At 45.5% G+C, this 57671-nt stretch carries 52 protein-coding genes and 1 riboswitch (2 of these 53 cut by a window edge); of the genes, 15 read left to right on the top strand and 37 right to left on the bottom strand.

From position 1 onward, the window contains the following. The 4 genes from pdxA to apaH form a co-directional block, all read left to right on the top strand. A protein-coding gene (pdxA, locus tag FKQ60_RS12375) for a 4-hydroxythreonine-4-phosphate dehydrogenase PdxA (RefSeq protein WP_161425473.1) crosses the window boundary here: on the top strand, positions 1-51 show its 3' portion. 939 nt of this gene lie to the left of the window's left edge; the window shows 51 of its 990 coding nt (coding positions 940-990); the start codon falls outside the window, past its left edge; its stop codon occupies positions 49-51. A gap of 13 nt (positions 52-64) precedes the next feature. Next, positions 65-880: a 16S rRNA (adenine(1518)-N(6)/adenine(1519)-N(6))-dimethyltransferase RsmA gene (gene rsmA, locus FKQ60_RS12380; RefSeq protein WP_154169254.1), complete on the top strand. Its 816-nt coding sequence runs from the start codon at positions 65-67 to the stop codon at positions 878-880. A gap of 67 nt (positions 881-947) precedes the next feature. Beyond that, positions 948-1328, top strand: coding sequence for a Co2+/Mg2+ efflux protein ApaG (gene apaG / locus FKQ60_RS12385; RefSeq protein ID WP_004396073.1), 381 nt, complete (start codon positions 948-950; stop codon positions 1326-1328). 10 nt (positions 1329-1338) lie between these two features. Further along, positions 1339-2154, top strand: a complete 816-nt coding sequence (gene apaH / locus FKQ60_RS12390; RefSeq protein ID WP_004396074.1) for a bis(5'-nucleosyl)-tetraphosphatase (symmetrical) ApaH — start codon at positions 1339-1341, stop codon at positions 2152-2154. Between the two features lie 17 nt (positions 2155-2171). Here apaH and folA read toward each other — a convergent pair whose 3' ends face one another. The 6 genes from folA to rplU form a co-directional block, all read right to left on the bottom strand. Further along, positions 2172-2672 (bottom strand): type 3 dihydrofolate reductase, encoded by a 501-nt coding sequence (folA, locus tag FKQ60_RS12395; RefSeq protein ID WP_004396075.1) that lies wholly within the window; start codon positions 2670-2672, stop codon positions 2172-2174. Between the two features lie 28 nt (positions 2673-2700). Next, positions 2701-3174, bottom strand: a complete 474-nt coding sequence (locus FKQ60_RS12400; RefSeq protein ID WP_161425480.1) for a threonine/serine exporter family protein — start codon at positions 3172-3174, stop codon at positions 2701-2703. Positions 3175-3176: 2 nt separating this feature from the next. After that, entirely contained in the window at positions 3177-3938 is a 762-nt protein-coding gene (locus FKQ60_RS12405; protein WP_004396077.1) for a threonine/serine exporter ThrE family protein, read from the bottom strand. A gap of 131 nt (positions 3939-4069) precedes the next feature. Continuing rightward, positions 4070-5239 carry an Obg family GTPase CgtA gene (gene cgtA / locus FKQ60_RS12410; RefSeq protein ID WP_004396078.1) on the bottom strand — a complete coding sequence of 390 codons (1170 nt, stop codon included), beginning with the start codon at positions 5237-5239 and terminating at the stop codon, positions 4070-4072. Between the two features lie 207 nt (positions 5240-5446). After that, positions 5447-5704: a 50S ribosomal protein L27 gene (rpmA, locus tag FKQ60_RS12415; protein WP_004396079.1), complete on the bottom strand. Its 258-nt coding sequence runs from the start codon at positions 5702-5704 to the stop codon at positions 5447-5449. Between the two features lie 20 nt (positions 5705-5724). After that, a complete protein-coding gene (gene rplU, locus FKQ60_RS12420; RefSeq protein ID WP_004396080.1) occupies positions 5725-6036 on the bottom strand; it encodes a 50S ribosomal protein L21 in 312 nt (103 codons plus the stop codon). A gap of 272 nt (positions 6037-6308) precedes the next feature. On the opposite strand from rplU, the gene ispB reads away from it, so the two are divergent. Continuing rightward, on the top strand, positions 6309-7280 hold the full coding sequence (gene ispB / locus FKQ60_RS12425; RefSeq protein ID WP_154170703.1) for an octaprenyl diphosphate synthase: 972 nt from the start codon (positions 6309-6311) through the stop codon (positions 7278-7280). Positions 7281-7368: 88 nt separating this feature from the next. Here the strand turns inward: ispB and FKQ60_RS12430 are convergent, their stop codons facing one another. Further along, on the bottom strand, positions 7369-8775 hold the full coding sequence (locus tag FKQ60_RS12430) for a basic amino acid/polyamine antiporter (RefSeq protein ID WP_158137773.1): 1407 nt from the start codon (positions 8773-8775) through the stop codon (positions 7369-7371). A 719-nt stretch (positions 8776-9494) separates the two neighbouring features. Then, the gene (mdh, locus tag FKQ60_RS12435; protein WP_004396084.1) at positions 9495-10427 is read right to left on the bottom strand and encodes a malate dehydrogenase; all 933 of its coding nucleotides are present in this window, start codon (positions 10425-10427) and stop codon (positions 9495-9497) included. Positions 10428-10874: 447 nt separating this feature from the next. Here mdh and argR point away from each other — a divergent pair, with 447 nt between their 5' ends. The 5 genes from argR (at position 10875) to FKQ60_RS12460 (ending at position 16661) form a co-directional block, all read left to right on the top strand. Then, positions 10875-11345 carry a transcriptional regulator ArgR gene (gene argR / locus FKQ60_RS12440; RefSeq protein WP_004396085.1) on the top strand — a complete coding sequence of 157 codons (471 nt, stop codon included), beginning with the start codon at positions 10875-10877 and terminating at the stop codon, positions 11343-11345. Positions 11346-11724: 379 nt separating this feature from the next. Beyond that, on the top strand, positions 11725-12693 hold the full coding sequence (locus FKQ60_RS12445; RefSeq protein ID WP_154169260.1) for a TAXI family TRAP transporter solute-binding subunit: 969 nt from the start codon (positions 11725-11727) through the stop codon (positions 12691-12693). A 359-nt stretch (positions 12694-13052) separates the two neighbouring features. Next, a complete protein-coding gene (locus FKQ60_RS12450) occupies positions 13053-15635 on the top strand; it encodes a TRAP transporter permease (RefSeq protein ID WP_170906575.1) in 2583 nt (860 codons plus the stop codon). A gap of 68 nt (positions 15636-15703) precedes the next feature. After that, positions 15704-16141 carry a universal stress protein gene (locus FKQ60_RS12455; RefSeq protein ID WP_040904710.1) on the top strand — a complete coding sequence of 146 codons (438 nt, stop codon included), beginning with the start codon at positions 15704-15706 and terminating at the stop codon, positions 16139-16141. Between the two features lie 118 nt (positions 16142-16259). Next, complete coding sequence (locus tag FKQ60_RS12460) at positions 16260-16661, top strand: DUF2061 domain-containing protein (protein ID WP_154169264.1); 402 nt, start codon at positions 16260-16262, stop codon at positions 16659-16661. 37 nt (positions 16662-16698) lie between these two features. On the opposite strand, the gene FKQ60_RS12465 is transcribed toward FKQ60_RS12460, so the two are convergent. The 27 genes from FKQ60_RS12465 to FKQ60_RS12595 form a co-directional block, all read right to left on the bottom strand. After that, positions 16699-17490, bottom strand: a complete 792-nt coding sequence (locus FKQ60_RS12465; protein WP_170906593.1) for a hypothetical protein — start codon at positions 17488-17490, stop codon at positions 16699-16701. Positions 17491-17629: 139 nt separating this feature from the next. Beyond that, entirely contained in the window at positions 17630-18052 is a 423-nt protein-coding gene (gene rraB / locus FKQ60_RS12470) for a ribonuclease E inhibitor RraB (protein WP_170906576.1), read from the bottom strand. A gap of 132 nt (positions 18053-18184) precedes the next feature. Beyond that, positions 18185-19630, bottom strand: a complete 1446-nt coding sequence (gene tldD, locus FKQ60_RS12475) for a metalloprotease TldD (protein WP_154169266.1) — start codon at positions 19628-19630, stop codon at positions 18185-18187. Then, on the bottom strand, positions 19627-20460 hold the full coding sequence (locus FKQ60_RS12480; RefSeq protein WP_170906577.1) for a carbon-nitrogen hydrolase family protein: 834 nt from the start codon (positions 20458-20460) through the stop codon (positions 19627-19629). The genes tldD and FKQ60_RS12480 overlap by 4 nt, the downstream gene beginning before the upstream one ends. Positions 20461-20475: 15 nt before the next feature. After that, positions 20476-24342 (bottom strand): YhdP family protein, encoded by a 3867-nt coding sequence (locus FKQ60_RS12485; protein ID WP_170906578.1) that lies wholly within the window; start codon positions 24340-24342, stop codon positions 20476-20478. 12 nt (positions 24343-24354) lie between these two features. Beyond that, the gene (rng, locus tag FKQ60_RS12490) at positions 24355-25824 is read right to left on the bottom strand and encodes a ribonuclease G (protein WP_154169272.1); all 1470 of its coding nucleotides are present in this window, start codon (positions 25822-25824) and stop codon (positions 24355-24357) included. Between the two features lie 22 nt (positions 25825-25846). After that, positions 25847-26413, bottom strand: coding sequence for a Maf family protein (locus tag FKQ60_RS12495; protein WP_170906579.1), 567 nt, complete (start codon positions 26411-26413; stop codon positions 25847-25849). Then, positions 26410-26898: a rod shape-determining protein MreD gene (gene mreD, locus FKQ60_RS12500; protein WP_040904712.1), complete on the bottom strand. Its 489-nt coding sequence runs from the start codon at positions 26896-26898 to the stop codon at positions 26410-26412. The genes FKQ60_RS12495 and mreD overlap by 4 nt, the downstream gene beginning before the upstream one ends. Continuing rightward, positions 26885-27775, bottom strand: coding sequence for a rod shape-determining protein MreC (mreC, locus tag FKQ60_RS12505; RefSeq protein ID WP_004396096.1), 891 nt, complete (start codon positions 27773-27775; stop codon positions 26885-26887). The genes mreD and mreC overlap by 14 nt, the downstream gene beginning before the upstream one ends. 177 nt (positions 27776-27952) lie before the next feature. After that, positions 27953-28996, bottom strand: coding sequence for a rod shape-determining protein (locus tag FKQ60_RS12510; protein WP_004396098.1), 1044 nt, complete (start codon positions 28994-28996; stop codon positions 27953-27955). A 159-nt stretch (positions 28997-29155) separates the two neighbouring features. Further along, on the bottom strand, positions 29156-32320 hold the full coding sequence (locus tag FKQ60_RS12515) for a DUF6701 domain-containing protein (protein ID WP_170906580.1): 3165 nt from the start codon (positions 32318-32320) through the stop codon (positions 29156-29158). After that, on the bottom strand, positions 32313-32774 hold the full coding sequence (locus tag FKQ60_RS12520; protein WP_170906594.1) for an MSHA biogenesis protein MshP: 462 nt from the start codon (positions 32772-32774) through the stop codon (positions 32313-32315). The genes FKQ60_RS12515 and FKQ60_RS12520 overlap by 8 nt, the downstream gene beginning before the upstream one ends. Continuing rightward, entirely contained in the window at positions 32749-33531 is a 783-nt protein-coding gene (locus FKQ60_RS12525; protein ID WP_170906581.1) for a type II secretion system protein, read from the bottom strand. Before FKQ60_RS12525 ends, FKQ60_RS12520 begins: the two co-directional genes overlap by 26 nt. After that, a complete protein-coding gene (locus FKQ60_RS12530; RefSeq protein ID WP_170906582.1) occupies positions 33531-34109 on the bottom strand; it encodes a prepilin-type N-terminal cleavage/methylation domain-containing protein in 579 nt (192 codons plus the stop codon). The genes FKQ60_RS12525 and FKQ60_RS12530 overlap by 1 nt, the downstream gene beginning before the upstream one ends. Next, positions 34099-34581 carry a type II secretion system protein gene (locus FKQ60_RS12535; protein ID WP_170906583.1) on the bottom strand — a complete coding sequence of 161 codons (483 nt, stop codon included), beginning with the start codon at positions 34579-34581 and terminating at the stop codon, positions 34099-34101. The genes FKQ60_RS12530 and FKQ60_RS12535 overlap by 11 nt, the downstream gene beginning before the upstream one ends. A gap of 93 nt (positions 34582-34674) precedes the next feature. Continuing rightward, the gene (locus tag FKQ60_RS12540; protein WP_170906584.1) at positions 34675-35148 is read right to left on the bottom strand and encodes a type II secretion system protein; all 474 of its coding nucleotides are present in this window, start codon (positions 35146-35148) and stop codon (positions 34675-34677) included. Between the two features lie 47 nt (positions 35149-35195). Next, on the bottom strand, positions 35196-35798 hold the full coding sequence (locus FKQ60_RS12545) for a prepilin-type N-terminal cleavage/methylation domain-containing protein (RefSeq protein ID WP_170906595.1): 603 nt from the start codon (positions 35796-35798) through the stop codon (positions 35196-35198). Positions 35799-35966: 168 nt separating this feature from the next. Further along, the gene (locus FKQ60_RS12550; protein WP_158137762.1) at positions 35967-37187 is read right to left on the bottom strand and encodes a type II secretion system F family protein; all 1221 of its coding nucleotides are present in this window, start codon (positions 37185-37187) and stop codon (positions 35967-35969) included. A gap of 15 nt (positions 37188-37202) precedes the next feature. Next, positions 37203-38927, bottom strand: a complete 1725-nt coding sequence (locus tag FKQ60_RS12555; RefSeq protein ID WP_158137761.1) for a GspE/PulE family protein — start codon at positions 38925-38927, stop codon at positions 37203-37205. Continuing rightward, positions 38917-40035 carry an MSHA biogenesis protein MshN gene (locus FKQ60_RS12560; RefSeq protein ID WP_170906585.1) on the bottom strand — a complete coding sequence of 373 codons (1119 nt, stop codon included), beginning with the start codon at positions 40033-40035 and terminating at the stop codon, positions 38917-38919. The genes FKQ60_RS12555 and FKQ60_RS12560 overlap by 11 nt, the downstream gene beginning before the upstream one ends. Then, entirely contained in the window at positions 40032-40877 is an 846-nt protein-coding gene (locus tag FKQ60_RS12565; RefSeq protein WP_170906586.1) for an AAA family ATPase, read from the bottom strand. Before FKQ60_RS12565 ends, FKQ60_RS12560 begins: the two co-directional genes overlap by 4 nt. 45 nt (positions 40878-40922) lie before the next feature. Then, positions 40923-42533 (bottom strand): pilus (MSHA type) biogenesis protein MshL, encoded by a 1611-nt coding sequence (mshL, locus tag FKQ60_RS12570; protein ID WP_170906596.1) that lies wholly within the window; start codon positions 42531-42533, stop codon positions 40923-40925. 12 nt (positions 42534-42545) lie between these two features. After that, positions 42546-42863, bottom strand: coding sequence for an MSHA biogenesis protein MshK (locus tag FKQ60_RS12575; protein WP_332402611.1), 318 nt, complete (start codon positions 42861-42863; stop codon positions 42546-42548). Next, a complete protein-coding gene (gene pilO, locus FKQ60_RS12580; RefSeq protein ID WP_158144327.1) occupies positions 42856-43506 on the bottom strand; it encodes a type 4a pilus biogenesis protein PilO in 651 nt (216 codons plus the stop codon). Before pilO ends, FKQ60_RS12575 begins: the two co-directional genes overlap by 8 nt. After that, positions 43506-44948, bottom strand: a complete 1443-nt coding sequence (locus FKQ60_RS12585) for a hypothetical protein (protein WP_040904713.1) — start codon at positions 44946-44948, stop codon at positions 43506-43508. Before FKQ60_RS12585 ends, pilO begins: the two co-directional genes overlap by 1 nt. A gap of 6 nt (positions 44949-44954) precedes the next feature. Further along, positions 44955-46946, bottom strand: coding sequence for an RNase E specificity factor CsrD (gene csrD, locus FKQ60_RS12590; RefSeq protein ID WP_170906587.1), 1992 nt, complete (start codon positions 46944-46946; stop codon positions 44955-44957). Between the two features lie 145 nt (positions 46947-47091). Then, complete coding sequence (locus FKQ60_RS12595) at positions 47092-47610, bottom strand: single-stranded DNA-binding protein (protein WP_004396114.1); 519 nt, start codon at positions 47608-47610, stop codon at positions 47092-47094. Between the two features lie 282 nt (positions 47611-47892). Here FKQ60_RS12595 and FKQ60_RS12600 point away from each other — a divergent pair, with 282 nt between their 5' ends. From FKQ60_RS12600 to FKQ60_RS12615, 4 genes are all read left to right on the top strand, one after another. Further along, a complete protein-coding gene (locus FKQ60_RS12600) occupies positions 47893-48543 on the top strand; it encodes a LuxR C-terminal-related transcriptional regulator (protein ID WP_170906588.1) in 651 nt (216 codons plus the stop codon). 197 nt (positions 48544-48740) lie between these two features. Then, the gene (galU, locus tag FKQ60_RS12605) at positions 48741-49610 is read left to right on the top strand and encodes a UTP--glucose-1-phosphate uridylyltransferase GalU (protein ID WP_154169290.1); all 870 of its coding nucleotides are present in this window, start codon (positions 48741-48743) and stop codon (positions 49608-49610) included. Between the two features lie 144 nt (positions 49611-49754). Beyond that, on the top strand, positions 49755-52580 hold the full coding sequence (uvrA, locus tag FKQ60_RS12610) for an excinuclease ABC subunit UvrA (RefSeq protein ID WP_154169292.1): 2826 nt from the start codon (positions 49755-49757) through the stop codon (positions 52578-52580). A 108-nt stretch (positions 52581-52688) separates the two neighbouring features. Continuing rightward, positions 52689-54455 carry a PglL family O-oligosaccharyltransferase gene (locus tag FKQ60_RS12615; protein WP_161438790.1) on the top strand — a complete coding sequence of 589 codons (1767 nt, stop codon included), beginning with the start codon at positions 52689-52691 and terminating at the stop codon, positions 54453-54455. A gap of 136 nt (positions 54456-54591) precedes the next feature. On the opposite strand, the gene FKQ60_RS12620 is transcribed toward FKQ60_RS12615, so the two are convergent. Beyond that, positions 54592-55719, bottom strand: coding sequence for an alanine--glyoxylate aminotransferase family protein (locus tag FKQ60_RS12620; RefSeq protein WP_170906589.1), 1128 nt, complete (start codon positions 55717-55719; stop codon positions 54592-54594). 228 nt (positions 55720-55947) lie between these two features. Continuing rightward, positions 55948-56124, top strand: a riboswitch (Lysine riboswitch). Positions 56125-56234: 110 nt separating this feature from the next. On the opposite strand from FKQ60_RS12620, the gene lysC reads away from it, so the two are divergent. Then, positions 56235-57584 carry a lysine-sensitive aspartokinase 3 gene (gene lysC, locus FKQ60_RS12625; protein ID WP_170906590.1) on the top strand — a complete coding sequence of 450 codons (1350 nt, stop codon included), beginning with the start codon at positions 56235-56237 and terminating at the stop codon, positions 57582-57584. 52 nt (positions 57585-57636) lie between these two features. Here the strand turns inward: lysC and metH are convergent, their stop codons facing one another. Continuing rightward, on the bottom strand, positions 57637-57671 hold the 3' end of the coding sequence (gene metH / locus FKQ60_RS12630) for a methionine synthase (protein ID WP_170906591.1). The gene runs 3646 nt beyond the window's last position; 35 of the gene's 3681 nt are visible here — the last part of the coding sequence; its start codon lies off the right edge, out of view — the gene reads right to left on this strand; the stop codon is at positions 57637-57639.

The following is a 57671-nucleotide window of genomic DNA, read 5'->3' on the forward strand; positions in this document are numbered from 1 at the left end:
AAAACCGCTCTCGATCAAGCAATTGAATTAGTTGATAAAAAAACGCAATAACTTTGAGAACACTATGAGAAATGATGTCCATTTAGGGCACAAAGCGCGTAAACGTTTTGGTCAAAACTTTTTAAACGATCCTTATATTATTGATGGAATCGTATCCGCTATTAATCCTTTACCAGGTCAAAATTTGGTAGAAATTGGCCCAGGTTTAGGAGCCATTACAGAGCCCGTAGGCCGTGAAGTTGATAAGTTTACGGTGATCGAGCTCGATCGTGATCTAGCCGAGCGTTTACGCAACCATCCTGAATTATCGAGCAAGTTGACGATTCACGAAGGTGACGCCATGCGTTTTGACTTTCAGCAATTGGTTAAACCGAATAATAAACTGCGTATTTTTGGTAACTTGCCTTATAACATCTCGACACCGCTGATGTTTCATTTATTTGAATTTCACAAAGAAATTCAAGATATGCACTTTATGCTGCAAAAAGAGGTCGTCAACCGTTTAGCGGCAGGACCGGGTAGCAAAGCGTATGGTCGATTAACCGTCATGGCACAATACTACTGTAAAGTTGTTCCGGTATTAGAAGTCCCACCGAGTGCCTTTGTTCCGCCACCTAAAGTCGATTCTGCGGTGGTTCGTTTATTGCCTTACGAAGAACTACCGCACCCTGCAACGAGTTTAAAATGGTTGGATCGTGTCGTACGTGAAGGATTCAATCAACGCCGTAAAACGGTACGTAACTGCTATAAAGGGTTATTGGATGATGAGACCTTTGCACAGCTTGCGATTGACTCCACGATGCGTCCAGAGAACCTGACCTTGCAGCAGTTTGTATCGATGGCAAATTGGCTTGATGCTCAGAATACTCAACCCGCATAAATAGACTAGGATGGCCAATGTGCCATCCTATATTTTCTTCGTTTTGTCATCCGAATCAGGAGTATTTATGGATATTACTCATCCTTGTATCAAGATTCAGGTTCAAACTAAGTACGTGCCAGAACAATCCCATCCTGAAGCGCACCGTTACGTTTTTGCTTATCTTATTACCATAAAAAATCTCAGTACCGAAACCGTACAACTCATCAGTCGCTCTTGGTTAGTGACCGACGCTAACGGAAAACAGATGCGGATTGAAGGGGAAGGCGTCGTTGGAGAACAACCCGTTATTGCCGCCAATGATGAGTATACCTACACCAGTGGCACGGCATTAGAAACGCCAGTTGGCGTCATGCAAGGCCATTATGGAATGATCAACAGCCTCGGTGAACCTTTTCTAGCTGAAATAGACCCTTTTCGCCTAGCCGTTCCCAACGTACTGAATTAAGGGAGTTTGTGTGGCAAATTACATTGTCGGCGATATTCAAGGCTGTTTAGATGAACTGCAGCTATTGCTCAAACAAGTCAACTTTCATCCTATTAGTGACACCTTATGGCTCGCTGGTGATTTAGTCGCGCGCGGCCCAAAATCACTAGAAACACTGCGCTTTATTCGTGACTTAGGACCCGCTGCAAAAACGGTGCTCGGCAATCATGATTTACATCTATTAGCCGTATCACTGGGCATTCATCCAGCCAAAAACAAAGATAAAACATTGGCCATTTTTGCTGCGCCTGACGCTGATGAGCTACTAGATTGGGTTCGCCAATGGCCACTCTTGTTAGAACACCCCGAGTTTGTCCTCACTCATGCGGGCATCTCACCCCAATGGAATTTACAAACCGCTCGAAAAGCTGCCCACGAGGTAGAAACGGTATTACGTAGCCAACGATGGCCATGGTTACTGACCAATATGTATTCCAATACTCCGGACTTATGGAATGACGATTTACAAGGGATTGAGCGTTATCGCTATATCATTAATGCGTTCACTCGCATGCGCTTTTGCTTTTTTGATGGGCGTCTTGATATGGCGTGTAAACTTCCCCCCGCTCAAGTGAGTAGCCACGAGCTGATGCCTTGGTTTGCCCTACCCCAAAGGATTGAATTAGAAAAAACGGTGATTTTTGGCCACTGGGCAGCGCTAGAGGGCTACTTCAGTCCAAACGTAATTGGCTTAGACACTGGCTGCGTATGGGGCGGGCCGCTGACCATGTTACGTTGGGAAGATAAACAGGTCTTTAAGCAGCCAGCATTAGAGTCTAAGTCATAGGTTCTAGGTTCTAGGTTCTAGGTTCTAGGTTTTTCAGTCTCGCGTTCTAAGATGATAAAGTCCATTGAATAGGCATTTTTGTCATCTGCCGAGTAATGTTCACGGTAACATTCATGCCAATTCGTTCCCCAATTGGGGAAATGAGTATCACCGATGAACTGAGCATCAATCAGCGTGATGTACAGTTTATCGGCTTGAGGTAAACATTCCGTGTAAATACTGCCACCACCAATGATCATCACCTCAGGGACCGCCCCCGCCTTAAGCAAGGCAGCGTCCAGTGAAGAGACAACATCAACCCCATCGATCACCAATTCGGGATCTCGGCTGATGACAATATTGTGACGCCCAGGCAAAGGACGTCCAATCGATTGATAAGTTTTGCGTCCCATGATCACCGGTTTGCCGATAGTACACCGTTTGAACCAAGCAAAGTCAGCGGGTAAATGCCACGGCATTTGGTTGTCTTTACCTATCACTCTTTCGTTTGCCATCGCGGCAATCATACTGATGATCATCTTTCTATTCCTACTTTTGCTTAAGCTTCTAGACAATGGGTTTGCGACGATAGAATAACAGCCCGGGTATTGCTAAGCCAACCGCTAATCCCGCAATGATAAACATCGCTTTTAAGAAGTTTTCCATTAAACTCGCAAACAGCTCAGGTTTAAAGCCTAAATGGTGAATTTCTACCATCGCAATCATTGCCTTATAAGCAAATACACCGGGAACCATAGGAATTAATGCTGCTACGGTAAAGACTTTAGGATGAGCCAAAAATCGTCTCGACCACTGAACACCAATCATACCCACAATCCCTGCCGCAAACAGACTCGCCCACTCAATCGGAATACCAAAATGCAGCATCAAATAACGCGATCCATGACCGATCGCTCCTCCTAAAGCGCAATACTTTAATGCTGGGACTGGGACATTAAAGATCAACGCAAACCCAACAGCAGGAATCGAGGCAAACAACATATCGTTGATTAACCCGAGTAATAAATCCCAACTCACCAGCGCTACCATCCCCACACTCCCGTCACGCTCATCGCGGCAATAATCCCTAAACTGGTTGCTAAGGTCAGTAAGCTTGCCATCACAAAGCGAGCGATACCCATATTAATGTAACCTTTCAGCATATCAGAAACCGAGTTGATCAATGGAAAGCCCGGTACCAGCATTAATACTGAAGACGCCATCACGATGGTTGGTTTATTACCAAGCTGATAGATCACCGCTTGAGTAGAAATGAGTGATGTGACAAACGCTGTTGCTGCAAAATTAAGTAAAGGGTTAAATTGGCGATGACCAATCTCTTGGCGCACCATCATGCCGATGGCAGATGCGATAAAGGTCATTAGAAACACGATTCCATCACCACCAGCCAAACGACTAAACGCCGCGCATGACAGGCCGATCATCACCACCACTAACCATCGGTTATAACGCTCTGGCGTTATTCGTTCAAGTTTGTGCTGTGCCATCGAGTAATCGAGTAAGCCTCGCTCCATCAAAATACAAATACGCTGGATCTGGGTCACGACTCGCATGTTAATGCCTCGATCAGCACAGCGTCGAGCGGTGGTAATACAATGCTGATGATAAACGGTAGTCACCACTAATGAGCTCGCAGAGAGCGAGACTTCCACTTCATCCATGCCAGAAGCCAGCCCCATACGTCGCATAATATCGCCAACCAAAGTACTTTCTGCACCATGTGCGAGTAACATTTGACCCGCTTGAGCAATCAAACGTGAAATTGCTCGTTGTTTGGATGTCATGATTCCATTCCTAACTGCCTTGATTTATCTAAGGCCTAGTTTGCAACAAAATGTGTCGTGACGATATGATTTAGAATATAAAAAAAGCCGCAATCAAGATTGCGGCTCACTAACGTTAAACATCAAGTGGATCATTCACGGACATAAATAACATGACCGTCGTCTTCTTCATCATCCCAATCATCGTCGTCGTCATCTTCGTCAATGATCGGTTGATTGGCAATGGCATCTTTGTGGTAATCATTCCACATAAATTCCACTTTTTGCTCTTCAGAAATCTCTTCTTGCTGACGAGGTAAGGTTTCCATAAAGTCAGCTAACTTCATGCACAACTCTTTGGTACCCTGACGATTGATAGCAGAAATCTTAAAGTATTGATCTTCCCATCCCAGTGCGTCCAAAACGTTTTGAATCACTTCATTGGCTTCTTGCTCTGGCATGAGATCGGTTTTATTGAACACTAACCAACGTGGTTTTTGAGCCAATTTCTCACTGTATTGCTCAAGCTCATCAAGGATCGTTAATGCATTTTGAACAGGATCGCTTTGATCTGCAGGCATGATATCGATCATGTGCAGCAATACTCGACAACGCTCTAGATGTTTCAGGAATCGAATACCTAGCCCAGCACCTTCCGCAGCACCTTCAATCAACCCGGGAATATCAGCAACCACAAAACTCTTTTCAGGGACGACACTCACGACACCTAAACTTGGGATCAAGGTTGTAAAAGGATAATCAGCCACTTTAGGCTTTGCTGCCGATACGGCACGAATAAAGGTTGATTTCCCAGCATTAGGCAAGCCAAGCATACCGACATCAGCAAGCAGAAGTAGCTCTAAACGCACTTCTCTCACTTCACCTTTAGTACCCATACTTTTCTGACGCGGAGCACGGTTTACCGACGATTTAAAACGAGCATTGCCTAAACCGTGCCAACCACCTTTAGCAATCATCACCTTTTTGCCATGCTCAGCGACTTCAGCGATCACTTCATTAGTATGGATATCAACCGCACGTGTACCAACAGGAACGCGCAATACTTTGTCTTTACCACGCTTGCCAGTACAGTTCGCACCACGCCCATTTTCTCCGCGCTCAGCGTCGTAAAAACGCTGAAAACGGTAGTCAATCAGTGTATTTAGGTTTTCATCAGCCAGTATATAAACATCACCACCGTCACCGCCGTCACCACCATCTGGACCGCCTTTGGTAATGAATTTTTCACGCCAGAAACTGACCACGCCGTTGCCGCCGTCACCAGCCTGAACTTTTATTACCGCTTCATCAACGAATTTCATTTGTTACTCCGCACAATTTGCGCTGCAATACCATTGCTTATTAATAGTATCAATTTTAGCAGGAGACATTAATCAGCGTCTCATCTCTGCTTTAGAACACATAACGAGTCAACCCAAACAATAGGGATCACTAGTTATAAGCACTTTGCCGATAAATAAAAAACCCCACCAAACGGCAGGGTTTTTAAATTCAGCGAGAAACTAAACTTATTCAGCTTCGATGCTAACGAATTTACGGTTCTTAGGACCTTTCACTTCGAATTTCACTTTGCCATCAGACAGAGCAAAAAGAGTGTGGTCTTTACCGATACCAACGTTATTACCAGCGTGGAACTTAGTACCACGTTGACGAACGATGATGTTACCTGCTAATACAGCTTCACCACCGAAACGCTTAACACCAAGACGTTTACTTTCTGAATCGCGGCCGTTACGAGTAGAACCACCAGCTTTTTTGTGTGCCATTGTTAAACTCTCCTAATAACTTAAGCGTTGATACCAGTGATTTTCACTTCCGTGAACCACTGACGGTGACCCTGTTGCTTACGAGAGTGTTTACGACGACGGAACTTAACGATTTTGATTTTATCGCCACGACCGTGTTGTACCACTTCAGCAGTCACTTTACCGCCCTCAACTAGAGGAGCACCAACTTGAATTGCTTCACCATTAGCGATCAGAAGAACTTTATCAAATTCTACTGTTGCGCCAGTTTCAACGTCTAATTTCTCTAAGCGAAGAGTTTGACCTTCACTTACACGGTGTTGTTTACCACCAGATTGGAAAACAGCGTACATATTTTACTCCGCTCTTTCCGCACAGCCTATGCTAACATTTTTGAGCAAAAAGGGTGTGCGCTAAACTAATCATCAATAGGGCGCAAATTCTACGTGAATGGCGTCCCCATGACAAGCCATATTTAAAAAAAATTGGCGAAAAGCTAATCGCCAAACAAAAGTGCGGCAATCATGCCTTTAAGCCATGTATTAATCAATATTTTTTAGTGTATTATTCACTAACTCAAGCAGAACATAATGCCTTACAAGCTCTAACTTCAGCCGGATTTATGATGGATTTTAAAGCTATCCAAGCGCTTACTGCCGATGACATGGCAAAAGTGGATAAAACGATACTTGCTCAACTCAATTCTGACGTTTCCCTTATCAATCAACTGGGGTTTTATATCGTCAGTGGTGGCGGTAAACGCCTACGTCCATTACTGGCCATTTTGTCAGCCAAAGCCTTAGGTTATCAAGGTGAGGGGCACACCATGGCTGCTGCGTTTATTGAATTTATTCATACGGCAACTTTGCTACACGATGATGTGGTGGATGAATCCGATATGCGGCGAGGTAAAGCCACTGCCAATGCGACGTTTGGTAACGCCGCTAGCGTACTGGTGGGCGATTTTATCTACACCCGCTCTTTCCAAATGATGACCGAACTTGGTTCGATGAAAATTCTCAAGTTGATGAGCCATTCCGTCAACGTTATCGCTGAAGGTGAAGTGCTGCAATTAATGAACTGTAACGATCCCGATACTACGGAAGAGAGTTATATGCAGGTCATTTACTCAAAAACCGCACGATTATTCGAAGCCGCCACGCAAATTGGAGCGATGTTATGTGATGCCTCTCCCGAAGTTGAGCGGGCGATGCAAAACTACGGTAAATATTTAGGTACTGCCTTCCAATTGATTGACGATGTGATGGATTACACCGCTGATGGCAAAGAAATGGGCAAGAATGTCGGTGATGATCTCGCAGAAGGTAAACCCACGCTTCCTTTGCTGCATGCAATGCGCAATAGCCAAGGAGAACAATCGGCGATGATTCGTGAAGCGATTGAAAAAGCCAATGGGATGGAGAAATTAACGGCGATTTTAGCAACGATGCAGCAAGCAGGCTCATTAGAATACACCACCGCTAAAGCGCAACAAGAAGCCGATAAAGCGATTGCCGAATTGGCTATTCTACCCGAAAGTGACTACAAACAAGCATTGATCGCTTTGGCTCATATGGCGGTCAAACGCAGTAAGTAATAAGACTCGTAAGCGAGCTCAGTCTTATTACTTCATTCACTTGTCGCCCCGACTCAAGTAAGGCGACAAGTGAGTCTTTGCTGGTTATCTAAAACCACCCTTGCCAGATTAAACCAAAGGCAAACAAAGCACATAGGGTTAAAGTGCCAGCACCGAGTTTCTCTCGTCCCAGAAAAGGCTGCACTCCCTGCTCTCGTTTGGCTTTTATATAAAAAGCAATACCAGGCAGATACAACAGGCTTGAAAGCAATAAATAATGCAATCCAGAGGCATACAACAACCAAGCACCGTAAAGCGTTGCTCCACATCCTATCAGTAATATTTTGCCTTGTTTAGACTCACTAAGCGCCAACTTCAGTGTGTAAGCGCCGACCAAAAAGTACGGCACTAAGATCATTTCCGAAGCAAAAATCAGCAAGGTGTCGTAGGTACTACCAGCAAACATCACGACAATTAATGACACTTGGATACAAACGTTGGTTAACGTCAATGCACTCGCCGGGCTACCTGCCGCATTTTGTTTCGCCAACCGAGCGGGAAACATACCGTCTTTTGCCCCTAAAAATGGCGCTTCCGAAGCCAACACTGTCCAGCTTAAAAATGCGCCACAAACAGAGATAATTAAACCAATCGCAATAATATACTGCCCCCAAGGACCCAGTATCTCGGTTAGTACTCGCGCCATCGACGGATTCTGATAGCTGGCTAGCTCGACGGGAACAATCACGCCCATCGATAGCAATGTCACTAAGACATAAATGGCTAACGCGGTCAGTAAACCAAAGATTGTCGCCCGTCCAATATCACGTCGCACCCGAGCTCGGTTAGAGACCACCACCGCACCCTCGACCCCAATAAATACCCAAACGGTAATCAACATGGTGGCTTTGACTTGCGACCATAAATCGTGCTCAGCGCCAAAGTGGAGTCCCGTAAAGTCGACCGTAAACGTCTGCCATCGAAAAGCGACCATGGCACATAAAATAAACAGTACCAACGGGATCATTTTCGCACAGGTGGTCACCAAATTGATCAACGCTGCCGTTTGCACGCCACGTAAAACCAGCCAATGCACTAACCAAAGAAGTACCGAGGCACCCGCAATCGAAATCAACGTATTACCATCGCCAAAAATAACCCGATCAGGCGTATCAAACAGCATGCCGAAAGTACTAAAGACAATCACTAGATAGGAAACATTAGCGACCATCGCACTGAACCAGTATCCCCAGGCCGAACAAAATCCAGCGAAATCACCAAAGCCAGCACGGGCATAACCAAACACACCGCTATTAATCTCTGGTTTATGGATCGCTAATTGCTGAAATGATAAGGCAAGGAAGATCATACCAATCCCGGTAATACACCAGCCAATCATCACCGCCAAAGGACTCGCCACTGCTGCCATATTTTGCGGTAGGCTGAATACCCCAGCCCCGATCATAGAACCAATAACCAAGGCGGTTAAAGAGCCTAAACCTAATTTGTTATCCATGATTATTTCCAACCTTGCTTCTGGAAAACGCTATAGTAGTCAGAAATAGCATTCAATAGCAGACTCAACGTGATCCACTTCACTAACAAAGCCAACGTTTTTACACATTCATTGCCAACGATCAAATCTATGTCAGATTGCGCCATAAAATAGCCTTAGCTACCATAAAAAAGGCCAGATAATACTATTTTCCCAGAATTAATGAATAAAAATTTAATCTAATGCCACTTTTATGACTACTTTCATAGATAAAAAATTCAAACAATCAAAAACTTAATCATCATTTGAAACTGAGAAAAACACGTTCGAATAATATCGCTCTACAACACATCAACCGATGCAGTGCGGCTTACTATATCTAAACAATTTGGCGTTGCAGGTAATCGGCAAGTAAGCGAGTCCCCATGAGCCTAGACAGACTCTATGATTGAGGTGAACGACCTAGCCCCCTGCAAGCTTCAAGTAGGAAAGGGATAAAGGATGATGAATCGCAGAGAAGAGAACCTTAAGAATGGACGATCAATTCTTGATCTTTTAGGAAAGATAAGAAGGATGGTTGATACGGGTTTTAGATCATAAGATCATCGCAAAAAAAATGCCACGAAGTCGAAACCTGCGGCATTATTCTTAGTTTTCATGCTTTACCATAACGACTGCCAATACGCACGCTGGGTGAGCGAACGAAATAGCGAGTCAAATGATCTTACGTCTAACGATCGTTATTTAACGAACTCAACGCCGATCTCAATGTCTTTATTGAGCGTTTCTAACATACCGTCGAGCGCTGCTTTTTCAAAGTCACTCAATGGTCCGTAGCTCAGCACTTCCTCAACACCATTTTTACCCAGTTTAATCGGTTGAGCAAAGAAAGGAGCGTGTTCGCTACCACCTTCAACATAAGCGTATTCAATCACTGACTCGCCTTGTAGTGCTTTCACTAAAGAGAGGCCGAAACGGCAAGCAGCCTGTCCCATTGATAGTGTTGCCGAGCCACCACCCGCTTTGGCTTCCACAACTTCAGTGCCCGCGTTTTGAATGCGTTTAGTCAGCGCTGCAATTTCCTGCTCAGTAAACTCAACACCATCAACTTGTGACAGTAAAGGTAGAATCGTTACCCCAGAATGGCCACCAATCACAGGCACATGGACTTCGCTAGGATTTTTGCCTTTTAATTCCGCCACAAAAGTTTCAGAACGGATAACATCCAGTGTCGTGACACCAAATAGCTTACGCTTATCGTAAACACCTGCTTTTTTCAATACTTCAGCCGCAATAGGCACGGTTGTATTGACCGGGTTAGTGATGATCCCAATACAAGCGGTTGGACAAACGTTGGCGATTCGTTCAGCGAGTGATTTGACGATTCCAGCGTTAACATTAAAAAGATCCGCCCGATCCATTCCCGGCTTACGTGCCACACCTGCCGAAATCAGCACGACATCCGCGCCTTCTAATGCAGGCGTTGGATCTTCACCGCAATAACCTTTGATCGACACTGGCGTTGGAATATGACTCAAATCAGCAGCCACACCAGGCGTCACTGGAGCGATATCATACAAAGCAAGATCTGAACCAGCAGGAAGATGATTTTTTAATAACAGAGCTAGGGCTTGACCGATGCCGCCAGCGGCACCAATAACAGCGACTTTCATCGTAATTCTCCTTGAGAGTGAATCTTTTATATGTTTTGGTAGGGTATCTTTTTATCCGATATCAAAAAGCTATAGCAACTACATCTTGATTACAATCAATTAACCTCAGCTTTGCGACTTTGCGCAATTCCTCACTAAGACGCGACCGCTCGTTAGGCATTATGAGGGGATTTATCAGTTATGACAAAGCATTAGCCCCCCATTGATAAGCAAACGACTGAGCGTTACAGATAGGCGACAAGTGAGAGAATCCCCATGAGCATCGATAACGCTATGAGGGTAAGCGAGCGTAACCAATCCCACTGTAGCGACAAGTAAGAAGGATATAAACGTAAATACAGTATTTTTACAGTGACCATTTAGACAGTTTTCGACGATAATTTGCCTCTCTATCGTGAGCTATGTGACAATAGTCATTAATGGTTGAACAGCAAAAGAAAATCCACAATGCGCCCTACAGATAAACAAGATAACTTAGTTCGTGTTTTTAAAGCCCTATTGAAAGAAGAACGCTTTGGCTCACAAAGCGATATTGTTGATGCTTTAAAGAATGAAGGATTTGATAACATCAATCAGTCTAAAGTATCGCGTATGCTAACCAAGTTTGGTGCCGTTCGTACTCGTAATGCCAAAATGGAGATGGTGTATTGCTTACCCGCTGAGCTCGGAGTGCCAACGGTATCCAGCTCACTAAGAGAGCTTGTCCTCGATGTCGATCATAATAACGCTTTAGTCGTGATACACACCGGCCCAGGTGCAGCGCAGTTAATTGCTCGTTTACTCGACTCTCTTGGTAAATCAGAAGGTATTTTAGGTGTTGTCGCTGGCGATGATACTATTTTCATTACCCCAACCATGAATATTACGACTAAACAGCTATTTACTTCTGTCTGCGAGCTCTTTGAATACGCTGGTTAAAGCGCATTAATGACGGGTTACATTGTTAAACAAATGTGACCCATTTCACATCTCGCGTATCTTGCTATAGCCAACAAAAAAGACTTTAAATTAATACTTATCAAATAATTAGCCTCATTCAATAACATTACCTATCGCTCAATATCACAGTGCTACCGATGATAATTTTTTACAATTCTATAATTTATTGAGTATTTTTTGTTATTATCATTCGGCACTTTTTCTGTTTTTCAGCAGAACCAGCGCCAATTTCTAGAACCAAACGACTTGCCGAGGGCGCTAACCGCGCAATAACCTCAAGTCATCAGGGGAAAGGAATCATACCCCTCGACAACCGTACAAGCTCTTTGGGAATAATAAATAAAAGGAAGGGATATTCATGTTATTGAACAAGATCATTAAAGTGGGTGCTATCGCTGCGGCTGTCATGGGAGCGAGCGCGGTTCACGCTCAGGAATTTATTACTATTGGTACTGGAGCCGTAACTGGCGTTTACTATCCAACTGGCGGTGCGATTTGTCGCTTAGTGAATCGAGACCGTCAAGAGCACAATATTCGTTGCTCTGTGGAATCAACCGGTGGTTCGATTTACAACGTCAATACCATGCGTAATGGCGAGCTCGATTTTGCTATCGTTCAATCTGACTGGCAATACCACGGTTATAATGGCACCAGTCAGTTTTCTGAACTCGGCCCTTACAAAAAGCTACGCGCGATGTTCTCTTTGCATACTGAACCTTTTAACATCATCACTCGCGCAGACTCGGGCATTAATAATGTAAAAGATCTTGAAGGAAAACGCGTTAATATCGGAAACCCAGGTTCCGGTGACCGCGCCACCATGCAAGTGGTAATGGACGCCTTTGGCTGGACTAATAGCAGTTTCAGACTAGCCTCTGAACTAAGAGGCTCTGAGCGCTCACAAGCGTTATGTGATAATCGTATTGATGCCTTTATCTATATGGTCGGACACCCCAATGGAGCCATCCAAGAGGCGACGACTTCTTGTAACGCTAAATTGGTCTCAGCAACTGGACCTGAAGTGACGAAAATTGTAGCCGAACGTCCTTACTACGCTTACAGCACCATTCCTGCGGGCATGTATCGTGGGACCGATAACGAAGTGACGAGTTTTGGGGTTGCTGCCACACTAGTGACCAGTGCCGATGTCTCCGATGACGTTGCTTATAACGTTGCTAAAGCGGTGTTTGAAAACTTTGATACCTTTACTCGTCTTCATCCCGCCTTTGCAACCTTGAAAAAAGAAGACATGGTCAAAGCTGGCCTTTCGATTCCGCTCCACCCCGGTGCTGAAAAATATTACAAAGAAGTTGGTTTACTAAAATAAATCGCGATTCGTTGTAGGTAGTCGACCCATCCTCCAATCCCCATGCCCAGCACACGGCGCGTGGGGGTTGATTGGCGGTCTCTACTCAAAGTACTTTGTTTTATGGCTATCTATTTCCTCTCCTGACAACCATGGCTGACACAGTAAAGTGACTGAACATGAATGTTTTTAGGGGAAGGCATAGAATGATTATTTATTTGCACAGCACCCTCTTCTATTGAGCCTTCAGCGAACACCATACAGCCTAACGTTCAGCGTTATGTTGTGAATCTCCATGTACTTGAGAGTATCAATACCGTTCACTGACTATCGACTAAGCAATAGAAAAGGGATAACCATCAATATTAAGGATAACGTACATGACGCAGGCAACAACTCCGTCGCAGGATGTGCAAGAGATGGTTGCACAGGCAGATACTGGCGCAAGAAATCCACAGGGTTTCTCTGGGCGCATTTTGTGGTTTGTACCACTGTGCTGGTCTCTTTTCCAACTTTGGTATGCTTCACCCCTGCCATTTATTTTTAACTTTGCGATTTTAAATGATACCGAAGCTCGCGCTATCCATTTAAGCTTTGCGGTTTTTCTCGCTTTTACCGCTTATCCCGCGTTAAAAAATTCTCCCCGTGACCGCATTCCAGCCGTGGATTGGGTCTTAGCTCTGGCGGGCAGCTTCTCGGCTGCTTATATCTATCTTTTTTATACTTCTTTATCCGGTCGCTCCGGTGCACCCACCGATACTGACATCATTGTTGCTGGTATGGGTATGCTGCTGCTCCTGGAAGCTACACGTCGTGCATTAGGTCCGCCGTTAATGTGTGTGGCAGGGCTGTTTTTGCTCTACACCTTTGCTGGGCCACATATGCCCGACGTCATCGCACACAAAGGGGCAAGCTTTAATAAGGCCATGTCCCATCTCTGGCTGACTACTGAAGGCGTATTTGGTATCGCTTTAGGGGTTTCGACTTCTTTTGTGTTCTTATTCGTGCTCTTTGGTGCGATGCTAGAACGGGCCGGTGCTGGTGCTTATTTTATCAAAGTGGCGTTTTCTTTACTCGGTCACATGCGTGGCGGACCGGCAAAAGCAGCCGTTGTCGCCTCAGGACTGTCCGGTTTAGTCTCAGGGTCGTCGATAGCTAATGTGGTCACAACCGGGACCTTTACTATTCCGCTCATGAAGCGAGTGGGTTTTTCTGGTACGAAAGCTGGAGCCATCGAAGTCGCCGCTTCAACCAATGGTCAGCTTACGCCACCAATCATGGGCGCTGCGGCCTTTTTGATGGTCGAATACGTGGGTATCTCTTATGTCGAGGTGATCCGAGCAGCCCTACTACCTGCGCTTATCTCATACATTGCGCTTATCTATATTGTCCACCTAGAAGCTTGTAAAGCAGGGATGACTGGCCTACCTCGCCGTCGCCCTTCAACGTTACTCAACAGTTTGCTCTCTTTCACTGGCACCATTTTAGGGTTATGCGTAGTGAGTGCAGTGGTCTATTACGGGGTCGGTTGGACAAAAGATGTGTTTGGCGCGGCAGCGACACCGATCGTCACGCTGGCACTGTTAATCTGTTATTTTTTGCTGTTGAAAATCTCCGCTCAATACACTCACGAGCGTGAATTTAGTTTGGATGAAAACATTCAGGAAATCCCCGACGTTGGCCCAACAGTCAAATCTGGACTGCATTACTTACTGCCGATCGTGGTCTTAGTCTGGTGTTTGACCGTTGAGCGTTTCTCCCCCGGATTGTCGGCTTTCTGGGCCAGTGTGTTTATGATTTTTATTCTCTTAACGCAAAGACCGATCATTGCTTGGTTTAATCGCACTAACGATGCCGCTCAACAAGCCAAAGCTGGCGTTACAGACTTACTCGAAAGTTTAGTGTCTGGTGCACGCAATATGATAGGGATTGGTGTCGCAACCGCCGCTGCTGGCACCGTGGTTGGTGTAGTCACCTTAACGGGCATTGGCTTAGTGATGACCGACTTTGTCGAGTTTATCTCTGGCGGTAACATTATGCTGATGTTGCTGTTCACCGCTGTGATTAGCTTACTTTTAGGTATGGGATTACCGACAACTGCCAACTACATTGTAGTATCGACGTTGATGGCTCCGGTGATCGTCACCTTAGGCGCACAGAGTGGATTGATCATCCCATTAATTGCCGTACACCTGTTTGTATTTTATTTCGGCATTTTAGCCGATGATACGCCCCCTGTCGGCCTAGCTGCTTTTGCTGCTGCCGCAATAGCGAAATCGGACCCCATTCGTACCGGTATTCAAGGCTTCACCTACGACATACGAACCGCTATTTTGCCATTTATGTTTATCTTTAATACCCAGTTATTATTGATGGGCATTGAATCATGGTGGCACTTAGCCTTAACCGTCGGCTCCTCGATCATCGCCATGCTGTTATTTTCAGCCGCGACTCAAGGCTGGTGGTTTACCAAAGCAAAATGGTGGGAAGTCCTGTTGCTGTTGCTGCTGACCTTTAGCTTTTTACGACCTGGATTTTGGTGGGACAAAATTTATCCGGCTAAGTATCAATACCCAGGTACGGACTTAGCCTATATCGTCGATAAAGCGCCGGTGGGTCAACCGATTGTGATGATCGTCGCCGGAGAAACCTTAATGGGCGACTATGTGTCGAAAACCGTGCAACTGCCATTTGATGATCGAGCGCTAACGGCCGAAGAACGGATTCGTTCGATGGGGCTTACCGTTAATAAGATCAATAATCGAATGCTGATCGACGCTGTTGAGTTTCGTAGTCCAGCTGAAGCGGCAGGGATCGATTTTGATTGGGAGGTCCGTACGGTCGTCGTGGATAGCGATCGTCCAATGAAAGAATGGGTCTTTGTCCCTGCACTGTTGCTGACCTTACTGCTTGGCTGGAATCAAAGACGCCGCGCCCTCAAGAAAACGGCGATACAACCTTAACCTATTGTGACTTTGCTTTCCCCTGTCTATCGAATCTGCGGGGGAAAGCCATACAGAGATAAAAAACCATGTATAAACATATCTTAGTCCCCGTCGATTTAAATGAACAAGGCTTTGCTGATAAAGCCGCACAAAGTGCGGTATGGCAAGCAAGACACAGTGGTGCTCAACTGCATCTTTTAACCGTACTACCGGGTATTCACATGTCGATGGTCGCAACTTATTTCCCGCGTGACGCTGCCAATAAAATGAAGCAAGACGTTGGGCAACGTTTACAAGCATTTGCTCAGCAGTATCTGCCAGAGGACATTCACTATCAGTTGCATGTCGCTGAAGGAAAGCCCTACACGACCATTCTGGAGTATGCCGCCAAGCTCAAGGCAGAGTTAATTATTATGCCCAGCCATAAGCGCTCACGAATGGACAAAGTGATGCTCGGTTCGGTAGCCAGCAAGGTCGTCGAGAACGCCCCCATCCCCGTTTTAGTCATCAAACCGCAAGGTTAATTAGCAAACGGAAGGTTCATCGATTTTACCGATGAGATTAATTGTTCGATTCTCCTTTTCTTTTTGAGAATAATTATCAATAATGTTTACATCAAAAAGAAATAGGTGGGACCGGATCATGAAAAAAACACTCAGCTTCGCTGCTATTCACTTTACCATCGCTTTTACTATCGCTTATCTACTGACAGGCGATATCATTCTCGGTAGTTTAATCGCTATGCTGGAACCGATGGTCAATACTGTCGCTTTTTATTTCCATGAACGGGTATGGACTCAGCATCCAGCACTGCAACGTTACGCGGGCAAGACTCGGATAAAAACCGCCAGCTTCGCCGTCATCCACTTTAGCGTTGCTTTTGGTATTGCTTATTTACTCACTGGAAGTTGGTTAATTGGCGGCATCATGGCGATGATTGAACCCAGCTTTAATACCTGTGCTTACTACTTTCATGAAAAAGTATGGCAAAGCTTGCATCCGCAGAAAAAAAGCACCGACAAACACTTTGGCTGTGCACACTAGGTAACATGAGCCAAAATGATCGGAGCCACCCGCCGCGTTATAACGGAAAATGAGTGACACATAAAGTGTCACTCAATGCCAGTTTAACCGAGGCTTGTTGTCCGTCTAACTCAACATCAATCGTATAAAGATCTTCAGGATTCGGTTTTTCTGCGTCGTAATAGCGAGGCGCATCGACTTGGAAAATAGCCGTTACATGATCACTGCGTACATCTATCGGTAAATGGTAAGTCATACCATCAAAACGAACTGCCGCCGACACTAAACCCGTTGCGTAGGTAGTGAAGTAAAGATTCACTAACAGCTCACAGCCACCACCATGATGCCAGATTTGCTCTGTCGTTAGATGCTCAAGACGTAAGTGAGAAATAGCCTGTAAATAAGGCGCTCGCCAAATACCTATCCTCGAGTCGTATGCGACTCGCTTTTCTTCACCAAGCGGACAAATTGGCTCTTCAATCAACCAATCGTCTTCCTGATTTAAGAATAAAATTTCAAACCGATTTCGACCTAACTTAAGCAGCGAGCGGATCTCTTTTTTATAGCGATGTTGCGTCCCATCACAATCAAAAATAGCGGCACCATTAAGACGCACTTCGGCTGGATAATCGATGCCTTCTATCACGACATCAATAGCAGCAAACGCTAAGAGATGGTCATCGACTTCAATATCATGCATTAAATGCCATTCTTGCTGCGCGAGATCATGCTCGGCCAATTCACTTGGCAAGGCGCAACTGAATGGATTGGGAAAATAAAGATCAACTTGAGGAATGGATACGTCTGTCAGAGGCGAAAGCTGCCATGGACCAGAGAGAGAAAGCTGCATTGTCATTGATTATCTTGAGCAAATTTATCTCATATATACCTGAGCGGGATCAAAAATACCAGCCGGCTGACTGGTATTTACTGTGACAAATTAATTGCTCACTGTGGCCGCGTTAATCGATAACGGCAACCACTGAAGGTTAGGCTTGCTCTTCGTCTTCGTCATCTTCTTCTGGATAAAGGGCATCATCACCTTCGTAATACGTGCCCCACCCGTCGTAGATAACATCAAACTTTTCAGCTAACTCGACCAATTTTGCGACTTGCTGATCGATCGCTTGCGGGTCCAAAACCGATTGCATCGTCGCATCAAAACAGAACAGTTTATGACCATCTTCATCTTCAGTCTCTTCCGCTTCCAATACTTCAAAACCCAGTTTGAAAGCTTCAACGGCCGCTTTCTCTAAAATTTCAAAATCTTCAGCAAACAAGTGATGCTCGATATCGTACAAGGCTTCTGGATCACTGCCGTCGTCGAGTAGTGCTTGGATAATATCGCGAGTCTCTTCTTTTTGCATTTCGATAAAGGCTTCAACAGAGAGATATTCATCTTCATGAGACATAATGGTGACTCCAGAGTTTATAAACAGGCTCAAAAATTAGCGCGAAATATCGCACGGATCGTCAATAATTACTACCGAGAAAAGCCGCTTTACACTAACTTCTCGTGTAAGCGGCCGATTTTATTCCGTCAATTATTCTGTCCCACCCACAGTTAACGCATCCAACTTCAACGTTGGTTGGCCAACACCGACCGGAACACTTTGTCCCGCTTTACCACAGACACCAACACCGCGATCAATGCTCAGATCATTACCGACCATTGAGACTTGCTGCATCGCTTCAATGCCAGAGCCAATTAATGTCGCTCCCTTGATAGGGCGTGTCACTTTACCATTTTCAATCAAATACGCCTCTGAGGCCGAGAAAACAAATTTTCCAGAAGTAATATCCACTTGACCACCCCCAAAATTAGGCGCGTAAATCCCTTTCTTAACACTGGCAATGATCTCTTCTGGAGTATGCTCGCCGGGTAACATATAGGTATTGGTCATGCGAGGCATCGGCAAATGAGCATAGGATTCACGACGACCATTTCCCGTTGGGGCAACGCCCATTAAATGCGCATTGTGCTTATCTTGCATGTAACCTTTAAGCACACCTTTTTCAATCAGCACATTGTATTGACCGTGGACCCCTTCATCATCGACATTCAATGAACCACGTAAATCCTTTAACGTTCCATCATCGACAATCGTGCACAGCTTAGAGGTCACTTGCTGACCGATTTTTCCAGAGAAAACCGAAGACCCTTTACGATTGAAATCACCTTCCAAGCCATGCCCTACCGCTTCATGCAATAAGACACCAGGCCATCCAGAACCCAATACTACTGGCATGGTACCAGCAGGAGCCGCCACCGCTTCTAAATTCACCAACGCTTGGCGAATCGCTTCATCGGCGTAGGCAAAAGCAATTTTTTGGCCATTTTCTTCATTTAAAAAGTAATCATAATTAAATCGGCCGCCGCCTCCTGCGCTGCCGCGCTCACGACGATCGCCTTTTTTAGCCAACACGGAGATCGATAAACGCACCAACGGACGAATATCACCAGCATAAGTCCCATCGGTTGCCGCAACCAGCATCTGTTCATGAACCCCACTCAGGCTCACCGAGACTTCTTGAATCAAAGGCTCTTTGGTTCGAATATAAGCATCGAGCTGTTGTAGTAGCTCAGTTTTTTTCTGTTTTTGCCAATTCTCTAATGGGTTATCCGCCGCATAATATGCTTGGTTATCACTGCGTCGAAACGCCTGAACCTGACCATTTTTGGCTTGAGTCGCAATGCCTCGTGCGGCAATCGCACTTTGCTTTAATCCATCAAGCTGAATTTGATCCGAGTAAGCAAAACCGGTTTTTTCACCGCTGATCGCCCGTACACCAACCCCACAGTCGATATTAAATGAACCATCTTTAATAATGCTATCTTCTAAAACCAGCGATTCATGCCAACTCGATTGAAAATAGAGATCAGCATAATCAATATCGCGAGTCATGATACTGGCTAGCGTGTCAGCAATATCCTGTTCAGTCAGGCCGGTTGGGGCGAGTAACGCTTGTTCAATACGGGTAATACTCATAGCGGATTCTTTTTCTCTATAAATTGATGATGAAAACGTGTGTGCTCAAGCACGGGCATGTTTTGACGAATAGTTTGCAGCGAGCGTAAATCAATATCGACCAAGAGATTATCGGCTTCAGGACCGAGAGCGGCAGTGATCTCTCCCCAAGGGTTGATCACCATCGAATGTCCCCAAGTCTGCCTTCCCCCTGAGTGCTGCCCTGTTTGTCCAACGGCGACGACCCAACACTGGGTTTCAATCGCTCTCGCCCGTAATAACAACTCCCAGTGGGCTTGACCAGTGACAGCGGTAAACGCAGCAGGGACCAGTAAAATTTGTGCACCTTTTCGGCGTAGCTCACTGTATAAGGTAGCAAAACGCAGATCATAACAAATCGATAAGCCTAAATTAGCCAATCCCGTGTTCGCTACCACTACGCGCTGCCCCGCACAGAATAACGACGATTCACGATAACAGCGATGCTGATCAGCGACATCAACATCGAACAAGTGTAGCTTATCATAGTCTGCTAGCCATTCGCCCTGAGGTCCGAATAAAATCGAGGTGCTGGTGATCCCCGTTGTACGCCGAATGGGTAAGCTCCCCAGCAGTAAATAAACCTGATGCTGTTTAGCCAATAGAGCGAACCGCTGCTGAATAGGTCCTACATTCAATGGCTCTGCATTTTGCTGGTATTGCATATGGCTAGCAAATAGGGTCGCGTTTTCTGGCGTGACTATCAATTGTGCGTCTTGGCTCGCCAGCTGGGCGACCTGCTGTTCAATGTAGCTTAGGTTATCATTTACGACGTCACTTGACGTCATTTGCACCAATCCTATTCGCAGCATGATTCTCTCCTTGGCTTATTTTTTTAGCCGCTCAGGCAACTTAAATTCCCCTTTACGACGTGATATTTCACGTACATTCGGCGAGTTCAAAGGCCCTTTAACCTCATAATTAACTTGAGTAAACACCTCAACGACCGGTGAAATAACCGTAGTGATCGCTAACACATATAAGGCGGTAACTGGAGTAACGGCAAACGCCGTCATCACAGGGATCCCAGAGGTAAGATCAGGAACAAAGTTCACTTGTGCATCCACCATCTGGGTATTGAGATCCGCCATACCGCGGATAGTCATCTCACCAGCAATCGCATCCATTTTAATATTATTGGTCACAAAAATACCTTGCTCGATATCTCCACTACCCGTTATACGGCTGAACGCCATCCCTTTGTCAAAAATATCGCTAAAATCGAGCTGCATTTTACGAATGATAGAGTCGAGACTGAATAATCCAAGCAGATTCGCCGCCCCACTGACATTAGAAATAACCCCTTTACCTAATTCCGTTTCTACCGAACCCCGTAAGGTATTAATCCGCATCGACCATGGCGCACCGTCCCATTCGCTATGACTTTTCAGCGAAAAGGGGGCTCGTTGTATCCCTGAGGTGATCCCAAAACGCTCCATAAGATCACTGTTATTCTCGCCTTGCATATCGATATTCATCAGGGTATGACTGTGATCTTCGGTTAGTGTCCACTCACCACTAATATTGATTTGATTGGTACCGCTGACAATATCAATTTTTTTCCAAGCTAAAGTATCGCCCTGACGCTGAAAGTCCATACTCAGCTTACCGACGCTGTATCCTTGTAGCCAAAAATCATCAATCACGAGAGTGAGATTCGGCATTAACTGATGAAAACGGCGATCAAACTCGGAGATCAGTGGCGCATCTTGCTTTTCCCTATCAATCAACAGACTGTGACCTTGATGTTGATCAAGCTGTGGAAGATAGAGGTGGAGACGTTGTAAAGCCACCGTCAGATCATAAGGTTGAATATAACTGGCTTGGCCTTGCACCTCTTGGCTATTGACCGTTACTGACCATCCAAGATTTTTTTGGCGTGCACTGAAGGCAACATCATGCCACTCTAAACCAGCGAAAGTGAGCTCTTGGACATCAACGTCGACTCGCTCAGGAATCGGCAGACTTGGTGTTTGCAACTCAGCTAACACACTAACCGCTTGGCTATCCGGTTGCTGATCAAGAATATCCAGCCATTGATCAAGATTAAATCTCTCACTGCGAATCTGAACATCATGCCCGGCGACAGGGCTCATTTTAAAACTGCCTTGCCCCAGCAACAAATAGCTTGCCGTTAAGTGTGGCACTGGCTGAGTAATATCAATCTCAGTTTGGTACTTCGCATCAGGCAGTTGTAAACGAGCGGACACCGTTTGCTGGTTACCTGAGGCTTGCAAACGTGCTGTGCCTTGACGGTTGGCAGGTTTACCCAAAGGATATGGATAGTCACTCGCGATAGACCGTAAATTAGCCTGTGCATCGATTTGATAAGTAAAGCCAACATCATTGAGCTGAATATTGACCCCCATTTGCCAAGGCGCATGACCAGTGACCGGCGCTATCCAGTGCTCACCGACATAAGGCGCTAGCGGCAAGATATCCCAGTCACCGACTAAATCGATTCCGACATGATAACCTTGCGCGGCACTCTCACCTTTAAAATCAAAGGAAATCGGTTGTGTGAGCAGCTCGCCGGTTAGCCCTGCGGCCGAGACCTGATCATTATCAAAATGAATTCGTCCCGATACACCATTTAACGTCATTGGTGGCGTGTTGATCTCAACCTGATTATTCATCAAATCGGCCCACCCCCACGCTCGAACATCATGACCATGCGCAAAAGGAATCGCTAATTGGAACTGAGAATTGACCAGCCCACGTACGTCAATCGCGGTTAATGCAGCGCCAACGGAATCGACTAATGGGCTTGCGGTCATATAATCTCGCACTGCATTACCTTGAGCTTTCACTGTGGCACTGAGTTCTAACCAACCATCTTCAGACAAGTGAGCAATTTGTCCAACAATCCGCTCCGCCTCGACATCCATTAATGTCGCTGACCAAGAATCAAGGTACATGGATTCATTTTCAAACAGTAGATCAAGCTGTAGATCGGTGATCGCTGGCCAGGCGGTATCAAAGCTGAATTTCGCGTTTTTTAAACCGACCCAAGCTTGGAAAATACCGTTGTTATCCTGATAAGGAAACGCGGCTAGTTCGCCATACCAAAGTAATTTAGCGGTATCAACGTTACCGCCCTGAATCGATGTCGATAAGTAATCGGTAAGAGACTGACCCAGTGCTCTCGTAGGTAAATAACGCCACGTTTCGCCCGCATTGTAGAGATCGGCTTCGGCATAAAAAGATAAGAAGGGCTCTCCTTGCGCCGGAAAATCAAGCCGAAATGCACCTAATACTTGAAGATCATCGGTCGCAGCGCTTACCTTATCGGCCCATAAACGCCAACCGTTTTCATCACGCTGCCACACCAGATCAACCGCGCCTTGACGCAGAGACAGCGGCGCTTGAAACACATCACCATAAGGCAGAGTTTCATCAGTCAAGCTCGCATGTATCACGGCGCTCTCTGCCGTCCCTCGGATAGTGGCTTGCAGATGCTCGATCCCGGGCAACAAATCCCACTGCTTAATCCCGCCTTGATTCACTCGAACAGAATACTGGATATCATCGTCTTGATTCACTGACAGTCGCACATCATCCAACAAACCATGGGGTTCTAAATGTGCAAGCCAGCTTTGCGCTGTTTGTGAATTTGGTATCAGTCTGACTAATGGCGTTAAGGTGGGTAGTGCCAGTTGAGAAACATTCAACCGCCAACCTTGTGGCTGCCAATCTAAAGCGAAATCCAATTCCGGCCATGGATTATCATCGGTTCGCAATTTGAGTGAGTGAGCGCTAACTTGCCAACCATTTTCTGTTGGAAAGAGTTGAACAATCCCCGACTCTAGCAGTAACTCATGCCGTTCCGTATCATGCCACGCGAGCTCTGATGGTTTGAGTTCAACATAACCATCAATAGGCTGATTATGCTGCAACGTGACCCAAGCATTAAAACTGATCAAACCACGCTCAATTCCCGTGGCATCAGCCAAATAACGCGTTAACCACGGACGAACTCGCAGTTTATCGGCGCTGATATAAAATTGCCCAGAAACATCGCGTAATGAACCATGATCTTTAAAGTGAGCACTAACTTTTAATGAGTTAATTTCGCTATCGGCTAAACTGATGATCCCTTCCGCGATGTGTTGACGCCCACGATTCTTCCAATGCAGTTTTTCGACATCTAATTGACGAAAGTCGCCCGCCATCGTTTGATAAAGAATGGTCGAATCTTGAATAGAAAAATCATCGAGCTGACGTAAGAATAAATCGTCTAAACGCTGTAAAATTCGCCCTTGATCGCCCGTTTGGTTTGATGGCTCATCCGATGCTTGGTTGATTGCCAACCAATCAACAGAACGAACATCGAGATTTAATTGATGAATAACGAGATTGGCCACCACAGGCGATCGCTGTCTGAAGCTTTCTAATAAATCAAACTCGACATCAATCCGTGCGGTTTCAAGTTGTATTTGACTGCCATCAGGCAGGTTCGCCTGAACCCCTTGCAGAGCAAGCGAAGGATGGGTATTACGCCAAAAGCCACGCACATCGGCAATGGTAATTTGAATTTGGGTTTGTTCACCAACCCACTGTTGAATCTCGTCTTTAAAACGATTCATTTCTGGTAAGACGATACGTAAAGTGGTGATGACCAAGGCCAGCACCACCAACAGACTTACCAGTAACCACAACACTATCCGCCTAAGGCGAGTTAATATCGAAAGCACTCACAATCCTACTTACATCATGACAACATCAAATTGCTCTTGTACATACAAAGGTTCCGCTTGAATACGAACTTGCTTACCGATAAACACCTCTAATTCCGCAAGTGAGTGAGACTCATCCCCTTGCAAGGTATCCGCGACGGCCGGTGAGGCATACACGACAAATTTATCGGCGTCATAAGCACGATTCACTCGGGTAATTTCACGTAAAATTTCAAAACAGACCGTCTCAACGGTTTTTACGCTGCCACGCCCTTCACAAGTTGGACAAGTCGAACACAGAACATGTTCAATACTTTCGCGAGTTCGTTTACGGGTCATTTCCACTAAGCCTAATTGAGTAAAACCATTGATATTGGTTTTTACTCGATCTTTACTTAACGCCGCTTCAAGAGAGGCCAATACACGCTTACGATGGTCATCTGAAATCATATCGATAAAATCAATGATGATGATCCCGCCAAGATTACGCAGTCTCAGCTGGCGCGCAATGGCTTGAGTGGCTTCAACATTGGTATTAAAAATCGTTTCTTCGAGATTTCGACGCCCAACAAAAGCCCCAGTATTGATGTCCACGGTGGTCATCGCCTCAGTTTGATCAATGATCAAGTAGCCACCCGATTTGAGCTCAACTTTTCGTTCTAACGAACGCTGAATCTCATTCTCGGTGTCATACATATCAAAAATCGGCTTATCGCCTTCATACAAGCTTAATTTATCGGTCAGTTCAGGGACGTATTCAGAGGTAAATTCAAGCAAATTATCGAATTCTGTTCGCGAATCGACCAAAATTTTGGTTAACTCAGTACCAACAAAATCACGCAAAATTCGTTGCGCTAGGCCCAGCTCACCATACAACGTGGTACGCGTTTTGTATTTCGCACGCCGCTCCATGATTTTGGTCCATAGCCGTTTTAAAAACGCAGCATCTTGTGCTAACTCTTTTTCATTCGCCCCTTCGGCTGCGGTACGAATAATAAAGCCGCCATGTTCATCACAATATTGACCGACGACACTTTTTAAACGATTTCGCTCTCGCTCACTTTCAATGCGTTGCGAAACACCGACATGAATGGCACCCGGCATATAAACCAAATAACGAGAAGGAAGCGTGATATCCGTGGTTAAACGAGCGCCTTTGGTGCCTAATGGATCTTTCACCACTTGCACCACAATATCTTGCCCTTGACGCACGAGCTCAGAAATGTCGCGCACCTTAAACTGTTGCTTCTCATTCTCAGCAACACATTCCGTGTGGGGCACAATATCAGAGGCGTGCAAAAATGCCGCTTTATCTAAACCAATATCAACAAACGCCGCCTGCATACCGGGCAAGACACGACTGACTTTACCTTTATAAATATTTCCGACAATACCACGTTTGGCTTCGCGTTCTATGTGGATCTCTTGCAGTACTCCACCTTCAATCATCGCTACCCGAGTTTCACTTGGGGTAACGTTTAACAACAACTCCGCACTCATGAGCGCACCTCAATGATGTAAGTTATAAAAATTCGTGCAAGAGCTGGTCCGTTTCATAAAGAGGCAAGCCAACCACGGCGTAATAACTGCCTTCTATTCGAGTGACAAAGCGTCCCCCTAATCCTTGAATGGCATAACTGCCCGCTTTATCGCAAGGCTCACCCGTTTGCCAATAATGCTCAATCTCTTGTTCAGATAATGCTTTAAACCACACCTCGGTAGTGACCAGTATCGAGCGCTGGCGATCAGCACTGACCACCGTTACCGCGGTCATCACTTGATGGCTAGTATTAGAGAGCTGTAACAGCATGCGTCGAGCATCAGCAAAATCTTGCGGTTTTTCCAGCACTTGTTCATTCAAGACAACAATCGTATCCGATCCGAGTACAACCGCGTCTGAGTTAACCATCGCCAACCCTGCGCGTGCTTTATCCTCAGAGAGACGTAACACATAATCTTGGGCAGATTCTTCTGTTTGACGCTGTTCTTGCACATTAGGCACGACAATATCAAAATCGTACCCCAACTGAGCCAATAGCTCACGTCGCCTCGGAGAACCTGAGGCGAGCAGTAATTTTTTATGGTTCATTTTATATTCCAATGGCGACGAATACGGCGCAGTAATAAAAACATCCATGGCCAAAGTATACAGCTAATCACGCCACTCCAGAGTGACAAAGGGTTAAAAGTGACATCTTGTATTAAAAACTCACCACAAAAAATCAGTACCTCTAACCCCATCGCTAATAAAGCAATCACAATCGCTTGCTGCCAGAGTGCCATATTACGCAGTAATAAAAAGTTAACCGCGACAAGGTAAATCACGATGGACATCATCATGCCACGAATGCCGAGTGTGGAGCCGAGTAAAAGATCCCACAACAAGCCCATGATAAATGCAGTACCGACATTAACCCGATGAGGTAAGGCCATTACCCAATAGCAGATCACTAACAGCAACCAAGAAGGACGCAGTAGATCTAATGTCCCCGGCCAAGGGATCGTTTGTACAATTAGCGCTAATAAAAATGAGCCCCAAATCACTAAGCGGCTTGACCAATCATTGCGAGCCATGTCGTGCCTCCTTAAGCATATGTTGAGGCGTGGCTTGTAATACCTTTTGCTGCCGATCTTCATTCGGCCAAATCAACAGTAAATAACGCAAACGGGTAAAATCAACTACCGGAGTGGCTTTGATCACGGCAAATTCACGTCGAGTATCTTTATCTACCTCAGCAATATAAGCCACCGGATAACCTTCTGGGTAAATCCCTCCCAATCCAGACGTCACTAACATATCTCCTACGTTCATATCCGTACTGGTGGCAATGTGCTCAAGTTGAATCTCATCCGTTTGTCCATTACCGGAAGCAATCACACGAATATCGTTACGAATATTTTGCACGGGTATGGCGCTATTAGGGTCGATTAATAGTAGAACTCGGCTATTATGTGCGGCGACAAACGTCACCTGACCGACAATCCCTTTTTCATTAATGACTGGTTGACCTTCATAAACGCCATCCACTCGACCTTTATCGATCACGACTTGATGACGATAAGGTGAGGTATCGACCCCCATCACCTCAGCAACCACTTTTTTCTCATCACGGACAAAAGACGACCCAAGTAACTTACGCAGACGTTGGTTCTCTTCACGATATTGATCCAACAAAATGAGATCACTTTTCAAGATCAATACTTCACGTTTTAAACCATGATTACTCTCCATCAGTTGCTGACGAGAGCTGAATCGATCATAGAAACCATCAAACATACTGCGCGGTAAATCAGCAGCGTATTGAATCGGCGCCACAGCACTGTTTAAGAGAAAACGGACCTGAGAGAAGGCATCTAAACGACTGTCAGCCAGCATTAAGCTGGCTGAAGCGATCACGGCGAAAAAGAGACGTTGCTGTAAAGAGGGTCCTCGACCAAATATAGGCTTCATGTTAAATAATCCCAAATGTTGATTCAGGCATCAGGCGACACCTGTACCCAAACAACTTGGCGTTGCAGCAAGGCGACAGGTAGACAAACCCCAACGCATAGGTAAACACTATGTGTTGGGGTCTACTAACTTAGCCAATACCACTAACGCTGCAAGCAGATAGGGCATTATTCGCCATTACTCATCACTGAACAGATCGCCGCCGTGCATATCAATCATTTCTAATGCTTTACCGCCACCACGAGCAACACAGGTCAACGGATCATCAGCGATCACCACAGGAATACCCGTCTCTTCGGTCAATAAACGATCGAGCTCTTTCAGTAGTGCGCCACCACCGGTCAGTACCATGCCATTCTCAGAGATATCTGAAGCCAGCTCTGGTGGACACTGCTCTAAAGCGACCATTACTGCAGAAACAATTCCACTTAGCGGCTCTTGTAGGGCTTCGAGAATTTCATTGGAATTAAGGGTAAAACTCCGCGGAACCCCTTCCGCTAAGTTTCGACCACGCACTTCAATTTCAAGCACTTGATCGCCAGGATAGGCAGAACCAATTTCATGTTTGATTCTTTCTGCGGTTGCTTCACCAATCAAACTGCCGTAATTACGACGCACATAATTAATGATCGCTTCATCAAAACGGTCACCACCGATACGCACGGAAGAAGAATAAACAACGCCGTTTAGCGAGATAACCGCCACTTCGGTAGTACCACCACCGATATCGATCACCATTGAACCGGTTGGCTCAGAAACACGAAGACCAGCACCGATCGCCGCCGCCATTGGCTCATCAATCAAATAGACTTCACGAGCACCAGCGCCAAGCGCTGATTCACGAATCGCGCGGCGCTCAACTTGAGTCGACCCACAAGGCACACAAACCAAAACGCGAGGGCTTGGTTTTAATACGCTGTTGTCATGCACTTGACGAATAAAATGCTGTAGCATTTTCTCGGTTACATAAAAATCAGCAATTACGCCATCTTTCATTGGACGAATGGCAGAGATATTACCCGGCGTACGGCCAAGCATTTGTTTAGCAGCATGGCCGACAGCAGCCACAGTTTTACCACCGCGCCCTTTATCTTGGCGGATGGCAACAACAGAAGGTTCATTAAGGACAATCCCTTGACCTTTTACATAAATAAGCGTGTTGGCAGTACCTAAATCTATTGATAGGTCATTGGAAAACATGCCACGAAGTTTCTTAAACATAATCTTCGTTCGTCCTGCAAGGTGAATAAAATGAAAATTGCACTAAATGTACCAACGCCTTGCAATCACAGCAAGGCGTTGATCCATAAACATGAAGGAAAACCCATAATTTCTGACCATTCCCTAACTTAAGCATCGATCTGAGCGACAATAAGTCGCTTAATTGGTCTCACGCCACCAAATAACTCGGTCATTGCCTCGATATAAGCCAAATTGAACTTGCCCTTGTGTGGAATCTTTAAAGTAATATTGCCAAGGCTGATCTTCTAAGGTTTTTTCATCGTCAGGTTCAGCTAGCCACATTAGATTGTGCGTATCAAGGTTCAACATAGTATCAATTACACCACGCACACCAGCACCGGGGGCACTAAAGCGGACAATACGTTTACCTTGAGCAAAATTACCAGCAGTATGCTCAGCTAATACTTGCGGCGGAACAGCACTACCCTCAGTCACTACTACATAATCGTCCGATTGCAATATAAAACCAGTAATCGCAGGCAATGCAGTACAATTATCTTCAGTGGTACGAACAAAACCATTACTGGTGTAGCGCTCTACATAGATCGGTTGCTCTAAGCCTTGCGTTTCCGGGCCAAACACATCTTCAATGGTTAAGCGTCCCCAATACAGTGGCATGGTTTGGTCGATATTTTCAAAGGTGTAACCTAAGCAATCCTCTGAGTAAGACGTCCGATAACAGACATCATCACTGTCTCTTAGATCATTGATTGACAATTGTAAGTTAAAGTCTGCATTAAACGGAACCATAGGATCTATCGGTTTTTGATAACGAAGCTGCTCATCATTAAGTATTACACCACTACCCAACGATGGTTGACGAATAACATTAGCATTAAGACTGACTTTCTCGACGGTTAAGCTATTAATATTATTAATATATTCTCGGTTTTCCCAATCATTATCATAGCGCCACCAATCGCCAATTAAATAATTAAGCGTATCCGAGCCACTACCTGATTTGGGCCGTAAATAGAGGCCTGGATTGTTCGCATAACCAAACGGTTGGCCTAGGTAGGTAAAAGGTTGACCGCCTGTCGAACACGCAGCAGTCAATGTAACCGTCATGGGTGAGACAGCAAAATAAGCTGGGATAAAGCGGCCTATTGGGCCGGAAGGCACAACGTCTATCTCTAACCCTTCCTCCACTAAATTGATAGGTGGTAGTTCGGGTAGCCAATAGTAAGTTGGCGGTTTCACTGAAAATTGAAACACGCCAACTTCATTAATATTACGCCAGATGGTCGTAATATCACCTAGTTGATGGTCGTAGCTAGGATTATTAAGTTGACCATCTCGACCGCCTAGTTCAATTTTTGCTGGAGCAACAACGTCATTGGTCAGCTCTAAACCTTGGTACTCAAAGTTACTTATTGGTAAATGATCATTATTGGATGAATAAGCAATAGGAGAGATGGTTAACTTAAAATCTTCACCAGAACGTGCAAATATTGGGCAGTTAATATAGTCATTATCACATAATTCATTTTCACCATCGTAATTCTCAGCACGTACAATTAAAGCTTTAGGTACACGAATAAAATTAGCTTGTCCCTCCAAAAGCAAGTCTTGCTCATCACCGCTGCCATTAAAACGAGCATGGAAATCTAAGCTCCCCGCTTCGCGATAGGTAAGTTCAAATTCGGCTTGACCATTTTGATCAAAATACAGGCTAAGATGACTCGGGGCTGCGATATTATTGCTAATCGGTGAACCATCCACGACAACATTCATTGCTAAAAACCCTGGTCCTCCTGAAGGGGTAATATATTCACTCCACAATGCGACCTCTTTAGATACATCACCAAAACTGGGGATACATTGTTCAGGGTTATCTCCTTTACTCAATGCAGTAATAGTTCCAGTAACTAATTGATTGGCATAGGCATGAGGAACATCGATAATGAAGCCACTATCAGAAAAATTAATGTAACAATTATCTACTGAATAAGCACCACCACTACGACGACAGAGCGTTGGATTGGAGCCAGAAACACCCACATTGACTCGCTTTGTAGGCTTAATACTATTTTTTCTTAAGTGAGCAATACCTACTCCATCGGTTAGTGACAAGTTTGCTCCATTTACCCAACCACCGGTCGCACTCGGTGGTGAAGCAGGCATTAAAAAAGCGGTCACAGGATCGGTAAATTTTTCACTACAGTTACTATTAGCACAAGCGGTTACTGTCACTTCAGATGCTTTACAGGTTACCCCTTGAATGGGTAAATCCATCCGAAAATGGTTAATTTTCAAGATTGGCCTAGTACCACAAGCATTATCAGGTACTGTTCTATACTGACAAACTCCAGTAACAGTGCTGCCTCCATTTACATTAACCGTACCCCAATCAGGTCGTCCTGCAGTAACATTTCCCAATATATAAGATTTATTATTTAAAGTTACTTGGTTATTAGTACTAGTAATATCTCCTGTTACAAAACTGTTGTCCGTAATAATATTACCATTAGCAGAAAGATCACCAACAACATTAGTTTCGGTAATAACAATACCATTATTTGATGTCGTAACATCTCCTTTTAATTCAGAATTCGTGACTTTTATATCTCCGTTAGCAGTTAAACTACCGACTATATCAGAGTCTAATACTGTTATAGCATTATGCGGTGTTGTGATATTTCCAGACACATTTGCTCTAGTCACCATAATATTACCATTGGCGGTTAAACTGCCCGTAATGGTGGAGTCGGTAACCGTCAAGGAGTTATTTGGTGTTTCAATACTTCCACTGACAGACGAGTTATCAATTATAATATTGCCATTCGCAAATACCGCACCTTGAACACTGGTGTTTTCAAGTGTAATGCCATGATTATTGGAGCGAACATCGCCACCCATACTTCCCCCTTGAACGTCAATCGCTCCTCCTGTGGTAATTGAGCCTTGTACATTGACATTGTTGAACGTGACTGGAGTATTAGTAGCTTGATAGCTGCCAAAAAGATGATTGTTACTCCCTTGCCAACTTGTTGCACCATAAGAAGAAACCAAATCCACAACCGTCGTGGACAAGCCAATTATATTGCTACCCGCGAAGCTAAAACCAGCATCCGCCAATAAAATCGCTTGTGAGGTAGCAGTGATGTTATCTCCAGATGAGAGGGAGACAGAGCCATTAGCACAGCGGTAAGTGCGTATGCCATCTGAGACACTTTGCAGCCAATTGTTGCTGCTACACGTGGGTAAATCTGCACTGGTAGCGCCTGAGGAAAGCAGATAATCTCTTGCAACGGAAGAAAAGGAAGCCAGTAAAACCAGCAAAGCAAATACAATTCTACTCATCACCCCTCACCCCCACTTGAATTGTCCGTTGCCATGACCAGCCGCCACTGCTGCATTGTCCGTCGCTGGTAATTTGCAGTACCGTTTGCTGATTATCTAACACACCGATATATTCACAGCTGATTTGCGCCGAACATTGCGCTAAGCCTTCACCCTGAAACTCAATGTTACGTGCAACAGGGGAATAATCCGGTGTTGGAAGCTGAGCTTGTGATTCAGCTGCGCGACAGCTACTTTGTGCATTCTCTTGATAATAGCGGCTAATGGCGATTTCTGCTGCCGAACGGGCGGCCATTTCGGCGCGAGTGCCCATCACCATAGACACCAACTGCTGACTATTACGTTGTTGATTACGATTAGCGACCGCAGCGACAAAGCCGACCACGACGATGATAAAAATAACGATCACCAAGCCGCTGCCTTGCTGGCTACGGCGTGTTGTAGATAAGCGCATCATGATCAAACCTCACCTCTTCACCGCGATCAGCAAAGGTTAACTCAATTTTAATTAGGCCATTACGTTGTAAACTAGGAGCATCAACCATAAAGTTAGCCCTACTAATATTCTCAGCCATCAATACTACCCCAGAGCCCAATTGAGCTGGCGCTAATTGACTGCGAGTTAATGGATAGCCTTGATAGCGATAGATTCGTTGTTCACTACTGATGTAACAATAGGCCACGGGATCACGATACAGATACACCCGCCTTGCTGGCGATTGCAGAGAAAATAAGGTTTGACGGGTAAGTGGAACTTCAATTTCCGCTCTGTTTTCAGTAGTGATTGATACGTCATTCGCTAACTGAGCGACTTGCCTTGGCGGGGCAGGAGCGCTTAACGACTGGCGTAGCGACTGCGCTTGGGTTGGAAACACCACCAGTCGATCCCCTTGCAGCAGGTTCTGTTTTTTGAGAGGTAAAAATTTCAGCTGGTTAGTGTTATTGGCTAATTGGCTATAAATGCCGCTATTAATGATCGGCAAAAACTCAATGCAGTTATTCTCGACGATGACACTATTGGGCACCGCCTCACGAATTTCTCGGCTTAAGCGCTCGGTAATAAATCGCCCTTGTTGAATAAGCGCTTCACGAGACGAACTGGTCGCCGCAATACCCATCGCTTGACCGGCGACATTGCCCAAAAACAGGCCAACAATGCCAAGTAAAATAATCGCAATCACCATTTCCATTAAAGTAAAACCACGCGCCATCAGTAGTTCCCCTTAATCGCGGCAAACGGGTAGCGATTGCCTTGTGAATAAATAATCACCACCTCGATGCGTTTATAATGGCTGAGCTGATTAGCATTAACGCCAGTAAACTGACCACTATTATCTTGCTCATAAAAGACCTTAATGGTAACCGTAAAATTGCGATAACTGCTGTCGAGGGTTTGACCAAGCACATCTTGAATCGGTCTAGGTGGCTCCCCAGTGATAAAATCATCGACGTCGTTAAACAATGTTCGACCGTTTTCAGCTGCATCAGGCCCAAGTGAATCAGGCTCGGTGCAAAGCTGCTCAAATGGCTGTAAAGGGCCAATGAGTAAACACTCCGGCAAACCACCATTAGGGCCAGATTTTTGATCAAACTGACGCCCCAAAATTTCATCTAATACTGCTCTGCCCAACTCAGCGGCTTTGACCGCAATCACCTGCTCGGCGCTCTGCTGCGAGCGCGGGTAAAGCGCCGCCGCTAAGCCAGTGATGGCAATTGCGGTGATGGTGATGACAATGATCATTTCCACCAGGGTAAAACCACGCGTTCGGTTAATTGGCTTAACAGGCATAGATATAGCCCTCAGTATTAATGCATACTTGGCGCTGATCGCTTGCACTGGAAATGGTTACGGTACAGGGTGAAGCGCTGCATTGATCGGCGCGACCAAGGGAGTCAAAATCAAGATAACCGTTAGGTGGAGAAAAGCTTAACAACACACCACTCGGAGCTTCCACCCAAGAGACATCGTTATCGACAGCAGCAAAAGCAGCTCCGCAATTACCTGCTTCAGCCTGTGGTGATATTTGACCAGCTTGGTTAGCAGTGACTAACCAGCGATTACAATAGCCTGAGCGCTGCATGGCGCGGTTTTGGGTTAAGCGCAGTGAGGCAAGAATTTCTTGTTGAGTGGTGAGCGCCGCGACCGAACTGGTACCCGAATAACGGCTCGCCGCATAGGCAGACAGAATACCGAGCAAGAGAATAACCACGATCAGCTCGACTAAGGTAAAACCCAATGTTCGACTGAGTGATGGAGTCATCGTTGTCTCACCGGGGGATATATTAATAAAGTTACGTAACGATGGCTATTAAGCAGCTTATTACATGCTGCTTAATAGCTCATTTCCCAACAATTATTTACAAGGATTAATAGTAATAGTAGGTTCGGAGAAAGATACTGCTGGAGTCACAGAATAACTTACAAAGCACTTAGTAGTATCATTTACACCAGATTTAAAACTATAAGAAATAGAGGTATCACTACTTGAAACAACATTCCAATCGCCACCATCACCAAGTCCAGTAACAACTCGACCAATACCTGTTTCACTGGCTGCGGGATAGCCCCAAACTAAGCTAACATTACCACTGGATATACCATCGATTGAAATTGACGCTGATGCGCTCGCATCTTGACCAGATATAGCAGCACGACCATAAACTATCCCTGCCGCCCCTTGCATTGCACCTTTTAGGCCTTGTAGCGAAGCGTCACGCGCATCACCTTGTAAGTTTAAAAATCGTGGAGCTGCCGTTACGGCGAGGATGCCCAAAATTACGATCACCACCACCAATTCAATTAGGGTAAAACCGCCTTGTTTTTTCATTATGACTCTCTCTCTATTCTTGATTTAATTAACAATTCATGATCGGGTTAATTTAAGGTCACCGTCACTCGTCCGGTAGTAATTTCATACACAAATTGGTGTGCGGTTTTTCCCTCTTGCTGGATATAAACGCACTGCCACTCTGCACTATTCGCTCGCGCGAGATAACGCAAATTATTACTTTCCCCCGCCTGAGACGCGCTGGCCACTGGCGGTGGGTTTTGTAATAAATTTTCCATCAAATCGACACAGATTTGATCGGTTAAGCCGGAAGGAAAGCTGCCGTTATTATTCACCGCGATTGGGTAACCATCTCGAAACCCCGTTGCATTACCGCTGCTGTCTTGGGCACGCGTGAGCCAAAACTGCACGCCATCGTAATCAATACTGTTTTGATTTTGCTCACCGGAGGCGACACTCGGTCGCGATTTGGCTTCCCATTGCGCTCTGGCAGATAACACCCCAGTCGCAAAGCCACCGGCAACGCCTTCAATACTGGCTTTTTTCGCTTCATCAGTCACATCAAGAAATTTCGGTAATGCCGCGACGGCTAATAGGCCAATGATCACAATGACAATCACTAACTCAACCAGAGAGAATCCCTGCTCTGATGGTTGCGTTATATGCTGCCGATGATACAAATTAGGCATCGTCGTGAAAGGGGTAATTTGCATCGATGACCTCTGTAATACTTTACCTATGATGATGATTATAGAATGAAATACAGTAATAAACTGTGCTGAACAGATAAATTTTTACATCGTCTTAAAAATAAGACTAATGATAACGCACGTTAATTTCATCAGCGCAGGATAATATTAACCTTTCAGAGCATCGAGCATGCCCCACATTGGTAAGAAAATACCAAGGGCAAGCACCAACACCATGCCAGCGACTAAGGTTAATAAAATGGGTTCAATTCGTGCGGTGAGGGTTTTTAATTCATAATCGACTTCACGATCATAAAAATCAGCCACTTCAAGTAATAACTCATCAATCCGGCCCGTTTCTTCCCCCACCGCAATCATCTGTAGCACTAACGGAGTAAAAATATTGGCATTGGCCGCGGTCACTGAGACACTGGTCCCCGCTTCGATCTCACTTTTCATTTTTAGAATCCGATTCTCTAAAAACTTATTTTCCAACGCTTCAGCCGATAAAGAGAGCGACTGGTTGAGCGGTACCCCCGCTTTAAGCATTAAGGAAAAAGTGCGAGAAAAACGGGCTAATTGTGCGCGATTAACAATTCCACCAACAATCGGCATCCGTAAACGAAATTTATCCCACGTTTCAGCGCCACGACGAGTATTGATCCACGTCCGGAATGCAAACAATAAGGCAACTATCGCTCCTATCATCACCATCCAGTAATTAACAAAAAAATTCGACATGCCGATTAAAATTCGCGTCGGTAACGGCAGCTCAACCCCGAAACGACTGAACATGGTGGTAAATTGTGGGATCACTTTTAGGTTAAGAATAAACATCGCCAAGGTGATAAAACTGATCACAAAGGTTGGATAACGCATGGCGGTTTTAATTCGTTTACGGGTTTCCACTTCCTGCTCATAGTAATTCGCTAACTGCAGCAAAGCCTGATCCAGACGACCGGTATTTTCCCCAACATTGATCATTGAGACAAACAGCGGGCTGAAAACTCGACTGTGCATTTGCATTGCCGCCGATAAACTGCGGCCATTGGTCAGTTCTCGGCCAACTTCTTCTAATGCTCGCTGTAACTGCTTATTGGAACAATTTTGAGTTAAGCCACGCATCGAGCGCAAAATCGGCACTCCCGCTTTCGTTAGGCTATAAAGCTGACGACAGAAAATCACCAGAACCTCAAGCGGCAGCGAAGGCATAAACCACGCTTGCCAATCAATCGACGGAGTTTGACTGGATGATTTAGCAGTGATCGCTGTCGGAATAATGCCTTTACTGAGCAAGCTTTCGGCGGCCAAATTTTCTGTTGCCGCTTCAACGGTGCCCGAAGCTTTACTGCCATCAGCATGTCGTCCGGTATAGTGGTATCTCGGCATAATCTACTCTGCCTCCTAGAGATGAATCGGCTGATTAAGGCCGGAAATATCCCCTTCACCCAGCGCCATCACTTCATCTAAACTCACAATGCCTTGCAAAGCCAGATCCATCGCGGAAGCTAATAAAGGCTTGTATCCCGCTGAAGCGCGAGCCGCTTCAGCAAAGCCTACTGCGTCGTTTGAGCGCAAAGCATCCATCATATGCGCTTCGAGTTCCAACATTTCAAACACCCCGATCCGTCCTCGGTATCCGGTTAGGTTGCAGCTTTGACAGCCTCGCCCACGCACAAAGGTTGCCGACACTTGGTTAGGAAAACGTACATTCAACCATTGCTGGCGAGCATCATCGAGAGTCTCTTCGGTTTTGCAATCTGGGCAAACTTTACGGATCAGACGCTGCGCGACCACGGCACGCACAGCACTGGCGACGAGGTAACCGGGAGCGCCCATATCAATCAAGCGTAATGCACTATCGATCGCATCATTGGTATGCAGCGTGCTTAACACTAAGTGACCGGTTAACGAGGCACGTAAACCGATTTCGACCGTTTCTTGGTCACGCATCTCACCGACCAAAATAATGTCTGGGTCTTGACGTAAAAATGTTCGCAGTAAGGTTGAAAAATCTAAGCCAATTTTAGGATTCACTTGCACTTGATTGAGGCGAGGAATGCGATACTCAACCGGGTCTTCTGCCGTGAGGATCTTTTTACCCGCTTCATTAAGTTCCGATAATGCACCATACAAGGTGGTGGTTTTACCCGACCCTGTCGGGCCGGTGACTAAAATCATTCCGTAAGAGCGTTTGAGTTGCTTACGTAAGCGCAGGAGTAAATCCTCTGGTAAACCAGATTCTTCCAGTTTACGTACGCCACTGGTTTGGTTAAGCAAGCGCATCACCACCGATTCGCCATATTGCACAGGCATGGTCGATAAGCGAATATCCACCGATTGCCCCTTGGCACGAATATTAAATCGCCCATCTTGCGGTAGGCGTTTTTCGGAGATATCTAAATTGGCCATCAGTTTAAGACGTAGAACTAAGGCTGAGGCGATATTGACTTCATTAAGTAGGGTTTCATGTAATACCCCATCAATTCGCTGCCGAATGCGCAAAATATTGGCATCGGGCTCAATATGAATATCGGATGCGCCAACTTGAATCGCATCTTCAAACAGTGAATTGATCAGTTTAACTACCGTGACATCTTCGGTTTCCTCACCGGAAATGGCGTAATCAAACGCGTCATTTTCTTGATGTTCTGCTTGCAAACGTTCAGCAAATGAAGCGATTTCTTTCGTACGACGATAGTAGCGATCAAACGCTTCAACCAATTGCTTTTCTGGCGCAATCGCAAACTCAAATTGATAGTCAGACAATTGATTGAGTAATGATTCTTGTGCAAAGAGATCCGCAGGATCACTCATAACCACTCGCAATAGATTGCCTTGCTTGCTCATTACCAAGGCCCGTAAACGCCGCGCATGAACTTCAGGGAGGATTTGTACTGCATCAATGTCAACATGAGCGCGATTAAGATCAATCAGTGGAATAAACAGTTGCTGAGATAAAAAGCTAAGCATTTGTTGCTCGGTTACAAAACCAAGCTCAATTAAGGTAGCGCCTAATTTACTGCCTGTCTGCTTTTGGGCCGCCAGTGCTTGTTGCACTTGTTGCTCAGTAATGATCCCTTCTTCAACCAAGAGATCCCCAAGACGCTTTCTAAGTTTAATTTGCAAGATTCGTCTCCTCGCTATGAGTCAGCGCTTGTAAACGTTCACGAATAAACTGGTGAGATTGAGAGGATAACCCGACATGGTTCAATGCTTGTTGATAAGCGTACTTCGCTTCGCTCCATTGCGCTAAACGCTCTTGAGTAATCGCCAAGCCTAGCCACCAGCGTCCATTGCTCGGTTCTTGCTCTGCCAACAATCGATAACTCTGCAAAGCGATATCATCGACTCGATTGCGCTGAGCAACTGCCGCTCGCAGCGATAAATACTCAATCGATGGGTTAGCGGGTAAATACGCGAGTGGAGTCAGCGCCGCTTGACTTTGATCTTCTTTGAGTAGCATTCGAGCAAGCGCAATGCGTAACGTTTCTCCCTCATGATTGAGTTGCATCCCACGTTGCAACAAATCAAACGCTTTTCTTAATTCACCTTTACCATAATACAGTGCAGCCAACTGTTGACGCACTCCTTCATCTAAAGGGGTGTGACGTAACGCTTCACTGTAACCATTCACGGCTTGGTTAAAATCATTATGTGCCAGCGCTCGCTCCGCGCGAGCTACGGCTTTATGGGCTAATTGCTCTGGCGTGAGCTGTACCGATTCAATCGACATCTGAGCAACGGCGATGTCGGGAACATTCGTAACCGTCGTGGCTGGCGCTTGTGCTGTTTTTACTCCGCTCAGCGCGGGCACACTGCGCTCTTGCAAAGCCGCTAAAGGAGCGATTGGAGCAGAAACCGTCTGCGACGCTGAATCAGATTGAGAAACCTCTGGCGATACCGTTCGCGTAGCCGAAGCCACCCGATACACAGGAACCGCGGGCATCTGAGTATTTTGAGTCGGTGAAGACGGCATCGAGACTTCAAGATGATTCTCAGTCAGCCTAGGGGAAGCGGTGACCGACAGCGAATGTTGGCCATTAGAGGCATCTAACGAGGTCGCTTGCCAAGAAACGGCCCACCCACCGACAGCAACACTCACCGCAAAACCCGCCAGTGCCCATACCCAAGCTGGACGAGAAGCGACAGGAGCGACCTTAGCTCGCTCTATACCCGCTAAACCATTCGGTTGCTTAGCCACCAATTGCGATAACGCTTTATTAATCACACTCATTGCTGACTCCATCCCCAAAACAGCGGGGTTTTAAATTTAGGCTTACAAGTATCAAACGTATCATGAATCGCATCAAATACATGGCCATTGGAAACCGAAGGTTGTTGAGCATAAAACGCTAATAATAAGGCCTTATGGCTTACCTGATTTAATAAACGAGGAATGCCGTGACAGGCTTTCCATAACGCTTTTTTCTGTCGGCGAGAAAATAATGGCTGCTGGCAACCCGATTTTAATAAACGGTTATCAATATAAGCGATTGACTCGGCCAACGATAACGGTCGCAAGTGAGCGCTAAAGGTGATCCGCTGACGAAATTGCCTTAAATGATGTTCTGCCAATCGACGATCAAGTTCGGGTTGTCCCAGTAAAACAATTTGTAACAGCTTACTCTGTTCAGTTTCTAAATTGCCCAGCAATCTTAAGGTTTCGAGCCCTTCATCTTGTAAAGCCTGAGCTTCATCCACAATAACCACTACTCGTTGCCCTTGTTGATGGCACGCCAATAACCGAGTTTGGATAGCTTCAATCAGTTGCAACTCTGGCACGTCAGGCAATTGCAATTCATTGGCAATAGCGCGGCGTAATTCCGCGCCGGTTAACAGCGGATTCGGCAAATAGAGCCAAAGGATCTCGTCACTCATATGGGTCAATAGCATCCGACAAACCATGGTCTTTCCTGTGCCGACTTCTCCGGTCACTTTGACGATCCCTTCTCCCATCGTCAACGCACCACTGACGGTTTGAATCGCTTCATAGTGAGGTGCCAGCCCCAAAAACAACTGCGTATCTGGGGTGAGATGAAACGGTAGCTGCTCAAAACCAAAGTGTGCTAAATACACGGCTGATTTATCTCCCCGATGAACACGACGTGTGACGACCAACCACTATTGGGAATCAGGAAACCATTCTTGCAATAAGTCTCGTGAACGTTCTAACTCTTTTTGCCACGTATTGACCCCAACGACTGTCGGCTTGAGTAAAATCACCAACTCCGTTTTTTGGGTCACATTGGAGGTTTGGCGGAACAGATGCCCCAACAGTGGTATGTCACCAAAAAACGGCACCTTAGAGGTTTGATTCATGGTATTCGATTTCATTAACCCACCAATCACGACCACATCGCCATCTTGTGCTCGAATCACCGAATCAGACTCACGAATTGAGCTACGCGCTAACGGTAAAGTGATGGTTCGATCATTAAATTGCACAGATTTCTTCTGCTCTTCCACTTCAATCACCGAAGGGTGAACATGCAAAAAGACATACCCATCATCGTCAATTTGCGGCGTCACATCGAGTGAGATACCCGAGAAAAATGGGGTTAATTGAATATTGGGAGCGACGTTGGCGTTATCACCAGTACCGACTTCACTAGTCAGGTCAGTCACATAATATTCATCGGTGCCGACTTTAATCACTGCTTTTTGGTTATTGGCAGCCGTGACTCGCGGGCTAGACAGAACATTAAGATCGCCTTGCGTAGCCATAAAGTTTAACACGGCATCAAAACTACCGCTTTGGATCACCAAATTAGTCTGTCCTCCCAATAAAGTACCAATCGCGTCCATCCCCGGTAAACGGGGCGTAGGTGCAGGAATAACCCCCTGACCTAGCTGATAATTAGTCCCATTAGATGAAAAAGTTTTTGACCAATTGATCCCTTGTTGGAAACCATCATTTAATGTCACTTCAAGAATTTTCGCTTCAAGGATCACTTGACGCTGAATCCGTAAATGAGACATATCGAGAAACTGGCGAACCTCACGAATTTCGTCTGGGTAAGCGCGCACGGTGATCACTGACGCTTGTGGTGTGACCATTACACTCTGACCACTGCCCGACCCAATTAATCGACCAATGGTACTTTCTAATTGCTGCCAAAAATTACTTTCACTGATGGTTTCAATTTCCGTTCCCCCACGGGAAGCATTATTATTGCTTGAACCGGTATTATTACTTGAATTGTTGGATGAAGTCGGGTTAGTCACCGTTCCGGTACTGATTGACGTAATGGAGCGTCCACTACGCTGAAATTGCAAATAATCCACCGGTATAGTGACCGTTCTTAACCCAGCAGGATAAACTTGTAGCACTCTGCCGACTTTTTCGACTTCAAAACCATACAAATCTCGCACCACCGCCAGCACTTCATCTAAAGTCACATTGCTTAGGTTCAAGGTAATCTGCCCAGAAACCGCAGGATGAATGGCGACGCTGTAGTCACTGCCTTTAACCAAACTAGTGAAAAAAGCGGCGGCATCAACTTGGTTAGCTTGCACTCGAAAACGAGCAATATGCAGCGGCTGCTCACGGCTTCTGTCGACTAACTCAGGCATTAAATCTGCTTCAACAGAGGCGGGTAACTGTTGTAGTTGGCGACTATTGGCCTCATTAATTGCTTCGTTCAAGGCTTGCTTTATTTCCACCGGATCTCGGTGCCCCATAGCGCAACCCGCTAAAGTGGTAACCATTACTGCGATAACAACTTGACGCATCATTTTTATACCCTACTCTTTGATATCCAGCGAAAATAACTGCAGTTGCCAAGTCTGCTGCCCTTTAGTTAACGTCACCTGCTCCTCACTGACTTGCTTAACCCGATAGCCATCGATCTCATCGCCTGCAGACAATACTTGTTGATTAAGCGTTGCGTAACAAGCTTGCTGGCAAACAATGCTCTGCAATTCAGGCAATGCCGTGGTCACGGATGATACCGCACCAGCGTTAGAGGAACGTCCTCCGAGAGGCGCTGTCGGATCTTGGGCGGCGATGGCACAAGAGCTCATCAACACCATCAGTATTGCGCTATATTGAATGTTAGCCACCGATGAACTCCTTCTGCGTACCGAGCGTGTACACTTCAAGTAACAGTCTCGCTTGTGGATGCTCGCCTACTTGATAGTGAAAACGTCGCCAATAATAACGAACCGGTAAGTTCTCTAACGCCTGTAAATAATCACGAATCGCAAAATAGCTACCTGTTAGTTCGATACGCACCGGATGAACAAAGTAGCGTTCGGCCCCCACCACAGGTTCTTGGAGAGCAATCGGCTCTGCGGGTAATGAAATTAAACTTTCCAATTTCAATCGCTGGCTTTTTTCTAACACTTCCTGCAATAGTGAGGCCATTTGTGACGGAGAAACTAAGCTGCCGACTTTTTCCGCTAACTGCTCTGTTAATTGATGGTGATAAGCTTGTAATTGAGCGAGCTCAATGTCGATATCCGCATCCGGATTGGTACTGAGTTGATGTTGTAACTGTTGGATAGTGTTTTGCATACTTTGCTGATGAGTTTGCAAACTCATCAAACGATTGGTTTGCATTTGATACTGAGCAAGCAAAGGATCAACCAGCCAAGTTTGTATCGATAATACAATGATCACCAATCCACACAGACTGATAAGTCCCTTTTCGCTGTTTTTTCGCTCAGCAAATAGATGGCTGAGCGTTTGCCAATATTGACTCATTATCTCGCTCCTTGCTGAGTTTTCAGTTCAAATGTCACCAGATCTTGCTCATTGCGCCCCATGGTTAAACGTTCAAAATTACGGCCGACTAACGGCGTTTGCTGCTTAAATTTACCGATCCAGTACGGGATAACTTTAGCTTCGGTAGCTAAGCCTTGAATATCTAACCGATTGGGAGAAATCTCGATATGAGTCAGCGAAATATCACGATGAGCGACGCTCGCTAACGCGTTCATGATTCCTGAGTAACCTTCTTGCTGGCTGTGTGTAAATTGATCCATTGCGCTTAGCGAAGCTTGCTGACCTGCAATCTGCCGTTTTATACGTTCGATGGCCGCAACTTTTCCTGCCGAAGGACGATGTTTGGCTTGTTGTTGCTGAAGCTCTGCCAATTGTTGATTCAAACGATCCGTCTGTTGCTGAGCCAACGCAACCTGCTGATCCAATTGAGTGGTTTGATAAGCGTAAAAACCAGCAACCGCCAACATGACTAGCGTGACACCACTCAGTGCTACGATAACATTACGTAGAGAAAAGTGATCGGTCTTAGGATGCAAGTGCCGCGGATAAAAGTTTAATGTAGGCCGAGTCATTAAAGGCAGATAATGAGCTAATACCTGCCCAGATAACGGCGGTTGTTGCTCTTCAGATAAAGGGCTCGCTTTAACGTTCAGCCGTTCATTCAGTGCCGCCACTAATTGGGTATGATCTTCATCATCACAGCACACTTTAAGCTGATGGAGCGCGACACCTTTTAATTGCGAAGAGAGGTAATCAATTGAGCGTTGGAGTTCAAGCGCTAAGCCATCCAATTGCAATGCTGGGCTCGTCTCCCCAGTCACTGGCGCGACCACACCACGTAAAGTGCGCTGAAAATAACAACGCTGGTCAACAAAGGCATCTAACTTAAATTGTCCTTCTCTGCTGCGTTGTAATAATAAAAAGTGTGGCGTTTGAACGCTGTTAGCCCAAATCTCTTGCTCAGGGATCACTTGCCCTAATTGGTAGCCAATGCTTTGTAATGCTTGGGCAAGCTCGAGAATAACCTTAATACTGATCACATAAGCTTGGATTTTGTTACTGCCACTTAACTCATAAGCATCAGCGACAATCTCAGTGGGTTTTTCACTGATCAAATCTTTGAGCAAAAAAGGCAGCGCACCAGACCACTCTTCGCGTGGCACTGCTGGCTTATCCATTTGATAACATTGGTATAGTTGAGCGTGTAACACCACGTCCACGACATCACCCTTAACGGGATTGGCTTGCAGCGCTTGACACAGAGAAGTTAACCAAGCCCCGTCTCTGAGCGGATAACGCGTCGCAAGAGGGGAGTCTTGAGTAGCAGAGAAATAAATCGCGTCCGGCTGTACAACCGCAAATAATTTGCGGTCTTGCTGCGCTCGACGAGTGATTTTATGAAACAGCGTATTCATCTTCATTTTTCTCTACTTAGTCCGCCATCGATTTCTTTTGCCCGGCTTGACAGAGGGCTGTTCAGTACTGGGAGCCACAATCCAAGGCTGCTCTGCAGCAAACCATCGACCTTGTCCACCATGAATGCCAAGGGCAATTAACATTTGCCATTCGGCTTGCGTTTCCACTCCCACAGCGATCACTTGGGTACTTGTTCCCCCGCACACTCCGATCATACTGCGCACAAACAGTTGATTCTCGTGCCGTTGATCAATATTTTTAATTAAGCTGCGGTGTAATTTAAGGTAATTAATTCGTAAATCTTTAATGTAATGAGTCGCAACGATCGTTCGTCCCGCTTGACCAACCACCAATTTACATCCCAACCCCGCAATCATTCTTAGCACTGGACGCATATAATCTAAATGTTGCACTAAACGCCCCTCAGCAAACTCAAAAGACAACCGAGTGCGTAAAGCATAAGGTAACTGCATGATTTCATGACGAAACCAACGCCAATAGTGTTTATCGGCAAAGGGAACAACATGTAAATTAATCGAGTAATGCTCTGTAGATGCTTGGTTTTTCAATAATTGTAGTACACGGACGAAGACTGCGCGATCAAGCATCGCTTCGTAACCAACGGTTTCTAAAGCAGAATTAAAACGTGAGGCCTTGAGCATGCCTTGGACAGGATCATAAATGCGGACAAACAGCTCATCGTGAATCAATGTTAATTGATTCTCTTCGCTAATTAAATAACACGGCTGCCGGAATAAACGAATTTTCTCAGGAATGAGACTTTGTTCGAACAAGGTTCGCCAGCGTACGCTACCGCGCTCGTCATCCACCGTAACCAACTTCTTAAATCGGCTCCACGCATTACAGCCTTGCATCTGCGCACTACGTAACGCGGTTTCTGTTTCATCAATGATTCGTCCACGTCGTTCGCCCTCTTGGTACATACTCATTCCAATATGGAACCAGTTTTCTCGTTCTAAAGGATAAGGCGGGCTTAGGCGCTCAAGCAATTTAAGACATTGGCTCGCCACATGACTGACATCTTTAGAGGTTTGGTGAGGCATAAAAATCGCGAAGACCGAGTCATAATAGCGTGACAGAACCACATCGGGATAACGGGCAATGACATTTGCAATACATTCACCCACTTCAACGATAAAATCATCAATGATGACTTTTCCTTGCTGCTCACGCGCAGTATCCAGTTCATCGAGCCGGATCATAATGACCCCACCACGAGCACCACTTTCCAGTAAAGCTGATTCTAATTTGCTATCAAACAGAACTCGATTAGCGGCGCCAGTCAATTGATCAAGAAAGGTTTGACTACGAATAAAGCTATCAAATCGACTTCGCTCTTGACGAGCATCTTGTAGCTCTTCAATCAGTACATCGATAGCTTCACTCGCCGTATAAGGCCACTCTCGTTCATCTCCTTTGGCATACTGCTCAACACGTCCGGCTAAAATCATCCGTCCGCGCTCTTCCAATAACTCAGACCCTAATAACTGTTCACGCAACCATTTTGTCGCTCGGACCAAACAAAAAATGACCAGTCCAATCGCTAAAGTGATCGACCACATGGCACCAAAAGAGTAGTTATACCCTAGATAGGGTGGTACTGCTTTAAAATGAATGACGTAACTGGGATGACTCGGTAATGGGAAAGTCATCTGAGTTAAACGATCGGCTGTGATTCTCGATGTGTTATCATGAAAACGATAGACAATCTCGGATGACGTGGTGAGTTCGAGCTCAATAATACTCGATGCCTGAAGTATTTTTGGCATCCAATCCGACATTGAGTTTGCCGCTTGCGGATCGTGTAACTCTTGATCGACAACGTCAACAATCCCACTTAAATAGTGTTTGAGATAATCTTGTCCCATACGCTGAAACGAGAGTGCACCACCAATAAATAAGATGAACATGGCACTGGTGACAATTAAGGTCACAAAAGCGACTAAACGTGTGCTCAATTTAAGCGTTGGCGTATACCGCATGAAGCTGAATTCCCTTCTTAATTCATCGGCTATAAAAGTAAGATTAGTAAGCCCTGAATTTCTTGAAGTCACTCAATGATTTGGGCTTATCCTTAACTATATAAAAAAGCCGCGAACTTCGCGGCTTTTTTTGAAAATCAAATGGCTAGAACGGGATATCGTCATCAAAATCCATCGGCGGCTCATTATATTGTGGCTGAGCTTGCTGAGGTGCTGACTGCTTCGGTGATTGCTGCGCTGAAGGTTGTTGTGGCTGTCCCCAGTTACTTTGTTGACCTTGAGGAGCCCCCTGTCCAGGCGCTGCACCTTGCTGACGACCACCCAACATTTGCATAATGCCATTATAACCTTGCACCACAACTTCCGTGGTATAACGATCTTGGCCGCTCTGATCTTGCCATTTACGCGTTTGTAATTGACCTTCGATATAAACCTGCGATCCCTTACGTAAATATTCGCCCGCAACTTCAGCGAGTTTGCCATATAAGGCTACGCGGTGCCATTCCGTTCTTTCACGTTGCTCGCCGGTGGTTTTATCACGCCAGCTTTCTGAGGTTGCCAGAGTGATATTTGCTACCGCAGCACCACTTGCCATATAGCGAACTTCAGGGTCAGCCCCTAAGTTACCGACCAAAATTACTTTATTTACGCCACGGGTTGCCATGTTCTGCTCCGTCATCAAATTTGGTTTTTTAATATTGTGCTAAAGAATAACACGCTTTGTGACTACTACCAATCTCCGCTCTTAATCTGTTATCAGCAAAAGAGAAAATCCAGACACGCTGATCATTTTTTCGATCCTTGTCGTTATTTCAAGTTTTGATAATAGTATCATTTACTTAGCTCGTGGATATGTTACGCAAAGCATTGATTAACCGTTCGTATCGTACCTCATCTTTCGGCATGCTGAACAAACCGTGTTTGTACATCAATCAGGATGAACCCTATGCCCAAATCGAGTTACGCGCGCACCATCTACTATCTGACCACAGACGTAAATCAATCGACTCCGAGTCGGTTACAAAAAGCATTTCATCTACTCGCGATCCCTATCGAAAAAGTGGAGCCTGAATCGTTAGTACAACAATACCGACACAGTAAACACAAGATACTGCTGCTCGATTATCAAGATCATCGCACTATCCGTCATCGACTTGGCCCTTTAAAGCTGACCACTCACTATCTGGAAACCATTTTGTTCAATGTTGATAAACGACTACCGACCGATCTATTAATCAGCTTTGGGAATTTAAAGGGACTCTTTTATCAAACCGATAGTACGGAGCAACTTTCCCATGGCTTGGCGCAGATCATTAATGGCCAAAATTGGTTGCCTCGTCATGTTTCGAACCAATTACTACATCATTTTCGTTACGCCTTTCATGAGCAACATACCAAAGCCACTCTCGATCTTACGGTTCGAGAAATACAGATTTTACGCTGTTTGCAAGCGCAAGCTTCCAACGATGATATTGCGAAGAACTTATTTATCAGCGAACTAACCGTAAAATCTCATTTGTACCAAATTTATAAAAAGCTCGCGGTAAAAAACCGCGCACAAGCGATATCTTGGGCCAATCACCATCTTTTTCAGTAATGATATCGGGCTGTTAGGATGTTATCGAGAATAGGTAGCGTTGCACATTTTCGATAACCCAACACAGAATGTGCTCAATCACACGATCAGAACATGATAAAGTTAGCCTATTGTTGCGCATTAAGCTTATCAAGCAAGATCAACAACCTTTATGGGCTTACAGCGACTGCACTTTAATAACAATAGGGTTCTGACTAATGATTAATAAATGCCTTTTTCCTGCGGCCGGCTATGGTACTCGTTTTTTACCCGCGACCAAATCTATGCCAAAAGAGATGATGCCAGTGGTGAATAAACCATTGATCGAATATGGGGTTGAAGAAGCGATTCAAGCCGGTATGACTGGAATGTGTATTGTTACCGGACGGGGCAAACACGCAATCATGGATCACTTTGATATGAACTATGAGTTGGAACACCAAATTCGTGGTACCAACAAAGAAGAACTGCTGATCGATATTCGACAAATTATTGATACTGCTCACTTTACCTACATTCGTCAACGTGAAATGAAAGGCTTAGGGCATGCCATTTTAACGGGCCGCGAGCTTGTCGGTGATGAACCTTTTGCTGTGGTTCTTGCCGATGATTTATGTGTCAATGCTCAGCAAGGAGTCTTAGCACAAATGGTCGCGCTGTATAAACAATTCCGCTGCTCGATTGTTGCGGTGCAAGAAGTGCCTGCAGAAGAAACACATAAGTACGGTGTGATTGCTGGTGAGATGATCAAAGACGATCTGTTCCGTGTCGATAACATGGTTGAAAAACCAGAGCCGGGCACAGCGCCGAGTAATTTAGCGATCATTGGGCGCTATATTTTAACTCCTGATATTTTTGATTTGATTGAGCAAACCGAACCTGGCAAGGGTGGCGAGATTCAAATCACCGATGCGCTACTCAAACAAGCCCAGTCTGGCTGTGTATTGGCTTATAAATTTAAAGGCCAACGTTTTGATTGCGGTAGCGTCGAAGGCTATATCCAAGCAACCAATTACTGCTTTGAGCATTTATACCAACAGAATGAACAAAAAGTAGCACTCGCGAAACAATCAACTACTAAAGGCTAATCATTCAGGGTTAGTCAGCACTTTATTGACGGAGCCCTCTGGATAACGGCTCCGTTTTTACTGTTTTTTTATCCAGTGAATATTTGCACAAATCGCACTCTATGTAATACTGACCCTACTTGGTATTACAGTAGACTTTATCGGATGGACAACATTGAAGTACGTGGGGCGCGTACCCACAACCTGAAAAACATTAATCTAACGATTCCCCGTGACAAACTGATTGTGATCACCGGTCTTTCCGGCTCTGGGAAATCTTCGCTGGCGTTCGATACCCTTTATGCTGAGGGGCAACGTCGTTATGTCGAATCGTTATCCGCTTATGCTCGGCAATTTCTCTCATTGATGGAGAAACCCGATGTTGATCATATTGAAGGCTTATCCCCTGCTATCTCGATTGAACAAAAATCCACCTCGCATAACCCTCGCTCTACTGTCGGTACCATTACCGAAGTGTATGATTATCTACGTCTACTCTATGCACGAGTTGGCGAGCCGCGTTGCCCTGAACATCAAGTCCCATTAACGGCACAAACCATCAGTCAGATGGTCGATAAGGTGCTCGAAATGCCGGAAGGCAGTAAATTGATGCTGCTTGCGCCTATCATTAAAGAGCGTAAAGGTGAACACGTTAAAACGCTGGAAAATCTCGCTGCGCAAGGTTTTATTCGTGCCCGAATTGACGGCGAAACCTGTGATCTTTCCGATCCACCAACGTTAGAACTGCATAAAAAACACACCATTGAAGTGGTGGTGGATCGGTTTAAGGTACGCAGCGATCTTCAACAACGCTTAGCCGAATCGTTCGAAACTGCCTTAGAGCTTTCGGGAGGGATTGTCGTCATCGCGCCGATGGATCAACCGGGTGAAGAACAAATATTTTCCGCTAACTTCGCTTGTCCGCACTGTGGATATAGCATGCGTGAGTTAGAACCACGAATGTTCTCATTTAATAATCCAGCAGGCGCTTGCCCAACGTGTGATGGTTTAGGGGTGCAGCAGTATTTTGACCCAAGCCGAGTGATCGAAGATGCTAATTTAAGTTTAGCGCAAGGTGCCATCCGTGGTTGGGACCAGAAAAACTATTACTATTTTCAAATGCTGAATGCGTTAGCAGAACACTACGATTTTGATCTCCATCGCCCATTTAATCAACTACCCAAACGCATTCAAGAAGTTGTATTACATGGCTCAGGACGAAGTGAAATCGAGTTTAAATACATCAATGATCGCGGCGACATTCGCGTTAAACGCCATCCTTTTGAAGGTATTTTGCATAATTTAGAACGCCGCTATCGTGATACCGAATCGAACTCCGTGCGTGAAGAACTGGTGAAATACATCTCAACCAAACCTTGCAGCAGCTGTAACGGCACTCGCTTACGTTTGGAATCTCGCCATGTGTTTATCAATAACACCACTCTGCCAGAGATCGTTGAGTTAAGTATCGCCGACGCCTTAGACTTTTTTGCCACTATGCAGCTCGAAGGTCAGCGAGCACAAATTGCTGACAAGGTCATGAAAGAGATTAATGACCGTTTGCAGTTTTTAGTCAACGTCGGGCTCAATTATCTAAATTTATCACGCAGTGCCGAAACGCTCTCTGGCGGTGAAGCACAGCGTATTCGCTTAGCCAGTCAAATTGGTGCTGGACTGGTTGGCGTGATGTATGTACTGGATGAACCATCGATTGGTTTACATCAACGAGACAATGAACGATTACTGAAAACCCTGACTCATTTACGTGATTTAGGTAATACCGTGCTGGTTGTCGAGCATGATGAAGATGCCATTCGTATGGCGGATCATGTGATTGATATCGGCCCCGGTGCTGGTGTACATGGTGGGACCATCGTTGCTGAAGGCCATGTAGAGCAGATCATCGCTAATCCACATTCATTGACCGGCCAATATCTCAGTGGAGCCAAGAAGATTGCCATTCCGACTCAGCGAGTGCCTCGTGATCCGAATAAAACGGTCGAGCTGCTTGGTGCGTCTGGCAATAACCTAAAAAGTGTCGATCTTTCTTTGCCTGTCGGGCTCTTTACCTGCGTCACTGGTGTTTCTGGCTCTGGTAAGTCAACGTTAATCAACGATACTTTCTTCAGCATTGCCCATACTGCTTTAAATGGCGCGACGACAGCAACACCAGCGCCTTATAAGGCGATTAAAGGTCTTGAACATTTTGATAAGGTTATCGATATTGATCAAAGCCCAATCGGTAGAACACCACGTTCTAACCCCGCGACCTATACTGGTATTTTTACGCCTATCCGTGAGCTGTTTGCTGGCACTCAAGAATCTCGTTCTCGAGGTTATAAGCCCGGCCGTTTCAGTTTTAACGTCCGTGGCGGGCGCTGTGAGGCGTGTCAGGGAGATGGGGTTATCAAAGTTGAGATGCATTTCCTACCCGATGTTTATGTGCCTTGTGATGCATGTAAGGGCAAACGCTATAACCGTGAAACCTTAGAAGTCCATTACAAGGGCAAAAGCATTGATGAAGTATTGCAAATGACCATCGAAGAAGCCCATGCGTTTTTTGAGCCTGTCCCTGTGATTGCACGTAAGCTGCAAACGCTGATCGATGTCGGTTTATCCTATATTCGCTTGGGCCAATCAGCCACAACTCTATCCGGAGGTGAAGCACAACGCGTTAAGCTTGCGCGTGAGTTATCCAAACGTGATACCGGTAAAACACTCTATATTCTTGATGAACCGACTACTGGACTCCATTTCCATGATATTCAGCAATTGCTGATCGTGCTACATCGCTTGCGTGATCGCGGCAATACCGTCGTCGTTATCGAACACAACCTTGATGTGATTAAAACGGCTGACTGGATCGTCGATTTGGGTCCAGAAGGTGGGCAAGGGGGTGGGCTAATTATTGCCGAAGGTACCCCAGAAGAGGTCGCACAAGTCGCAGGCTCACATACTGCACGCTTTTTAAAACCACTGCTCATTCAATAAGGCTATATTGCCGCGCGAAAAAACGCTAAAGTAACGCAACCAGTCACTTATGACTGGTTGCGTTTCAAAAAATAATGGATTGATGTTCAACAATAGATTGTGAGATTTATGGCGACTTTGCTACTCAGCGGCACTCAACTGCAACCGACTGTTCCAAAAGCCCCTTTAAATAAGGCTTTCCTGATTGCCCTTGGCGCTGTTTATTTGCTTGCGATGCATTTCTTTATGCCTAATCCAGGTGGTGCAGGATTAGCCTTATCGTTTAACCCCACGACATGGATAGCCGTCAGTATCACCATCGCCATCGGTTGGTATCAAATTGCCCTCAACCAAAGCCTGCGTTATTCAAAATTAACGGTCGTGTTTTTTGTCAGTTGCTGCATTTTAAGCACACCACTCTTGTATGGAAACGCTTATCTCACTGGTGCTATCGGACGGTTAACGGGGTTATGGGCTGGCTTAGCGCTGTTCATCTGCTTACAACAGTTCTATTTGAGCAATAAGCATAAACAGCGCTTACTATGGTATATCTTGCTGGCGGTTCTTATTCAGGCATCATTTGGGCTGTATCAATACTTACTGTTAAGCCCCAATAACTGGTTTGGTTATAATACGTTAGCTAATCGTCCCTACGGTATTTTCCAACAACCGAATGTGATGGCGAGTTTTATGGCAACGGGATTGATCGTATCAGGCTATTTATTGGCTCGCCAACCTAAAAAATATGACACCAAACTGTTTGAAATTGGTCTGCTCTATCTTACACCGCTGCTAACTCTGCCTTTGTTAGTCGTGTTAGCGTCACGTACTGGCTGGTTATCTGCCGTGTTAGGAACGATGATGATTTTACCTTATCTTTATCGTTTTGCTCCGCGTCGCCGATTGGTTTACTGGATCAGCGCCAGTCTTAGCGGTGTGTTACTGGGGTTTGTGGCCATGTACAGCCAGAGCACCAGCGATATGGTGACCAGTAAAGCGGACCTTGATAGCCCAAGACGCTATACCTTTCCACAAACCGTAGACATGTTGATTGAAAAGCCGTTTACCGGTTATGGCTATGGGAATTTTGAAACCGAATATTTGCTGTACACTGCCCGCCAACATCAACTGAACCCTAATTATCCTGCAGGATTACCTGCTATGGATCATCCACATAATGAACTGCTTTTTTGGGGCGTCGAAGGCGGACTATTACCCCTACTGGGAATTGCGATTGCTGCTGGGTTTGTATTACTGAAAATCCGGACAGCGAAAAAAGGGACTCGCCTCGCTATGCTTGCACTTCTCGTGCCGATTGTTGTGCATAGTCAATTGGAGTACCCGTTTTATCACTCAGCCATTCACTGGATTAGCTTTATCGTTCTGCTGTATTGGATTGATCAGCGAGTTACCCGATATCGCACCTTCTCTTTTAGCCATCTCAGTGGTTCATTACTACGCATCCTGAGCTTAGTGCTACCGATTATCACTAGCCTATATATGTTAACGTCACTGCACAGTAATTATGTGCTTACTCAATTCGAAAAATCGAATCCACCCAATCCTGATATTTTACATAAGGTCACCAATCCATTGGTATGGCGAGATCGTTTCGACTGGAATATTTACAGCACCTACCTCAATCTAGGCTTGCATCAGCAACGAACTGACTACATCCAGCCTTATATCGATTGGTCATTATCGGTTATTCAACATAAACCAAGACCCGCTTTTTATCGTAACCTCATCTTGGCTTATCAAGGCTTAGGCGATGAGAGCCGAGCGGCGCAAATCCGTTCAGAAGCGGAGTTCCTCTTCCCGACGCTCGATTTCACGCCGCCGAGTTCTTCTTTTCCGTCATCGGACAGCACCATCGTTCCGGCGTCTAGTGAGTGATGATGCTCAACCAGCAACGATACGCCTTTCCAACAACACGTGTCGTCAAAAGAGGCTAAGAATCCCCTAACCAGACAATAAACATTCATCAATGAATTAGGGGAATACCGCCGTTTAACACGTCATCGATACAGCGTTATCGCTGTAAGGCAAGTCCGTCTTGCAACGCTTTCAGACATAAGGCGATGTTTTCTGGGCGCGCCGCGTATCCCATCAACCCAATTCGCCATGCTTTACCTGCTAATGCTCCTAATCCAGCACCTATCTCTAAGTTGTAATGATTCAGCAAATAGTCACGCAGAGCTGCATCATCTACGCCTTGAGGAATATACACCGTATTCAGTTGCGGTAGACGACTGGCTTCATCAACCACAAAGGTTAATCCCAGCGCCTCTAAACCTTGTTTGAATATATTGTGCATTCGGCGATGGCGATCCCACGCGTTGTCTAGTCCCTCTTGTTGCAGTAGCAGTAACGCTTCGTGTAAAGCGTACAAGCTATTCACAGGCGCCGTATGGTGGTAACTGCGTTTGCTTGCCCCACTCCAATACCCGAGTACTAAGCTTTGGTCGAGGAACCAACTTTGAATCGGTGTGGTACGCGCGTGTATTTTATCAATCGCAGCGGGAGAAAAAGTTAATGGTGATAAACCGGGCACACAAGATAGGCATTTCTGACTTCCAGAATACACCGCATCCAATTGCCACTCATCGACCAATAGCGGTACACCACCAAGCGATGTCACGGCATCCACGATTGTCAACATGCCATGCTGTTTTGCTAATTGACTGAGGGCTTGCGCATCACTGCAGGCACCCGTTGAGGTCTCGGCATGTACAAAAGCCAAAATTTTCGCATCGCTGTGTTCAGCTAACGTAGCGGCCACTTTTTCGATTGAAACTGGCTTTCCCCATTCATCATCAATCACAACCACTTGTCCGCCACAGCGAACGGCATTTTCTCGCATTCGCTCGCCAAACACTCCATTACGACAGACAATCACTTTGTCACCAGGTTCGACCAAATTAACAAAACAGGCCTCCATACCCGCACTCCCTGGCGCTGAAACCGCAATCGTGAATTCGTTTTGGGTTTGAAAGGCATATTGTAGTAACTGCTTCAGTTCATCCATCATGCGAATAAATAATGGATCCAGATGACCAACGGTCGGTCGGCTTAAGGCCTGTAATACTTGCGGTGAAATATCTGAAGGTCCAGGCCCCATCAAAATCCGACGAGGTGGAATAAAACTGCTAATAGCCATAATTGCTCCTTGCTTTTTCGATGGCGTGAATGGTTGAGGTTAATGCAAATCATCTCCCACCACAATCCGACCGAAGTCTAGGGGTCCAACCACTTTCACATTCTGATCATTTTTATTTGCATGAGTAGCAACATTTGCAATTGACATTAATGAAACAAAACCGTTCAATGAATGCGCTATCTATACCGAAGAGACTTAACCTAACAACACCACGTTAAATCTTGACGGTATAGCAGAAGAGGAGCACTGCCCAGGCAGATCATTTGTGGAGCCTTAACTCCAATACAAACGATTCATGGGGAGCAGTGCCGAGGTAAAACAAAGGTGAGGCTTTGATTTACCGGTTGCATGGGCTGAATCCCTGTGACTGTCATCAGACGAGACTGATGAAGAGCTTCTGAGGACATTGCTTAACCGTTATCCCTCTTTATTTGCTCTCAGTTCACACTCTTCAAAACATTGGACGTTGGATTACCAACTATTTTTTATTTATAGGAAGTCTTGGGAGACATGCTGTGAACGCATTCAATGTCGCTAAATTTGGCGGAACAAGTGTTGCTAATTTTCAAGCGATGAGCGGCTGTGCCGCGATCATCGAAAATAATCCTGCTACTAAGTTAGTGGTGATCAGTGCCTGTTCAGGGGTAACCAATCTACTGGTTGAATTGGCAAACGGAGTACAAGATAGCCAACAGCGAGCGATGATTATTCAGCAATTAGCGGATATTCACTACACGATTATCGAGTCTTTAACCGCACCGCAAACGGTCTGTGCTGAGATAGAAACCATTTTAGACACGGTACGCCGAGCCGCAGAGGCCGCCGCGTTTGAAGTCAGTAAAAAGTTAACCGACTATCTTGTGGCTTGTGGCGAGTTAATGTCCACTTATTTACTTACCCAAATCCTTCGTGAACGTGGCGTCGATGCCGTACGCTTTGATGCTCGTCAAGTGATGCGTACTGATGATCACTATGGCCGAGCCGAACCACAGCTGGCCGCCGTACAATCTTTAGTGACTGAAAAATTACACCCACTGTGCCAACAACACGTCGTGGTTACTCAAGGTTTTATTGGTGCCGATCAAGAAGGCAATACCACGACCCTTGGTCGAGGAGGCAGTGATTATTCAGCGGCATTATTTGCCGAAGCAATCCAAGCCTGTGGCCTAGAAATTTGGACCGATGTACCGGGTATTTACACCACCGATCCACGGATTGTTGCCAAAGCCGCTCCAATTTCCGAAATCAGTTTTAGTGAAGCATCAGAAATGGCCAATTTTGGCGCTAAAATTCTTCATCCCTCAACATTAGTGCCTGCGATTCGTCATGGTATTCCTGTTTTTGTGGGCTCGTCCAAAGCACCACAAGAGGGAGGCACTTGGATCCGCCAACAGGTCGACAGTACCCCGCTGTTTCGAGCCCTTGCACTGCGCTGTAATCAAACCATGGTAACGCTACGCAGTGCTAACATGTTTCATGCTTATGGTTTTTTAGCCAAAGTGTTTGAGATTTTGGCAAAACATAAGATTTCTGTAGATCTGATCACGACTTCAGAAATTAGTGTATCGCTAACCTTAGATAAAACCGATACGTCAGGCGGCAATCCTGAATTACCACAACACGTTCGCCAAGAGTTAGAGGCTTTATGTACGGTAGAAGTCGAACACGATCTCTGCTTAGTTGCGCTGATTGGTAATAAGATGAAAGATAGACCCGGCTACGCCAAACAGGTCTTCGGTGTGTTGGATGAATTTAATCTACGTATGATTTGTTATGGTGCCAGCGCCCATAATCTCTGCTTTTTAGTCAATAGCCACGTCTCTAAATCGGTCATTCAAAAGCTGCATCAAGAGTTATTTGAATAACACTAAACTCAAATAGACAGGTCGTCATAATGCGACCTGCCTATTTGGAGTGTTAACCATTAATATTGGGGCCAAGCCACTTTTCGG

The organism is Vibrio sp. A11 (genome assembly GCF_013048705.1).
Lineage (GTDB): Bacteria > Pseudomonadota > Gammaproteobacteria > Enterobacterales > Vibrionaceae > Vibrio > Vibrio metschnikovii.

Excerpts from the sequence above, each read along its gene's own strand:
- rsmA (WP_154169254.1), top strand. The coding sequence starts at position 65 with ATGAGAAATGATGTCCATTTAGGGCACAAAGCGCGTAAACGTTTTGGT.
- apaG (WP_004396073.1), top strand. The coding sequence starts at position 948 with ATGGATATTACTCATCCTTGTATCAAGATTCAGGTTCAAACTAAGTAC.
- folA (WP_004396075.1), bottom strand. The coding sequence starts at position 2,672 with ATGATCATCAGTATGATTGCCGCGATGGCAAACGAAAGAGTGATAGGT.
- FKQ60_RS12405 (WP_004396077.1), bottom strand. The coding sequence starts at position 3,938 with ATGACATCCAAACAACGAGCAATTTCACGTTTGATTGCTCAAGCGGGT.
- cgtA (WP_004396078.1), bottom strand. The coding sequence starts at position 5,239 with ATGAAATTCGTTGATGAAGCGGTAATAAAAGTTCAGGCTGGTGACGGC.
- rpmA (WP_004396079.1), bottom strand. The coding sequence starts at position 5,704 with ATGGCACACAAAAAAGCTGGTGGTTCTACTCGTAACGGCCGCGATTCA.
- rplU (WP_004396080.1), bottom strand. The coding sequence starts at position 6,036 with ATGTACGCTGTTTTCCAATCTGGTGGTAAACAACACCGTGTAAGTGAA.
- ispB (WP_154170703.1), top strand. The coding sequence starts at position 6,309 with ATGGATTTTAAAGCTATCCAAGCGCTTACTGCCGATGACATGGCAAAA.
- FKQ60_RS12430 (WP_158137773.1), bottom strand. The coding sequence starts at position 8,775 with ATGGATAACAAATTAGGTTTAGGCTCTTTAACCGCCTTGGTTATTGGT.
- mdh (WP_004396084.1), bottom strand. The coding sequence starts at position 10,427 with ATGAAAGTCGCTGTTATTGGTGCCGCTGGCGGCATCGGTCAAGCCCTA.
- argR (WP_004396085.1), top strand. The coding sequence starts at position 10,875 with ATGCGCCCTACAGATAAACAAGATAACTTAGTTCGTGTTTTTAAAGCC.
- FKQ60_RS12445 (WP_154169260.1), top strand. The coding sequence starts at position 11,725 with ATGTTATTGAACAAGATCATTAAAGTGGGTGCTATCGCTGCGGCTGTC.
- FKQ60_RS12450 (WP_170906575.1), top strand. The coding sequence starts at position 13,053 with ATGACGCAGGCAACAACTCCGTCGCAGGATGTGCAAGAGATGGTTGCA.
- FKQ60_RS12455 (WP_040904710.1), top strand. The coding sequence starts at position 15,704 with ATGTATAAACATATCTTAGTCCCCGTCGATTTAAATGAACAAGGCTTT.
- FKQ60_RS12460 (WP_154169264.1), top strand. The coding sequence starts at position 16,260 with ATGAAAAAAACACTCAGCTTCGCTGCTATTCACTTTACCATCGCTTTT.
- FKQ60_RS12465 (WP_170906593.1), bottom strand. The coding sequence starts at position 17,490 with ATGCAGCTTTCTCTCTCTGGTCCATGGCAGCTTTCGCCTCTGACAGAC.
- rraB (WP_170906576.1), bottom strand. The coding sequence starts at position 18,052 with ATGTCTCATGAAGATGAATATCTCTCTGTTGAAGCCTTTATCGAAATG.
- tldD (WP_154169266.1), bottom strand. The coding sequence starts at position 19,630 with ATGAGTATTACCCGTATTGAACAAGCGTTACTCGCCCCAACCGGCCTG.
- FKQ60_RS12480 (WP_170906577.1), bottom strand. The coding sequence starts at position 20,460 with ATGCTGCGAATAGGATTGGTGCAAATGACGTCAAGTGACGTCGTAAAT.
- rng (WP_154169272.1), bottom strand. The coding sequence starts at position 25,824 with ATGAGTGCGGAGTTGTTGTTAAACGTTACCCCAAGTGAAACTCGGGTA.
- FKQ60_RS12495 (WP_170906579.1), bottom strand. The coding sequence starts at position 26,413 with ATGAACCATAAAAAATTACTGCTCGCCTCAGGTTCTCCGAGGCGACGT.
- mreD (WP_040904712.1), bottom strand. The coding sequence starts at position 26,898 with ATGGCTCGCAATGATTGGTCAAGCCGCTTAGTGATTTGGGGCTCATTT.
- mreC (WP_004396096.1), bottom strand. The coding sequence starts at position 27,775 with ATGAAGCCTATATTTGGTCGAGGACCCTCTTTACAGCAACGTCTCTTT.
- FKQ60_RS12510 (WP_004396098.1), bottom strand. The coding sequence starts at position 28,996 with ATGTTTAAGAAACTTCGTGGCATGTTTTCCAATGACCTATCAATAGAT.
- FKQ60_RS12515 (WP_170906580.1), bottom strand. The coding sequence starts at position 32,320 with ATGAGTAGAATTGTATTTGCTTTGCTGGTTTTACTGGCTTCCTTTTCT.
- FKQ60_RS12520 (WP_170906594.1), bottom strand. The coding sequence starts at position 32,774 with ATGCGCTTATCTACAACACGCCGTAGCCAGCAAGGCAGCGGCTTGGTG.
- FKQ60_RS12525 (WP_170906581.1), bottom strand. The coding sequence starts at position 33,531 with ATGGCGCGTGGTTTTACTTTAATGGAAATGGTGATTGCGATTATTTTA.
- FKQ60_RS12530 (WP_170906582.1), bottom strand. The coding sequence starts at position 34,109 with ATGCCTGTTAAGCCAATTAACCGAACGCGTGGTTTTACCCTGGTGGAA.
- FKQ60_RS12535 (WP_170906583.1), bottom strand. The coding sequence starts at position 34,581 with ATGACTCCATCACTCAGTCGAACATTGGGTTTTACCTTAGTCGAGCTG.
- FKQ60_RS12540 (WP_170906584.1), bottom strand. The coding sequence starts at position 35,148 with ATGAAAAAACAAGGCGGTTTTACCCTAATTGAATTGGTGGTGGTGATC.
- FKQ60_RS12545 (WP_170906595.1), bottom strand. The coding sequence starts at position 35,798 with ATGCCTAATTTGTATCATCGGCAGCATATAACGCAACCATCAGAGCAG.
- FKQ60_RS12550 (WP_158137762.1), bottom strand. The coding sequence starts at position 37,187 with ATGCCGAGATACCACTATACCGGACGACATGCTGATGGCAGTAAAGCT.
- FKQ60_RS12560 (WP_170906585.1), bottom strand. The coding sequence starts at position 40,035 with ATGAGTGTGATTAATAAAGCGTTATCGCAATTGGTGGCTAAGCAACCG.
- mshL (WP_170906596.1), bottom strand. The coding sequence starts at position 42,533 with ATGCGTCAAGTTGTTATCGCAGTAATGGTTACCACTTTAGCGGGTTGC.
- pilO (WP_158144327.1), bottom strand. The coding sequence starts at position 43,506 with ATGAGTCAATATTGGCAAACGCTCAGCCATCTATTTGCTGAGCGAAAA.
- FKQ60_RS12585 (WP_040904713.1), bottom strand. The coding sequence starts at position 44,948 with ATGAAGATGAATACGCTGTTTCATAAAATCACTCGTCGAGCGCAGCAA.
- csrD (WP_170906587.1), bottom strand. The coding sequence starts at position 46,946 with ATGCGGTATACGCCAACGCTTAAATTGAGCACACGTTTAGTCGCTTTT.
- FKQ60_RS12595 (WP_004396114.1), bottom strand. The coding sequence starts at position 47,610 with ATGGCAACCCGTGGCGTAAATAAAGTAATTTTGGTCGGTAACTTAGGG.
- FKQ60_RS12600 (WP_170906588.1), top strand. The coding sequence starts at position 47,893 with ATGCCCAAATCGAGTTACGCGCGCACCATCTACTATCTGACCACAGAC.
- galU (WP_154169290.1), top strand. The coding sequence starts at position 48,741 with ATGATTAATAAATGCCTTTTTCCTGCGGCCGGCTATGGTACTCGTTTT.
- uvrA (WP_154169292.1), top strand. The coding sequence starts at position 49,755 with ATGGACAACATTGAAGTACGTGGGGCGCGTACCCACAACCTGAAAAAC.
- FKQ60_RS12615 (WP_161438790.1), top strand. The coding sequence starts at position 52,689 with ATGGCGACTTTGCTACTCAGCGGCACTCAACTGCAACCGACTGTTCCA.
- FKQ60_RS12620 (WP_170906589.1), bottom strand. The coding sequence starts at position 55,719 with ATGGCTATTAGCAGTTTTATTCCACCTCGTCGGATTTTGATGGGGCCT.